Source organism: Nocardia sp. NPDC059236, assembly GCF_042754085.1.
In the GTDB taxonomy this organism is placed as follows: domain Bacteria; phylum Actinomycetota; class Actinomycetes; order Mycobacteriales; family Mycobacteriaceae; genus Nocardia.
Genome location: NZ_JBHZAF010000033.1, coordinates 1 through 56,221, shown reverse-complemented (window position 1 = coordinate 56,221; position 56,221 = coordinate 1). Strand labels below are relative to the sequence as shown.

56 protein-coding genes and 3 pseudogenes (1 of these 59 cut by a window edge) are annotated in these 56,221 nt (G+C 64.3%); 39 read left to right on the top strand and 20 right to left on the bottom strand.

Features of this window, described 5'->3' with window-relative positions:
- The 8 genes and pseudogenes from ACFXIV_RS44725 to ACFXIV_RS44690 form a co-directional block, all read left to right on the top strand.
- Positions 1–850, top strand: partial view of a hypothetical protein gene (locus ACFXIV_RS44725; RefSeq protein ID WP_379403095.1) — the 3' portion only. The gene continues 278 nt to the left of window position 1, outside the view; 850 of the gene's 1,128 nt are visible here — the last part of the coding sequence; its start codon lies beyond the left edge, outside the window; the stop codon is at positions 848–850.
- Positions 850–2,028 carry a thiolase family protein gene (locus tag ACFXIV_RS44720; protein ID WP_379403096.1) on the top strand — a complete coding sequence of 393 codons (1,179 nt, stop codon included), beginning with the start codon at positions 850–852 and terminating at the stop codon, positions 2,026–2,028. Before ACFXIV_RS44725 ends, ACFXIV_RS44720 begins: the two co-directional genes overlap by 1 nt.
- Entirely contained in the window at positions 2,025–2,477 is a 453-nt protein-coding gene (locus ACFXIV_RS44715; RefSeq protein WP_379403097.1) for a Zn-ribbon domain-containing OB-fold protein, read from the top strand. Before ACFXIV_RS44720 ends, ACFXIV_RS44715 begins: the two co-directional genes overlap by 4 nt.
- 25 nt (positions 2,478–2,502) lie before the next feature.
- On the top strand, positions 2,503–3,702 hold the full coding sequence (locus ACFXIV_RS44710; protein WP_379403098.1) for an acyl-CoA dehydrogenase family protein: 1,200 nt from the start codon (positions 2,503–2,505) through the stop codon (positions 3,700–3,702).
- On the top strand, positions 3,699–4,829 hold the full coding sequence (locus ACFXIV_RS44705) for an acyl-CoA dehydrogenase family protein (protein WP_379403099.1): 1,131 nt from the start codon (positions 3,699–3,701) through the stop codon (positions 4,827–4,829). Before ACFXIV_RS44710 ends, ACFXIV_RS44705 begins: the two co-directional genes overlap by 4 nt.
- Positions 4,826–5,587 carry an SDR family NAD(P)-dependent oxidoreductase gene (locus ACFXIV_RS44700; protein WP_379403100.1) on the top strand — a complete coding sequence of 254 codons (762 nt, stop codon included), beginning with the start codon at positions 4,826–4,828 and terminating at the stop codon, positions 5,585–5,587. The genes ACFXIV_RS44705 and ACFXIV_RS44700 overlap by 4 nt, the downstream gene beginning before the upstream one ends.
- Before the next feature lie 267 nt (positions 5,588–5,854).
- Positions 5,855–5,926: pseudogene (locus tag ACFXIV_RS44695) on the top strand (hypothetical protein); the annotation flags it as partial.
- A 34-nt stretch (positions 5,927–5,960) separates the two neighbouring features.
- Positions 5,961–6,701 carry a zinc-binding dehydrogenase gene (locus ACFXIV_RS44690; RefSeq protein ID WP_379403101.1) on the top strand — a complete coding sequence of 247 codons (741 nt, stop codon included), beginning with the start codon at positions 5,961–5,963 and terminating at the stop codon, positions 6,699–6,701.
- A 108-nt stretch (positions 6,702–6,809) separates the two neighbouring features.
- On the opposite strand, the gene ACFXIV_RS44685 is transcribed toward ACFXIV_RS44690, so the two are convergent.
- Together ACFXIV_RS44685 and ACFXIV_RS44680 are read right to left on the bottom strand one after the other, a co-directional pair.
- Positions 6,810–7,844, bottom strand: a complete 1,035-nt coding sequence (locus ACFXIV_RS44685) for an esterase/lipase family protein (RefSeq protein ID WP_379403102.1) — start codon at positions 7,842–7,844, stop codon at positions 6,810–6,812.
- A gap of 139 nt (positions 7,845–7,983) precedes the next feature.
- Positions 7,984–8,730, bottom strand: a complete 747-nt coding sequence (locus ACFXIV_RS44680; RefSeq protein WP_379403103.1) for a glucose 1-dehydrogenase — start codon at positions 8,728–8,730, stop codon at positions 7,984–7,986.
- Positions 8,731–8,920: 190 nt separating this feature from the next.
- Here ACFXIV_RS44680 and ACFXIV_RS44675 point away from each other — a divergent pair, with 190 nt between their 5' ends.
- The 19 genes and pseudogenes from ACFXIV_RS44675 to ACFXIV_RS44585 form a co-directional block, all read left to right on the top strand.
- Positions 8,921–9,526 carry a TetR/AcrR family transcriptional regulator gene (locus ACFXIV_RS44675; RefSeq protein WP_379403104.1) on the top strand — a complete coding sequence of 202 codons (606 nt, stop codon included), beginning with the start codon at positions 8,921–8,923 and terminating at the stop codon, positions 9,524–9,526.
- A gap of 23 nt (positions 9,527–9,549) precedes the next feature.
- Positions 9,550–11,496: a sigma-54-dependent Fis family transcriptional regulator gene (locus tag ACFXIV_RS44670; protein ID WP_379421458.1), complete on the top strand. Its 1,947-nt coding sequence runs from the start codon at positions 9,550–9,552 to the stop codon at positions 11,494–11,496.
- Positions 11,497–11,552: 56 nt separating this feature from the next.
- Positions 11,553–12,392 carry an enoyl-CoA hydratase/isomerase family protein gene (locus tag ACFXIV_RS44665; protein WP_379403106.1) on the top strand — a complete coding sequence of 280 codons (840 nt, stop codon included), beginning with the start codon at positions 11,553–11,555 and terminating at the stop codon, positions 12,390–12,392.
- Between the two features lie 66 nt (positions 12,393–12,458).
- On the top strand, positions 12,459–13,616 hold the full coding sequence (locus ACFXIV_RS44660; RefSeq protein ID WP_379403148.1) for an acyl-CoA dehydrogenase family protein: 1,158 nt from the start codon (positions 12,459–12,461) through the stop codon (positions 13,614–13,616).
- Between the two features lie 12 nt (positions 13,617–13,628).
- Complete coding sequence (locus ACFXIV_RS44655; RefSeq protein WP_379403107.1) at positions 13,629–14,075, top strand: hypothetical protein; 447 nt, start codon at positions 13,629–13,631, stop codon at positions 14,073–14,075.
- Positions 14,076–14,131: 56 nt separating this feature from the next.
- Positions 14,132–14,488, top strand: a complete 357-nt coding sequence (locus ACFXIV_RS44650) for a MaoC family dehydratase (protein WP_379403108.1) — start codon at positions 14,132–14,134, stop codon at positions 14,486–14,488.
- A gap of 33 nt (positions 14,489–14,521) precedes the next feature.
- Complete coding sequence (locus ACFXIV_RS44645) at positions 14,522–16,027, top strand: AMP-binding protein (RefSeq protein ID WP_379403109.1); 1,506 nt, start codon at positions 14,522–14,524, stop codon at positions 16,025–16,027.
- A 73-nt stretch (positions 16,028–16,100) separates the two neighbouring features.
- Complete coding sequence (locus tag ACFXIV_RS44640) at positions 16,101–17,285, top strand: acyl-CoA dehydrogenase family protein (protein ID WP_379403110.1); 1,185 nt, start codon at positions 16,101–16,103, stop codon at positions 17,283–17,285.
- Positions 17,282–18,304: a phosphotransferase family protein gene (locus tag ACFXIV_RS44635; protein ID WP_379403111.1), complete on the top strand. Its 1,023-nt coding sequence runs from the start codon at positions 17,282–17,284 to the stop codon at positions 18,302–18,304. The genes ACFXIV_RS44640 and ACFXIV_RS44635 overlap by 4 nt, the downstream gene beginning before the upstream one ends.
- Positions 18,305–18,395: 91 nt before the next feature.
- Complete coding sequence (locus tag ACFXIV_RS44630; protein ID WP_379403112.1) at positions 18,396–19,157, top strand: 3-hydroxyacyl-CoA dehydrogenase; 762 nt, start codon at positions 18,396–18,398, stop codon at positions 19,155–19,157.
- A complete protein-coding gene (locus ACFXIV_RS44625) occupies positions 19,154–19,906 on the top strand; it encodes an SDR family NAD(P)-dependent oxidoreductase (RefSeq protein WP_379403113.1) in 753 nt (250 codons plus the stop codon). Before ACFXIV_RS44630 ends, ACFXIV_RS44625 begins: the two co-directional genes overlap by 4 nt.
- Before the next feature lie 115 nt (positions 19,907–20,021).
- Positions 20,022–20,783 carry a 3-oxoacyl-ACP reductase FabG gene (gene fabG / locus ACFXIV_RS44620; protein ID WP_379403114.1) on the top strand — a complete coding sequence of 254 codons (762 nt, stop codon included), beginning with the start codon at positions 20,022–20,024 and terminating at the stop codon, positions 20,781–20,783.
- Positions 20,784–20,802: 19 nt separating this feature from the next.
- The gene (locus ACFXIV_RS44615; RefSeq protein WP_379403115.1) at positions 20,803–21,255 is read left to right on the top strand and encodes a MaoC family dehydratase; all 453 of its coding nucleotides are present in this window, start codon (positions 20,803–20,805) and stop codon (positions 21,253–21,255) included.
- A gap of 47 nt (positions 21,256–21,302) precedes the next feature.
- The gene (locus tag ACFXIV_RS44610; RefSeq protein ID WP_379403116.1) at positions 21,303–22,163 is read left to right on the top strand and encodes an enoyl-CoA hydratase-related protein; all 861 of its coding nucleotides are present in this window, start codon (positions 21,303–21,305) and stop codon (positions 22,161–22,163) included.
- Between the two features lie 127 nt (positions 22,164–22,290).
- Positions 22,291–22,977: a TetR family transcriptional regulator gene (locus ACFXIV_RS44605; protein ID WP_379403117.1), complete on the top strand. Its 687-nt coding sequence runs from the start codon at positions 22,291–22,293 to the stop codon at positions 22,975–22,977.
- Positions 22,958–23,245, top strand: a complete 288-nt coding sequence (locus ACFXIV_RS44600; RefSeq protein WP_379403118.1) for a putative quinol monooxygenase — start codon at positions 22,958–22,960, stop codon at positions 23,243–23,245. The genes ACFXIV_RS44605 and ACFXIV_RS44600 overlap by 20 nt, the downstream gene beginning before the upstream one ends.
- A 349-nt stretch (positions 23,246–23,594) precedes the next feature.
- Complete coding sequence (locus tag ACFXIV_RS44595; RefSeq protein WP_379403119.1) at positions 23,595–25,094, top strand: wax ester/triacylglycerol synthase family O-acyltransferase; 1,500 nt, start codon at positions 23,595–23,597, stop codon at positions 25,092–25,094.
- Between the two features lie 251 nt (positions 25,095–25,345).
- Positions 25,346–25,567 (top strand): hypothetical protein, encoded by a 222-nt coding sequence (locus ACFXIV_RS44590; RefSeq protein WP_379403120.1) that lies wholly within the window; start codon positions 25,346–25,348, stop codon positions 25,565–25,567.
- A gap of 490 nt (positions 25,568–26,057) precedes the next feature.
- A pseudogene (locus tag ACFXIV_RS44585) lies at positions 26,058–26,652 on the top strand (AMP-binding protein); the annotation flags it as partial.
- Between the two features lie 242 nt (positions 26,653–26,894).
- On the opposite strand, the gene ACFXIV_RS44580 reads toward ACFXIV_RS44585, so the two are convergent.
- Positions 26,895–27,473 carry a DUF4352 domain-containing protein gene (locus tag ACFXIV_RS44580; RefSeq protein WP_379403121.1) on the bottom strand — a complete coding sequence of 193 codons (579 nt, stop codon included), beginning with the start codon at positions 27,471–27,473 and terminating at the stop codon, positions 26,895–26,897.
- A 51-nt stretch (positions 27,474–27,524) separates the two neighbouring features.
- A complete protein-coding gene (locus ACFXIV_RS44575) occupies positions 27,525–27,776 on the bottom strand; it encodes a hypothetical protein (RefSeq protein ID WP_379403122.1) in 252 nt (83 codons plus the stop codon).
- A gap of 93 nt (positions 27,777–27,869) precedes the next feature.
- On the opposite strand from ACFXIV_RS44575, the gene ACFXIV_RS44570 reads away from it, so the two are divergent.
- A complete protein-coding gene (locus ACFXIV_RS44570; protein WP_379403123.1) occupies positions 27,870–28,220 on the top strand; it encodes a hypothetical protein in 351 nt (116 codons plus the stop codon).
- A 98-nt stretch (positions 28,221–28,318) separates the two neighbouring features.
- On the opposite strand, the gene ACFXIV_RS44565 is transcribed toward ACFXIV_RS44570, so the two are convergent.
- The 9 genes from ACFXIV_RS44565 to ACFXIV_RS44525 form a co-directional block, all read right to left on the bottom strand.
- A complete protein-coding gene (locus tag ACFXIV_RS44565) occupies positions 28,319–28,903 on the bottom strand; it encodes an ATP/GTP-binding protein (RefSeq protein ID WP_379403124.1) in 585 nt (194 codons plus the stop codon).
- Complete coding sequence (locus ACFXIV_RS44560) at positions 28,896–29,273, bottom strand: DUF742 domain-containing protein (protein WP_379403125.1); 378 nt, start codon at positions 29,271–29,273, stop codon at positions 28,896–28,898. Before ACFXIV_RS44560 ends, ACFXIV_RS44565 begins: the two co-directional genes overlap by 8 nt.
- Positions 29,270–29,710, bottom strand: a complete 441-nt coding sequence (locus ACFXIV_RS44555; protein ID WP_379403126.1) for a roadblock/LC7 domain-containing protein — start codon at positions 29,708–29,710, stop codon at positions 29,270–29,272. The genes ACFXIV_RS44560 and ACFXIV_RS44555 overlap by 4 nt, the downstream gene beginning before the upstream one ends.
- Positions 29,703–31,967, bottom strand: coding sequence for a nitrate- and nitrite sensing domain-containing protein (locus ACFXIV_RS44550; protein ID WP_379403127.1), 2,265 nt, complete (start codon positions 31,965–31,967; stop codon positions 29,703–29,705). Before ACFXIV_RS44550 ends, ACFXIV_RS44555 begins: the two co-directional genes overlap by 8 nt.
- Positions 31,968–32,393: 426 nt before the next feature.
- A complete protein-coding gene (locus ACFXIV_RS44545; RefSeq protein WP_379403128.1) occupies positions 32,394–33,428 on the bottom strand; it encodes an MBL fold metallo-hydrolase in 1,035 nt (344 codons plus the stop codon).
- A 192-nt stretch (positions 33,429–33,620) separates the two neighbouring features.
- Positions 33,621–35,957: an MMPL family transporter gene (locus ACFXIV_RS44540; RefSeq protein ID WP_379403129.1), complete on the bottom strand. Its 2,337-nt coding sequence runs from the start codon at positions 35,955–35,957 to the stop codon at positions 33,621–33,623.
- Positions 35,958–36,163: 206 nt separating this feature from the next.
- Positions 36,164–37,240 carry a TetR family transcriptional regulator gene (locus ACFXIV_RS44535; protein WP_379421460.1) on the bottom strand — a complete coding sequence of 359 codons (1,077 nt, stop codon included), beginning with the start codon at positions 37,238–37,240 and terminating at the stop codon, positions 36,164–36,166.
- Between the two features lie 27 nt (positions 37,241–37,267).
- Positions 37,268–37,867, bottom strand: coding sequence for a TetR/AcrR family transcriptional regulator (locus ACFXIV_RS44530; protein WP_379403131.1), 600 nt, complete (start codon positions 37,865–37,867; stop codon positions 37,268–37,270).
- Between the two features lie 271 nt (positions 37,868–38,138).
- Positions 38,139–39,251, bottom strand: a complete 1,113-nt coding sequence (locus ACFXIV_RS44525; RefSeq protein WP_379403132.1) for a HoxN/HupN/NixA family nickel/cobalt transporter — start codon at positions 39,249–39,251, stop codon at positions 38,139–38,141.
- 346 nt (positions 39,252–39,597) lie between these two features.
- Between ACFXIV_RS44525 and nthB the strand changes: the two genes are divergently transcribed.
- The 6 genes from nthB (at position 39,598) to ACFXIV_RS44495 (ending at position 45,003) form a co-directional block, all read left to right on the top strand.
- Positions 39,598–40,290, top strand: coding sequence for a nitrile hydratase subunit beta (gene nthB / locus ACFXIV_RS44520; RefSeq protein ID WP_379403133.1), 693 nt, complete (start codon positions 39,598–39,600; stop codon positions 40,288–40,290).
- Positions 40,291–40,299: 9 nt separating this feature from the next.
- Positions 40,300–40,911 (top strand): nitrile hydratase subunit alpha, encoded by a 612-nt coding sequence (gene nthA, locus ACFXIV_RS44515; protein WP_379403134.1) that lies wholly within the window; start codon positions 40,300–40,302, stop codon positions 40,909–40,911.
- On the top strand, positions 40,908–41,321 hold the full coding sequence (locus tag ACFXIV_RS44510; protein ID WP_379403135.1) for a nitrile hydratase accessory protein: 414 nt from the start codon (positions 40,908–40,910) through the stop codon (positions 41,319–41,321). Before nthA ends, ACFXIV_RS44510 begins: the two co-directional genes overlap by 4 nt.
- Positions 41,322–41,514: 193 nt before the next feature.
- Entirely contained in the window at positions 41,515–43,044 is a 1,530-nt protein-coding gene (locus ACFXIV_RS44505; protein ID WP_379403136.1) for an amidase, read from the top strand.
- Positions 43,045–43,219: 175 nt separating this feature from the next.
- On the top strand, positions 43,220–43,564 hold the full coding sequence (locus ACFXIV_RS44500) for an ArsR/SmtB family transcription factor (RefSeq protein WP_379403137.1): 345 nt from the start codon (positions 43,220–43,222) through the stop codon (positions 43,562–43,564).
- 14 nt (positions 43,565–43,578) lie between these two features.
- Positions 43,579–45,003 carry an ABC transporter substrate-binding protein gene (locus ACFXIV_RS44495; protein ID WP_379421457.1) on the top strand — a complete coding sequence of 475 codons (1,425 nt, stop codon included), beginning with the start codon at positions 43,579–43,581 and terminating at the stop codon, positions 45,001–45,003.
- 52 nt (positions 45,004–45,055) lie between these two features.
- On the opposite strand, the gene ACFXIV_RS44490 is transcribed toward ACFXIV_RS44495, so the two are convergent.
- Positions 45,056–46,018: a DMT family transporter gene (locus tag ACFXIV_RS44490; protein WP_379403139.1), complete on the bottom strand. Its 963-nt coding sequence runs from the start codon at positions 46,016–46,018 to the stop codon at positions 45,056–45,058.
- A 79-nt stretch (positions 46,019–46,097) separates the two neighbouring features.
- Here ACFXIV_RS44490 and ACFXIV_RS44485 point away from each other — a divergent pair, with 79 nt between their 5' ends.
- Positions 46,098–46,919: a LysR family transcriptional regulator gene (locus ACFXIV_RS44485; RefSeq protein WP_379403140.1), complete on the top strand. Its 822-nt coding sequence runs from the start codon at positions 46,098–46,100 to the stop codon at positions 46,917–46,919.
- Positions 46,920–47,530: 611 nt separating this feature from the next.
- On the opposite strand, the gene ACFXIV_RS44480 is transcribed toward ACFXIV_RS44485, so the two are convergent.
- Positions 47,531–48,226 carry an SDR family NAD(P)-dependent oxidoreductase gene (locus ACFXIV_RS44480; protein WP_379403141.1) on the bottom strand — a complete coding sequence of 232 codons (696 nt, stop codon included), beginning with the start codon at positions 48,224–48,226 and terminating at the stop codon, positions 47,531–47,533.
- Between the two features lie 846 nt (positions 48,227–49,072).
- Positions 49,073–49,438: a winged helix-turn-helix transcriptional regulator gene (locus tag ACFXIV_RS44475; protein WP_379403149.1), complete on the bottom strand. Its 366-nt coding sequence runs from the start codon at positions 49,436–49,438 to the stop codon at positions 49,073–49,075.
- A gap of 175 nt (positions 49,439–49,613) precedes the next feature.
- On the opposite strand from ACFXIV_RS44475, the gene ACFXIV_RS44470 reads away from it, so the two are divergent.
- A complete protein-coding gene (locus tag ACFXIV_RS44470; protein WP_379403142.1) occupies positions 49,614–50,270 on the top strand; it encodes an FMN-dependent NADH-azoreductase in 657 nt (218 codons plus the stop codon).
- Positions 50,271–50,442: 172 nt separating this feature from the next.
- The gene (locus tag ACFXIV_RS44465; RefSeq protein ID WP_379403143.1) at positions 50,443–51,078 is read left to right on the top strand and encodes a DsbA family oxidoreductase; all 636 of its coding nucleotides are present in this window, start codon (positions 50,443–50,445) and stop codon (positions 51,076–51,078) included.
- A gap of 9 nt (positions 51,079–51,087) precedes the next feature.
- On the opposite strand, the gene ACFXIV_RS44460 is transcribed toward ACFXIV_RS44465, so the two are convergent.
- Positions 51,088–51,252, bottom strand: coding sequence for a hypothetical protein (locus ACFXIV_RS44460; RefSeq protein WP_379403144.1), 165 nt, complete (start codon positions 51,250–51,252; stop codon positions 51,088–51,090).
- 181 nt (positions 51,253–51,433) lie between these two features.
- Positions 51,434–51,868, bottom strand: a complete 435-nt coding sequence (locus ACFXIV_RS44455) for a DoxX family protein (RefSeq protein ID WP_379403145.1) — start codon at positions 51,866–51,868, stop codon at positions 51,434–51,436.
- 102 nt (positions 51,869–51,970) lie between these two features.
- Here ACFXIV_RS44455 and ACFXIV_RS44450 point away from each other — a divergent pair, with 102 nt between their 5' ends.
- Positions 51,971–52,531 carry a TetR/AcrR family transcriptional regulator gene (locus ACFXIV_RS44450; protein ID WP_379403146.1) on the top strand — a complete coding sequence of 187 codons (561 nt, stop codon included), beginning with the start codon at positions 51,971–51,973 and terminating at the stop codon, positions 52,529–52,531.
- Positions 52,532–52,676: 145 nt separating this feature from the next.
- Here ACFXIV_RS44450 and ACFXIV_RS44445 read toward each other — a convergent pair.
- A pseudogene (locus ACFXIV_RS44445) lies at positions 52,677–52,852 on the bottom strand (IS701 family transposase); the annotation flags it as partial.
- A 597-nt stretch (positions 52,853–53,449) separates the two neighbouring features.
- Here ACFXIV_RS44445 and ACFXIV_RS44440 point away from each other — a divergent pair.
- Positions 53,450–54,787, top strand: coding sequence for a hypothetical protein (locus tag ACFXIV_RS44440; RefSeq protein WP_379403150.1), 1,338 nt, complete (start codon positions 53,450–53,452; stop codon positions 54,785–54,787).
- Positions 54,788–55,022: 235 nt separating this feature from the next.
- On the opposite strand, the gene ACFXIV_RS44435 is transcribed toward ACFXIV_RS44440, so the two are convergent.
- The gene (locus ACFXIV_RS44435) at positions 55,023–55,466 is read right to left on the bottom strand and encodes a hypothetical protein (RefSeq protein WP_379403147.1); all 444 of its coding nucleotides are present in this window, start codon (positions 55,464–55,466) and stop codon (positions 55,023–55,025) included.
- Between the last annotated feature and the right edge of the window lie 755 nt (positions 55,467–56,221).

Sequence of the window (56,221 nt, the reverse complement as noted above, 5' to 3'; positions counted from 1 at the left end):
CGGACAGGCCATAATCGCTGCGGCACAGACCATCGCTGCGGGGGACGCGGATCTGGCGCTCGCCGTGGGTGTTTACAACCCCGAGGTGTCGGGACCTGATCGGCGCCAGTTCCTCCAGCAGATTTCGAATCTCGGGTTCGAGCCGCACTTCGATCGGCCGGTCGGTCTGACGGCGGAGACGATCTTCGGCTTGCATGCGGGCTATGTGGTCGATTCGGGCATCCTGACCGAAGAGCAACTCGCGGAGATTTCGGCGGCGTCGATCACCCGAGGAGCCGGCCGTAGTAGGGCCGCCCGGACGTCACCGGTCAGCGCCGCTGACGTCCTGTCGTCGGCACCGGTCAATGGCGTTCTGCGCGAACTGATGTTGCCCGCGGAATGCACCGGAGCCATCGCTGTGGTGCTGGGATCCCTGGCCAGGGCCCGCCGGGCGCGACACCCGCGTGCTGTGCTGACGGGCTGGGGCCAGGCGACAGGTGACACCACGGCCGACGGGCAGTGGCTCGAAGATCCGGCCGTCGCTGCGCGCCGTGCAGGGCAGGAGGCCTACCGCCGGGCCGGTCTGACCGATCCCGGCGAGCAGATTCAGGCTGTCGAGCTCACCTCTGCCACACCGGCGTTGCTCGCGCCGACCCTCGGTGCGCTCGGCCTGAGCAAGGCGGATGCCGAAGTGTCTCCCTCCGGTGGCGCGGCCAGCGCCTACCCCGGCGTGGCCAACGGCGCACTTCGCCTGCTCGAAGCGGTGTCGTGGCTCGAGGAGAACGGTGGCCGCGCTGTGTCGCATTCCACCGACCTGCTCACCGGACCCGTCGCGGAGACCGCGACCGTCCTTGTCCTGGAAGAGGTTTGATGGCCACGCGGGCAGTGATCGCGGGAGTGGGCATTACTCGTGCCACGTCGCCGCGCAAGCAGGAAAGCTCATCGCTCGAGCTCGTGCAGGAGGCGGTGTGGGCCGCGCTCGAGCACTCGGGCGCCTCGCCGGACTCACTGGACGGCATCGTGATCGGCAATATCGACGGTTTCGAGGGCACTGTCCTCGGCGCCAAGCATGTGGTGCGCAGGCTCGGCCTGGGCACGGATTTGCCGGTGTCGATCATCAATACCGGCGGCACCACCGGTGGCAACCTGATGCAGGTCGCCGCCCGCCAGGTGCGGTCTGGTGACCGCCAGCGTGTGCTCTGCGTCGGCGGGCCGACGTTCTACGGTGCCGAGGATTTGCAGTCGGCGATCAACACGAACTCGCCGATGATCGTCGAGCAACCATTGGGCATGGGCGCCTACCACATGGGCGCGTTCTACCCGAGCGCCTACCAGCAGCGATTCGGCGCGACCGTCGAGGATTTCGCGGTGAGCGTGGTGCAGGCGCACGAGCATGCCTCGCGTAATCCATACGCGCACTTGCGCAATACCCTCACCGTCGAGGACGTGGTGTCGGCCAAGCCGTTGTCGTATCCGATGACGATGGCGATGGTGTGCCCGGTTTCCACCTCGGCCAACGCGCTCCTTATCACTTCCGAGGACAGCGCGATCGGGTTGCGGCCGACACCGGTCGTCATCCGTGCCATGGCGACCTCCAGCGACCCGTATCTCGGTGGTGGCAAGAACGACTTCGCCGCTATGGAGAACCTGGCGATCCTGGCCCACAAGGTCTATCAGATCGCCGACATCCGCGACCCGCGTGCGGAGATCGATGTCGTCGAGCTGTTCGCGCCTTACGCGCCGATGCAGCCGATGCAGCTGGAGGCTCTCGGATTCGCCCCACCCGGCGGAGGCATCGACCTGCTCCGTTCCGGCGCAACGGAAATCGGCGGCGACCTGCCCACGAACCTTTCGGGTGGACCGCTGTGCACCAATGCCGGTGTCGCGGGCGAACTGGCCCCTTACGTCTACATCGCTTTGCAACTCATGGGTGACGCACCGGAGGAGATGCAGGTGCAAGGAGCGCGGCGCGGTCTCGCGCACGGCACCGGCGGCACCTTCTTCCAGTTCGAGAACCTTGCCATCCTCGAAAGAATGGAGCGCCCGTGACCATCACGACGCAGCGGGTCCACTGGGACCTGAACTACGACATCCACCTCGGCGCGACCTGGGGCCGCTTCATGGCGGGGCTCACCGAGCAGAAGATCCTGGCCAACAAGTGCCCGGACTGTGCGCGGGTGTTCGTCCCACCGCAGGCCTATTGCGAGTCGTGCTTCGTGCGCACCGACGAGTGGCTCGAGCTGCCGCCCGAGGGCGTCGTCGAGGCGTTCACCGTTGCGTGGCAGAGCTTCCGAGGCGGGCCCACCCCGCCCTACGCCATCGCGGGCATTCGGCTCGACGGCGCCTCCACGCTGCTCATGCACTACGTGCACGGGCTGGATCTGTCGGACCCGAACGAGGTTCGGGCGCAGTTGCCCGTCGGCACCCGGGTGCGCGCCGTGTGGGCGGAGGAGCGCACCGGCCAGATCCTCGATATCGCGCATTTTGCGAAGGCCTGATCAAAATTCTGAGGAAAGGTGACTCGTGAGCACCAAGAGCGCTCTCGACGCTGAGGGTCTCGCCGCCAGCGTGCGCGAATTCCTGCGCGAGCACGACCCGCTCGCCACCGACCCGCAGGAATTCCTGCGAGCTCGTTTCGACGCGGGGCTCGCCTGGGTCTACTACCCGGAAGGACTCGGCGGACTCGGCTTGGAGCCGGCTCTGCAGCCCGAAGTCGACACGCTCTTCGCGGCAGCCGGTGCTCCGGACAATCGGCCCGAGCTGAACTTCATCGGCCTCAATCTGGCCGCGCCGACCATCCTGCGCTTCGGCACCCCGGAGCAGAAGCAGCGATGGCTGCGCCCGCTGTGGACCGGCGAGGAACTGTGGTGCCAGCTCTTCAGCGAGCCGGGTGCCGGTTCCGATCTGGCCAACGTGGGCACGAGTGCGAAGCCGGCCGGCGACGGCTGGGTCGTCAACGGTCAGAAGGTGTGGACTTCACTTGCGCACCAGGCGGACTGGGCGATTCTGGTGGCGCGCACCGACCCGGCGCAGCCCAAGCACAAGGGACTGTCGTTCTTCATCTGCGATATGCACGATCCGGGCGTCGATGTCCGGCCACTGCGACAGATCACCGGTGAAAGTGAATTCAACGAGGTCTATCTCGACGATGTGCGCATCGCCGAGGACCAGTTGCTCGGCGAGGTCGGTCAGGGCTGGGCGGTCGCCAATCACACGCTGATGAACGAGCGAGTCGCCATCGGCGCGGGCACGATTCCGCGTGAGAACGGCACAATCGGTGCACTGGTGCGCACCTGGCGTAGCCGGCCCGAGTTGCGTCGGGCCGGGCTCCACGACCAGGTGGTGCGGTTCTGGGTCGAGGCGGAGGCCGCCCGGCTCACTGCGGAGCGACTGCGTCAGCAGCAGGCCGCCGGTCTCCCCGGACCGGAGGGGTCCGGAGCGAAGCTCACCTATTCTCGGCTGAACCAGCAGATCTCGTCGCTCGAACTGGAACTCCTTGGCGAGGAAGGTCTTCGGTACACCGACTACACCGCGCGACGACCGGTCATCGTGGCCGACTATGCCGACGAGTCGGCGGGCTGGCGGTTCTTGCGCGCGAAGGGCAACTCGATCGAGGGCGGCACCTCCGACATCATGCGCAACATCATCGCCGAGCGAGTGCTCGGGCTGCCCGCCGAGGCCCGGGCGGACAAGGACATCCCCTGGAAGGACCTGCCGCGATGACCGACATCACGACGCCGGTGACAGGCGATCTGCTCTATTCGGAGATCGAGGAGGAACTGCGAGGCAGTGTCCGGGCTCTGCTGGACAAGCGCAGCCCGTGGGATGCCGTACTGGCTCGGACCGAAAGCGACACCACGACCGACCTGGAGCTGTGGAACGCGCTCACGGTCGAAATCGGTTGCGCCGCACTGGCTGTGCCGGAGTCTGCCGGTGGGGCGGGCGCGAGCTGGCGTGAGACCGCGATCGTCGCCGAGGAGCTCGGCCGCTCTGTGGCCGCTGTGCCCTTCCTCGGGTCCGGTGGCATCGCAACGGCGCTGCTACTGGAACTCGGCCAGACCGAGCTGCTCGCTGCCGTGTCAGGTGGAGCACTCGTCGCCGCGGTAGCGCTGCCGTTCAGCACTGCCCCGGGCGATCGCTTCGGCGATGTCGAGATCCGGAACGGGAAGCTGTACGGCACAGTGAATTCGGTCGCCGATGCCACCGCTGCCGACGTGCTCCTCGTCCCGGTGGGTGAGGCCGTGTACCGGGTCGAGGCTGGTGCTGACGGACTGCGGCGAACCGAGGTGGTGTCGCTGGACATGACTCGTCCACTGGTGGATCTCGTATTCGACGGTGTTGAGGCGGAAGTCCTCGTGGAGGGTGAAGCCGCCCGTACCGCAGTGGATGCCGCCCTGCGTATCGGCGCGGTGCTGCTGGCCTCCGAACAGCTGGGACTGGCCGAGCGTTGCCTCGAGATGGCGATCGAGTACCTGCGGCTTCGTCGTCAGTTCGGCCGAATCATCGGGTCGTACCAGGCGATCAAGCACCGTGTGGCAGACCTGTGGGTGCTGCTGACCCAAGCGCGCGCGGTCGCCCGCTACGCGGCCGAATGCGCGGCAACAGGTTCGGAAGATCTGCCGATCGCGGCCTCGCTGGCTCAGGCGCACTGTTCTGTCATCGCCCAGCAGATCGCCGAGGAGTGCGTGCAGTTCCACGGCGGTATCGGATTCACCTGGGAGCACCCTGCTCACCTGTACCTCAAGCGAGCCAAAAGCAGCGCAATCGCGCTGGGCACGCCCGAGCGTCACCGAGCGGCGCTGGCCAACCTTGTGGACATTCCGTTCCCGAATATTCAGGTGGGCCGATGAGCGAAGGCAAGCTGGCCGGCCGGACGGCCGTCGTCACCGGAGGCAACAGCGGTATCGGCCATGCCATGGCAGTGGGCTTGGCCCGTGCCGGGGCCGATGTCGCGGTGTGGGCGCGCAATGTCGAGAAAAGCGTGTCGGTCGTCGATGAGATCCGGGCGCTCGGCGTGAAAGCGACTGCGGTGCAATGCGATATCACCGACGAGCAGGCGGTCGACGAGGCGATGGAGCGCACCGTCGAGGAGTTGGGCCCACTCGACTGCTTCGTCGCGAACGCGGGCATCGCCGAGGCCGCACCGATCACCGAGATGTCGCTCGACACGTGGCATCGGGTGTTGCGCACCAACCTCGACGGTGGTTTCCTCTGCAGCCGTGCCGCCGCACGGCGGTTCGTCGCGCAGGGTACCGGCGGTTCGATGATTGTCGTCTCTTCGACGATCAGCCGTTACGGCGGTGCCGGACAGGCCGCGTACGCCACGAGCAAGACCGGCCTGATCGGGTTGGCGCGCACCCTGGCGGTCGAGCTGGCCCGCCATCAGGTCCGGTGCAACGTGCTGATTCCGGGCTGGACCCGAACCGCGATGAACACCCATCTGCAGGCGGACGAGAAGTTCATGCAGGTGACCACGGCGCGCACCCCTGCGCGGCGATGGGCCGATCCCGAGGAGTTCTACGAGGTCGCCGCGTTCCTCGGGGACCCAGCGCTGACCTTCCATACCGGCAACGAGATCGTGGTCGACGGCGGCTACACGATCTTCTGATCACGCAGAGCCCGGCGGGGGAGAGGGTGATCCGAGGTGTGTTCTCCCCGCTGAGCTCTGCGGGTATCGGGTACCGGGCGCAAGCCCGGTACCCGATACGTTATTGCGCAATCGGTTGCTGTTCGCAGGAGTTGTGTTGAAAGCCTTCCATTTCATGGTGTGGGCCAACCGCTCGGACTGGTCGACATCGCCGACCCGGTGCCACGCCCGGGCTGGGCGGTCTTGAGGGTCGAGGCGGCGGGCCTGTGCCATTCGGATCTGCACGTCATGCACGGCGCGCCGTACGTCTCGCACACGCCGATTGTCCTCGGGCATGAGGTCGGGGGAACGATTCTGGCTCTGGGCGAGGGCGATTCGGCCGGGTTCTCGGTCGGTGATCCGGTTGGAGTGGGCCTGTTGTCGCATCCGCACGGGGCGTCCCAAGGGTTCGCCCCCCGGTCTCAGTACCGACGGCGGCTTCGCCGACATGATTCTGGCGCCGCTGTTCGCGCTGGTCCCAATCCCGGACGGCATCTCGTTCGGGCAAGCCGCCGTGGCCACCGATTCGATCGCGACCGCCTACCACGCGGTGCTCAGCACGGGTGCCGTCAGTAAGGATCAGACGGTCGGTGTGATCGGGTTGGGCGGGCTCGGCCTCAACGGTGTTGCTGTGGCCCACAACGCCGGTGCTCGGGTGTACGGCGTCGACGTGAACCCGGCGGCCTTCGAGCCCGCCCGGCAACTCGGCGCGATCGAGTGCTTCTCGGACACCTCCGAACTGCGAGAGGTCCGGCCCGACGTCATCATCGATTTCGCCGGCATGGGGACGACTACAGCGGCTGCCGTCGAAGCGGTACAGACTGGCGGCCGCGTCGTTCTGGTCGGGTTGGGCGCCAACGAAGTCACGATTGACGGTCCACGCCTGGTCGCCCGTTCCATCCAGTTGCTCGGCTCCCTCGGAGCGGACAAGAACGATCTGATCGCCATTTACGGTGAGATCGCCGCAGGGCGCTTGCAGCCCGTGGTCCAGGAGATTCGATTCTCCGAGTTGCGCGAAGGCTATGAGCGCCTGGAGCGGGGCGAAGTCCAGGGTCGTTTGGTTGTCCGGAACGATCGTTGTCACGGGGACTTCTGAGCACGCAGAGCCGGTGTGGGAGAGGGTGATCCGAGGTGTGTACTCCCCACTGAGCTCTGCGGGTATCGGTACCGGGCGCAAGCCCGGCACCGATACGTCATCGCATGATCACTCGCTGTAGACGTAGGGCTGGAGTTTCGGCTCGGCGGGTACCCGCGGATGGACCAGCAGCCGAGCTGCGGCCGTCGCGACAATCGCCGCTTCCTCGGCGGCGTACGTAACCGGATCTACGCCTGGCATGAAAACGTGCGAGCAGTCCTCGCGCGAAACCCGCACTGGGTCAGCGGGACCGGAATGGGTGAGCGCATCGATGACGATGGCGTAGGCGACCGGGTCGGACGTTCCGACGCCGATATGACCGGCGATGTCGAACGGACAGATGTCCTGGACCGCGACATTCGTGATTTCGCCGTCGCCGGTGCGTAAGCTCGAACTGCCGTGGCTGTCGAGGTTCGGCTGCACGACCTCATCCGTGTGGGTGTAGACGTCGGTATAGGAGATCCCCGCGAAGGTCTCCTGACCGGAGTTCATCGCGCTAACATAGTTCGAACCGGTCGTCTGCTGCCAAACTGCCGGAGCACAGCCGAGTAGGCCGTTGCAGGTCGCATCGGCGATCACGCTGCCATGGTTGGTTGCCGCGAGACCGACATACTTCTCGACGAGCGCGCGCAGATCCGGCCAGAAGCGCAGTGCGAAGCGGGGTTCGGTGCCGCCCTGGCTGTGCCCGATGACGTCCACCTTGCGTCCGCTGATCCCGTACACGTACCGGATTGCGTTGACGACGTATTCCGCGGCGATCTGGGCATCCCCAAGAGCATGGTCGGGCTCGGTCACCGAGCAGTAGGCCCACCCGAGGCGATCCATCGCCTGGAACCAATTCAGGCCGTAATCCTCCTGCGGAGTGAAACCCGTTCCGGGAACGAACAATACGACGTTTCGATCGGCGCCCCGGGCGTTGGCCGTGCAGGAGACGCTTGCGGCCAGTTGATCACTGGGCACCGAGAGCGAGGGTCCGGGACGGTCAAGCGGAGCGAATCCGCCGGGGTCCGCCGAGACAGGTACCGCGGTGACTGTCGCCCCCATCATGATCGTCACTGTCGCCAGCGCTGTTCCGGCGAGTTTCCGGACGGCTGTGCTGTCCATATTCACTTACCCCCGACCGGGTGTTCGTATCTCTTTGAATCGATTGCCCAACATGGAAACAAGAAGAGACGGCCGCGTGCTGTGTGGATCGGCGACCGCTCACCCTGCGAAGCGCGGGCAGCGCTTCGCAGGGGCTGGGTCAGCGGAGGTATCCGCCGTCGACGACGTAGGCGGCTCCATTGACGAATTGGGACTCGTCCGAGGCCAGGAAGAGGACCACGGCGCTGACTTCCTCGGGCTTGCCGACCCTGCCGAGCGGGGTGGCCGCGGTGGTTGCGGCGAGCACAGCCTCGACGTCGGGGGACAGGTCGTTGACCATCGGAGTCGCGATCACGCCGGGGTGCACCGAATTGACCCGGATCCCGCGCGGACCCAGTTCCTTGGCCGCGACCTTGGTCATGCCGGTAACGGCGAATTTGGATGCGGTGTAAGCGATCGCGTAGGCCTCGCCGACCAATCCCGCGATCGAGGAAACATTGATGATCGATCCGCCGCCGGCGCGGGTCATCGACTCGACCACCGATTTCATGCCGAGGAATGGCCCGACCTGATTGATGTCGATGACCCGCCGATAGTCCGCCTCGGTAGTGGTCTCGATCGGCGCTGCGACTCCGATGCCGGCGTTGTTGACGAGAATGTCGACATTGCCGCCGAACTCCTGCTCGGCGGTACCGACCACGCGCTCCCAGTCGCCGAGAGAGGTGATGTCGTGCTTGCTGAATCGGGCGCGCTCGCCGAGCTCGTCCGCCAGTCGCTGGCCTTCATCCTCCAGCACGTCGGTGAGCAGCACCTGGGCGCCTTCACGTACCAGTGTTCGCGCATGGGCTGCGCCCATGCCCCGAGCGGCGCCCGTCACGATGGCGATGTGCCCGTCTACCCGGCCCATGAAATCTCCTGTTCATCAGAAACTAACCGAGCCCCAACGTACTGACGCATGGTCAGTATTGTCCAGGAAACGGTGAATTCTCGGTGAATGGGGCATGTATGCGCGGGATCGGGTGCGATCGTCGACCGCTTGGTTGTCCCACATCGCTACATTCGGGTAATCGGACACGTCGCGCCCTTAAAGTCGGCACATGACACAGTCGGACACGTCGCGGCGGATACGTCTCGAGGCCGAAGATCGACGAGAGCAGATTCTCGTTGCGGCACAACGCCTTTTCGCGCAGCAGGCATATGAAACGGTATCCACTGCCGAGCTCGCCGCGGCCGCCGGGACGACGCGGACGAATCTGCATCACCACTTCGGTACCAAACGCGCCTTGTATCTCGAGGTTGTCCGCAGATTTGCGCATCTTCCGGAGCCGCCGCTGGTCGCGGAGTCGAGTGGCGATGTCGGCACGGACGTATCCCGCATGTTCGATCAATGGCTGGAGCTGGTCGAACAGAACCGGCATACATATCTGAGCATGCTCCGGGCAGGCGCACCGAGACGGGATCCGGAAGTCGACGCGGTGCTGCAGGGCGGAATGCGGGCGTGGGAAGACCGCCTGCTGGTGGTGCTACGGATTGCTCCGATCGAGAGCAATCGATCGAAGATCAGAGCATTTCAATCGCTTGTCACGACCGCGACCGACGAATGGCTCCGCCGCGGCTTCCTCACCCGCACCGACGTACATGTACTACTGGCCGGCACCCTCCTGGCGATCCGGTCTCAGGTCAACTCACTGACATCTTCTTGACAGAATGTCAGTAGTGGGTCAGGATGATGTTCAATCAACGGACATCGGCCTCAAACTGCCGTTGTCCGACGGTCGAAGCTCCAGGGAGGTGCGCAATGACGAGCACAATGGCTCCGAACCGGGGCTCGGCCCATGCGGTACGAACAAGCGAAATCCATCATTATCCAGCAGTTTTGGGTGACGGCGACCGGTATCGCCATGTCATGCGAGCACGAGAAGTATTGCTGACTCAAGGTCAGTGGGATGAGGATTTCGCCCAGCGGAGTGGACTCAGGCCGCAGGTGCTCGACTCGTGGCGGCGTTCGCTGCGATACGGCCTGCGTCCCGACTGCGTGGAGCCGGTCCGCCGCCCGGACGCGGAATTGGACGGCCAGCTGACTCGAATTGTCGAGGCGGTCGTCGAGAAGCGAAAAACGGTGCTGGAGCAGTCGATGTGCGCGCTCACCGTGACCGATCGGGACGGCACACTACTGCGCCGCTGGGTGATGGATCGGCGGCTGGCCCGCTGGCTCGACCAGCGCAACATCATCCCCTCGGTCTCCCTGGACGAGACGACGATCGGAACGTTCAGCGCAATCTGCCTGCTCGACGGGAGTCCGGTCCAGGTGCGGGGGCCCGAGCACTTCTCGGAGGAATATATCGGCGTCACGTCGGCGGGCGCGCCGATCGTCCATCCGGTGAGCCGCAGAATCGTCGGCAGCCTGATTGTCACCTGCCGGTCCGATGACTCGAGCCCGATCCTGCTGGCCTGGGTAACCGAGCTGGCCGCGGAAGTACAGCGTCGCCTGCTCGAATCGTCGAGCAGCCGAGAGCGTCTGTTGCTCGAGGCGTATCTGGCAGAGAATCGCGACGTCCGCCACCCCCTGATCGTGCTCGACGAGCAGACGATCATCACGAATGCCACTGCTGCGCGGGTACTCGCGTCCGTTGATCAGGCGCGGCTCTGGGAGCATGCCGCGCAGGCGATTCGGCAGCGGAATACGGAATCGCAGATGGTCCTGACCGACGGTGCCGCGGTGTCGGTCGCGTGTCGTGAGGTGAATGACGGCACCGGCGCGATCGGTGCGGTTCTGAAGGTGCGGCCCATCGAGGAACGGCAGGCGAGCCGGGGCGCGCTGAGAACAGCGTCGAACTTAGAGGGCTTGGCCGGCAACGGCCTGCGGTGGCGAGAGCTGTGTCATCGGGTCCGCCGATCCGGAGCCGAATGGGCCCTGATCGCCGGCGAACGGGGGACAGGCAGGCTGGCGGTGGCTCGGGCCATGGCCGAGGATGCTCAGGTTCACGTGATCGACGCGATCGAGGTGTCGGCGGAAGGGCCGCAGCGGTGGCTGGTGAAGCTCGATGAGTTGGTTGCCGGCGCAGAGCTGGACTCGGTGTTGGTGATTCGCCACGTCGATGAGCTCGACTGGGGCACGGCGACGGTGACGGCAGGACTGATCGAGCGATGCCGGGCACGACGGATCCGGGTACTAGCGACCGCCCGCGACCGCGTAGACCAGTTGACGCCCAACCCCTTGCTCGAGCTGTTCACTGTGTCGATCGAGGTCCCGCCGTTGCGTGACCGGTTCGAGGACTTGCCGGTGCTGCTGGAAGCGCTGACGGTGGCCGTGCTCGAGCGGTCGGGCAAGCAATCGAAGCCCGTTCGCTGGATGCCTGACGCGGTGCAGACTCTGACCAGACTCGAGTGGCCCTGCAACATCGCGTCGTTGCGGATTCTTGTTCGAGATGTCCTACGCGACAACAGGAACGGGTACATCAGCGCTCGCGACCTACCGGCCAATTTGGTGGCGGCGGCATCCCGTCGCAAACTCGTCGGTCTCGAGTTGGTCGAGGCCACGACCATCATCGCGGCTATGCGCGAGGCGGGTGGAAACAAGAACCGCGCCGCCGATGCGCTGGGCATCGCCAGATCGACCTTGTACCGCAAGGTCCGGGCGCTCGGGATCGACCTGTCCACGATGGCGTTCTGACCGGCTCGGCGGTGTCCAGTGCTGCGACCGCTGAATGTCATTTCAGCACTGCCGCTTTGAGCGGCATCAAGGAGGTGGGGCCGGTGTCGGCCAGTAAGAACGGTGCGTCCGTGCAAGCTGTGACGGCTGACGGAGAAGTCGGCTATTCGGTCGAGGGACCCGTTGCGGTGATTACGTTGGACCGCCCCGGTGCGCACAACGCCTTCACGGTCGACATGGCTCGCCAGCTGGCTGCGGCGACAGATGCGGCCCGGCGTAACGACTCCGTGCATGTGGTGATCGTGACCGGTGCCGGTGAGAAGGCATTCTGTGCGGGCGGTGATCTCGGCGAGCTGATTCCCCGGCTAACCAGGGGTGAACTGGACGTCCTCATCTCCGACCCAGTCAAACGGTATTTCTCCGATGTCCACAAGCCTGTGATCGCCGCAGTGAACGGCATCTGCGTGGCCGGCGGCCTGGAAATCCTGCTCGGCACCGATATCCGTATCGCTGCCGAACACGCGACTTTCGGTGTGCCGGAAGTCCGTTGGGGCCTGGTGCCCGGCGGCGGCACCCACGTGCGGCTGCCGCAGCAGGTGCCGTGGGCGATGGCGATGCAGCTTTTGCTGACGGGCGACCACATCGATGCGCACCGGGCCGCGGCCTGCGGGTTGGTGAACGAGGTCGTCCCGGCAGGCCAGGAACTGCCGCGCGCGATCGAAATCGCGACCCGAATAGCGACGAACGCTCCGCTCGCGGTTCGTGCCTCGAAGGAGATCGCGGTGCGTGCCCTCGCGAATGAACCGCGGTTCGCGCTGGAATTCGCCTTGACCGAGCGCGTCGTGCGCAGCGACGACGCAAAAGAAGGTCCGCGCGCCTTCATGGAGAAGCGCGCCCCTCGCTACCGAAGCCGGTGACGCGGTAAGCGCGCGTCCACGGAACTTGGAAGGAAACGGAAATCGATGACCACCCATAGTCTCTGTCTGCCCCTGCGGCCGAGTGACGAGGAGAAGGAACTGCGGGCCGCGGTCTCCGACATCGTCGGCAAATTCGGCCACGAGTACTACCGGTCCAAAGCAGCGACCGGCGAACCCATGGCCGAGCTGTGGGACCAGTTGGGGCGCAGCGGATATCTGGGCGTCAGCATTCCCGAGGAATACGGTGGCGGCGGCGCGGGACTCACCGAACTCGCCATCGTGCTCGAGGAGCTGTCCGCGGGCGGCTGCCCGGAACTGGCGATGGTGCTGTCGCAAGGCATCGCGGGCAGTGTGCTGCCCCGTCACGGGACCGAGGATCAGAAGCGCCGCTACCTGCCCGAAATCGCCAGCGGCGCGGAGAAATTCGTCTTCGCGCTGACCGAGCCGGACGCCGGGTCGAACTCGCACAACGTGTCCACCTGGGCCAAGCGCGACGGTGACGACTGGATCGTACGTGGCACCAAGTACTACATCTCCGGCATCGACCACTGTGACCACTTCCTGCTGGTAGCGCGCACCGGCACGGATGAACGGACGGGCCGTGGCCGCCTCACGTTGTTCATCGTCGACGACCCCAATATCCGTGGGCTGAGCCGCACGCACATCCCGACGGCGCTGGGCGCTCCCGAGCATCAGTTCACCTTGTTCTTCGACGATGTCCGGCTGCCCGCCGAGGCGGTCGTCGGCGAGGTCGACAACGGGCTCGCTGCCTTGTTCGACGGATTGAATCCGGAGCGCGTGCTCAGCGCCGTGATCTGCCTCGGTGTCGGGCGATACGCGATCGACAAGGCGGTCCGCTACGTCAACGAGCGCAATGTCTGGGGTGTCCCGGTCGGCACCTACCAGGGTGTTCAGCACCCGCTCGCTGAGGCCACCATCGAGCTGACCGGTGCCGCCAGCATGATCTGGCGTGCCGCGGCCGAGATCGATGCGGGCCTGCCCGCGGGTGAGACCGCGAACATGGCCAAGTACCTGGCCTCCCGTGCCGGATACAAGGCTCTCGACACCGCCATCCAAATGCACGGCGGAAACGGCATGTCCCACGAATATGGGCTCGCGGACCTGTGGGGCATCGTCCGGCTGCAGCAGGTGGCGCCGGTGTCGTCGCAGATGGTGCTCAATCACATCGCGCAGCACACCCTCGGGCTGCCCAGGTCGTACTGAGGAGCGGGAGGAATGACAGTAACCATCGAAGAGCTGCAAAAGCTCGAAGGAACCCGGCTGCTCGGCGGCGCCCTCGTCATCGAACCGCATGAGAACGCCATCCTGGAGCACGCCCTGCGTGCGCCGAAAGCCGAGCCCGGCATCGCCCATCCGATGTGGTTCATAGTGATCTCGTTGCGGTGCTTGGGCATCAGCGTGACCGAATTGTGCGATCTGGCCGGGAAGTCCGAGGACGACACGCTCCTGTTCGGGAACTGCGAGATCGAGCAGCATGCAGCGTTGAGCATCGGCGCGCGCTACCGGGCCGAGGCGTTCATCGCATCCACGGGCTCGCGCACCACGCGCGACGGTTCGCGGCTCGACAACCTGGACGTGCGCCTGGAGATCTTCGATGAAACCGGCACCTATTCGGGTGCGGTGACCAGCGTCTATCTGTTCAAGCGTGGAGGCGCACAGTGACTTTCACCGATGACATTCGTGTTGGCACTCGGCTGCCCGAGCGTCGGATCACTGCGGTGAGCGCTGATCACATCAAGATCGTCGCGCTCGTTCTGCAGGACTCGAACCCGATTCATTTCGACCTCGACGCGGTGGCCCGCGCCGGACTGGGCGACCGTGAGGTCAATCAGGGGGGCGCGACCATGGCCTATGTGCTGGACCTGCTCACCGAATGGGCCGGGACGCGCAGCGCCTTGCAGCGAGTCTCCTGTTCCTTCCGCGCGAACGTCTTTGCCGGTGACGACGTCGTCGTGTCCGGTGAGGTGACCGCGGTTACCGAGGACGGACCGGGCCGTCTGGTCGATTGCGACGTGTGGGCCGACGTGGACGGCCGGCGCGCCATCGTGGGCACCGCCACCATCGCGTTGGGCTGAGACGAAGATGCAAGGCGCAGAAGGGAATCAGCGGTGACATCGGCTGGCGACTTCCATCCGGTCCGGGCCATCCGGGATTTCGCCCGAACCTGCCCCGACAGCGTCGCGTTGCGCTGCGCGGACGCGACGCTGACCTTCGCCGAGCTGGACGACCGGGCAAGCCGCGTGGCTCAGGCGCTGCTGCGGTCGGGTGTCACTCGCGGACAGCGTGTCGGGTACCTGGGCCGCAACTGGCCTGAGTTCTTCGAGGTGGTGTTCGGCTGCGCCAAGATCGGGGCCGTGCTGGCTCCGCTGAACTGGCGTCTGACTGCCGCGGATCTCGCCGAATTGATCTCGGATGCCGAGGCCCGGATCGTCGTGACCGACAGCGAGTTCGCGCTCGCCGCGCCATCGGACGTGACCCGGCTGACCATTGGTGAGGGGTACGAGGCATGGCGGGATGCCGAGGACCCCGTGGATCCGGGCACGGTCGCCGGTGTCGACGAGACTTTCATCCAGTTCTACACATCCGGCACCACCGGTCTGCCCAAGGCCGTGATCATCTCGAATGGCAATCTGGCTCACTTGTTCCAAGCGGCCGAACACTGGCGCGTCGACTCGGAATCACGTGTGTCAGTGGTCATGCCGTTGTTTCATATGGGCGGATCGGCGTGGGCGTTCGTCGCCCTATTCCGTGGGGCGCAGTGCATACTGGTCCCCGAGTTCGATGCGGCGGCGCTGGTCGTCGACGTGGGGCGGCTGAAGATCACGAATGTGCTGGTCGCGCCGGCGATGCTGCAGATGATGGTCGATGTTCTCGGCGCTGGGAAAGCGGATTTCTCGGCCCTCCGGTCGATCGTCTACGGTGCTGCACCGATTTCGCTGCCGCTTCTGCATCGTGTCCAGGAGTGCTTCGATGCGCCGCTGATCCAGGTGTTCGGGTTGACCGAGACCTGTGGTGCTGTGGTGCAACTGGATCCCGAGGACCACCGCGGCGAGCTGCTGGCCGCCGTTGGCAAGCCCTACCCGTGGGTGGAGGTCGAGATCCGCGATCCGTTCACTGGAGAGCGGCTGGCGGCCGGGCAAGATGGTGAGATCCTGATTCGTTCGGGGCAGTGCAGCAAAGGGTATTGGCGACGTCCTGAGGAGACAGCGCGGCTGCGCGTCTCCGAGGATTGGTTGCGGACCGGCGACGTGGGCCATTTCGATACCGCCGGATACCTTTTCATCACCGACCGCCTCAAGGACATGATCATCACCGGCGGTGAGAATGTCTACCCTGCCGAGGTAGAGCGCGTGCTCATCAGGCATCCGCAGATTTCCGAGGTCGCTGTGATCGGTGTTCCGGACCGCACGTGGGGCGAAGCGGTGACAGCGGTCGTCGTGCCCCGCCAGGGATCTCAGCTGACCGAGAACATATTGATCAACTGGTCGCGGCCGAGATTGGCGGGCTTCCGCCGCCCGCGCCGGATCGTATTCGTCGATGCGCTGCCGCGGAATCCGAGCGGAAAAGTGCTCAAAGGCGAACTGCGCCGGTACTTCCCGGACCAGCCACAGTGACGGACATGGAGCAGACCGGTGGTGAATCCCGGTCCAGACGAAGGAGTCTTCCTATGATCGAGCGGACGCGCTCATGACCATCCAGTTCGAATTCGACGAAAAGGTCGTCGATATTGCGCGACGGACCGAGAAGCTGGTGCGCGAAGAAGTGCTACCCGTGGAGACCGCCTACGCCGGATCTGCGCACGCACTGCCGGACGAACCGCGGATCCTGCTGCAGCAGGCGGCCAAAGCGGCCGGGGTATTCGCACCGCATGTGTCGTCCGAGTTCGGTGGTCTGGGACTCGACATGCGCGACCGCGCACCGGTCTTCGAAGCAGCGGGCTATTCGCTGTTCGGTCCGCTCGCGCTGAACTGTGCCGCGCCTGACGAGGGCAACATGCACCTGCTCGAACGCGTGGCCACGCCGGCCCAGCGTGAGCGCTTCCTGCGCCCGCTGGCGACGGGGGAGTGGCGCTCCTGTTTCGCCATGACCGAGCCCGCGCCGGGCGCGGGCTCCGACCCGAGCGCGCTGGCTACGACGGCCCAGCGGACATCGGCCGGGTGGGTCATCAACGGCCACAAGTGGTTCATCACCGGCGCGAACGGCGCCGATTTCGCCATCATCATGGCCCGCACCAGCGGGGAACCAGGTGACCGCGGCGGCGCGACCATGTTCCTGGTTCCCACCGCTACACCGGGATTCACGCGCAAGCGCGATATCGACACCCTCGACGAAAGCATGTTCGGCGGCCACAGCGAACTGATCTTCGACAACCTCGAGGTCGGCGACGACGCGGTCCTGGGCGAGGTGGACAAGGGCTTCGACTACGCCCAGGTGCGGCTCGGTCCCGCGCGCATGACGCACTGCATGCGCTGGCTGGGTTCCGCACGTCGGGCCGCCGACATCGCCATCGACCGCGCCAACGAACGGCGCGCGTTCGGCGGACGCCTCGGTGAACTCGGCATGGTGCAGCAGCTGATCGCGGACAACGAGATCGACATTGAGGCGAGCCGCGCACTGATCCTGCGCGCCTGCTGGGAGCTGGACCGCGGCGAGTCCGGTGCACAGATCACCTCCATCACAAAGACTTTCGTGGCGGAGGCGGTCAACCGGGTGGTGGACCGTGCGCTACAGATCTGCGGTGCGCTGGGTATCTCCGGCGACGCGCCGCTTTCGCGGCTCTACCGCGAAGTCCGGCCGTTCCGCATCTATGACGGGCCGTCGGAAACACATCGGTGGGCGATCGCCAAACGGGTCCTACGGGAGGCGCGATGACCACCGCGGTGCCCGAAGGGCTTGATCTACTCGCGCTGAATCGGTACTTTGCCAACCACGTTTCCTCGGTCAAGGGAGAGCTGCGCGCATCGCTGCTGGCCGGCGGGAAGTCGAACCTGACCTATCTGGTCACCGACGGTACGAGCAAATGGGTGCTGCGCCGCCCGCCTCTGGGTCCGCTCACGCCGACAGCGCACGACATGGCGCGGGAGTACCGAGTCGTGGAAGCGCTGCACGGGCAGGGTGTCCCGGTTGCCGAGCCGGTCGCCCTGTGCGAGGACGTCGAGGTGATCGGCGTTCCGTTCGCGGTGGTCTCCTACGTCGAGGGCCGGTCTCTTCAGGACGGTCACGAGGCCGCGGCGCTGTCGACGGCGGAGGCACGGTCATGTTCACAGGCTCTCGTCGACGCGCTTGCCGACTTGCATGCGGTCGACTTCGATGAGGTCGGTCTGAGCGACTTCGGCCGTCCGGCAGGCTATCTCGTTCGCCAGGTGCGACGGTGGCACAGCCAGTGGACGCGGGTCGCCACCCGGGAGCTGGACCAACTGGACCGGCTGCACGACGCTCTGGTAGCGGCGCTTCCCGAACAGGCGGGCGAAACGATCGTGCACGGCGACTACCGGTTGGACAACACCATCCTGGACGCACAGGATGTCGGCCGAATCAATGCGATCGTGGACTGGGAAATGGCCACGCTGGGCGACCCCCTGGCTGATCTCGGGCTTTTACTCGTGTACTGGGACCCACGAACGGAACCGGTACTGGGCGTGCGCCACGCCCCGAGTGCCAATCCTGGATTCCTCACCGCCGACGAGCTGGTTGAGCGCTACGCGCAGCGGACCGGGCACCGGCTCGAGCATCTCGAGTTCTATCGTGCGCTGGGCTATTTCAAGCTCGCCGTGATCGCCGAGGGCATCCACCAGCGTTATCTGGCCGGAAAGACAGTCGGCGACGGATTCCAAACCGTCGGCGATGCCGTTCCTGTTCTCGTCGACGCGGGCCTGGGGGTTTTGTCGTGACCGTGGCAGGCGGTCGCGCCAGTGCACGCCCGAAGGGGACTCTCACACCCTCGGGTGTGCACCGGTAATTCATTGGAACAGAGGAGAACTCATGCAACTATCGGGATCCGCCGCTCTCGTGACCGGCGGTGCGTCCGGTCTGGGGCGGGCCACCGTTGAACGATTGATCGGTGCTGGAGCCCGCGTCGCCATCGTCGATCTGCCGACCTCGGCGGGAGCGGAACTCGCTGAACAGCTCGGCGCCGCAGCAGTTTTCGCGCCCGCCGATGTCCGCGACCCGGACCAGGTGCAGGCTGCGGTGTCCGCCGCGACCGAACTCGGACCGCTGCGCGTGGTTGTCAACGCCGCCGGTATCGGCGACCCGGCTCGCACGATCGGCCGCACAGGCCCGCTCGAGCTGGACCGATTCGTCCGAGTGGTGGAAGTCAACCTGATCGGCACGTTTAACGTCATCCGCCTGGCGGCGGCAGCCATGGCGGTCACCGAACCGGAGTTGGGGGAGCGTGGCGTCATCGTGAACACTGCCTCGGTGGCCGCATACGACGGGCAGATCGGACAGGCGTCGTACTCGGCCTCGAAGGGCGGCATCGTCGGCATGACGCTGCCGATCGCCCGCGATCTGGCCGGTTCGCTGATCAGGGTCATGACTATCGCACCGGGCATGTTCGCCACGCCCATTCTCCGCGGTCTGTCCGATGAGGCCCGCGCGTCGCTGGAAGCTCAGATTCCGCACCCTTCGCGGCTGGGCGATCCTAGGGAATACGCTGCTCTCGTCGAGCACATCGTCACCAACCCGATGTTGAACGGTGAGACGATCCGGCTCGATGGCGCTATCCGGATGGCTCCGCGATGAGCCGGAAGAACGCCTCTCGCGCCGCGATCGTCACCGGAGCGTCGCGTGGGATCGGTGCACTCATCGCCGATCGTCTCGCCGCCGAGGACTGGGATCTGACCCTGTGTGCTCGTTCCGAGGACTCTCTGAGGGCAGTCGCCGAGCAACTCCGTGAGAAATACGGCACGGACGTCGTACAGGTGACAGCGGATATGTCGAACGAAGACGACGTGATCCGCGTGATCGAGGCACACAGCGCCGCATACGATCGGCTCGACGCGCTGGTGCTCAACGCCGGAATGGGCTCGATCGGCCCGTTTGCCGATTTCCCGGTGCGCCGTTTCGACAAGCTGTTCACGGTCAATGTCCGCTCGGCCTATGTAATGGTTCAGCATGCACTGCCGCTGCTGCGGGCAACCGCCGAAATGGCCTCCCAGAGGACCGCGAAAGTCATTGCAGTGTCATCGATGACAGGACTTGCAGGGGAACCACTGAACTCCGCCTACGGCGCAACCAAAGCGGCGTTGACGTCCCTGTGCGAGACCTTGAATGTCGAAGAGTCGGAGGCCGGAGTCATTGCCACAGCGGTCTGTCCCGGCTACGTCGCCACCGACATGACCGCGCCCCTCGCCGACAAAGTCTCGCCGACGGCCATGATCGATCCCGCCGATGTTGCGGAAGTCGTGGTCTCACTGACCCGATTGAGCGGTTCCGTAGTAGTTCCGTCGATCGCGATGACTCGGCCGGGCCCGCATCTCTGGCGCGCCTGACCCGAGTCCTCCGTCAGCACCAACCCAAGTCTCAGCTCTAATTTAATAGAGTGGACACTCAATATAATATACGGGTACCATACGGACCCAACCAGCCAATTTCAGGAGCAAAGAAATGACCACTGACACCGTCCGGGCAGCCATCGTCACCGGAGCCGCACGCGGCATCGGCGCGGCTACCGCGAAGCGGCTGGCCGCCGAGGGATTCGCCGTTGCGGTTCTCGACCTGGACGAGGCGGCCTGCAAGACGGTCGTCGCGGACATCGAAGCTGCGGGTGGAACCGCGCTGGCGGTTGGCGCCGACGTCTCCGACGAGGACAGCGTCACAGCTGCCGTGCAGCGGGTCGCGACCGAACTCGGCACGCCCGCCGTGCTGGTGAACAATGCCGGAATCATCCGCGACAACATGCTTTTCAAGATGACCGCGAGCGACTGGGACTCGGTGATGAACGTGCACCTGCGTGGGGCGTTCCTGATGAGCCGGGCCGTGCAGTCATACATGACGAGCGCCAAATGGGGCCGGATCATCAGCATGTCCAGCACCTCGGCTCTCGGTAATCGCGGCCAGGCCAACTACTCCGCGGCCAAGGCGGGCCTGCAGGGCTTCACCAAGACCCTGGCGATCGAGCTGGGCAAGTTCGGCATCACCGTGAACGCGATCGCGCCGGGATTCATCGAAACCGAAATGACCGCGGCGACCGCGGAGCGCATGGGAATCTCGTTCGAGGACTTCCGCAACGCGGTGGTGAAGCAGATCCCTGTCGGCCGGGCCGGCAAGCCCGACGACATCGCGAATGCGGTGGCCTTCCTTGCTGGAGAAGGTGCGGGATTCATTACCGGCCAGACCCTGTACGTCGCCGGCGGCCCGACCGTCTGATTTGTCAGGAACGCGAAGCATGAAGATTTTCAACGGGATCGGCGAGTTCAAGCAGGAAGCCGGTCAGCACCTGGGCTACAGCGACTGGTTCGAGGTGACACAGACGCAGGTCGATCTGTTCGCAGATGCGACCGGCGATCACCAGTGGATCCACGTCGATCCGGAGGCCGCTGCCGCGGGACCGTTCGGCGCCCCCATCGCACACGGATTCCTGACCCTGTCGCTGATGCCCGTGCTCACTGAGCAGATTTGGCGCATCGACGGGTTGAAGATGGGAATCAATTACGGCTGCAACAAGGTTCGCTTCCCCTCGGTGGTGAAGGTCGGCGACCGGGTTCGGGCCGGTGCCGAGTTGAGCGCTGTCACGCCGACCCCGGCGGGAAATCAGATCTCGATCATCGTCACCGTCGAGATCGAGGGCGGCACGAAGCCGGGCTGTGTGGCCGAATGGCTCCTGCTGCTGGTGGATTGAGCGTCGCGGTCGAGTTCTGACCGGTAGCTGAAACGGAGGCGATAAACATGGAATTCACCGAAATCGAATACGCTGTCGACAAGGGGACAGCGACCATCACACTGCATCGGCCCGACAAGCTCAATGCATTCACCTACACCATGGCGCGGGAGATCGTCGCGGCATGTGATCTGGCGGAGGCGGACGACTCGGTCCGGGTTGTAGTGGTCACCGGTAGCGGTCGCGCGTTCTGCGCGGGTGCCGATCTCGACCCGAACGCCGGCGAATTCGACAAGGCTCGATACAACGGCGCCTATTTCGATGACGGCACTCCCCGCGATGGCGGCGGGTTCGCGTCACTGCGGATCGCGGCCATGCGCAAACCGGTGATCGGAGCGATCAACGGACACGCGATCGGTATCGGGTCGACGCTGACATTGCCGATGGACATCCGGATCGCCTCCGAGAGTGCACGATTCGGCTTCGTGTTCGCCCGGCGATGCCTGACCCCCGAAGCCGGTTCGACCTTCTTCCTGCCCCGGCTCGTCGGCATGTCGCGGGCGATGGAATGGGTTGCCACGGGCCGAATGTTCGGTGCAGAGGAAGCATTGCAGGCCGGTCTCGTCTCGCGGGTGTGCCCCGACGCCGATTTGCTCGACACCGTGTATGCGCTTGCCGCGGAGATCGGCGAGAATGTCGCCCCGGTCGCGTTCGCGGCGGCCAAGCAAATGATGTGGGGAATGGCCGAGTCGGGCAGTCCGTGGACTGCGCATCGGCAGGAATCCCAGGTGCTCATGGACCTCATCGGGTCCAAGGATTTCGCCGAGAGTGTGGCCGCGTTCGTGGAACGGCGCAAGCCGACCTACACGCTCGGTCCCTCCGCCGACTTCCTCACCGCGATCCCCGCTTGGCCCCAGCAGCGGGACTGAAGACCGCAGCGCGGCGGTTACGAGATCCGAACAGAAGAACGGCCGAGGAGGTGATCGGTGTGAATCGACATCGACGGTTTGCGTTGTCCGACCCAGTGATTCGGCACAGGTCGGCAGGAGGCTCGCGATGACCGCCGCGCCGGTCCGCAAGCGCGGGCGCCCGCCCGCCGCGGAAACGGTGGAAACCAGAGAGCGGATCGTTGAGGCAGCAGTAGATTTGTTTGCCGAAAAAGGGTTTCACGGTACTGGCGTTGCGGAGATCGGTGACCGCGCGCAGGTGCAGCGCGGTGCCCTGTACTACCACATCGGTTCCAAGGAAGAGTTGCTGTTCGAGATCCTGCGCAGTTACATCGATCTGGTGGACGAGGACGCCAGGTTGATTGCGGAGGGTGAAGGGGATCCGGTCGAAAAGCTACGCGAACTCATTCGCAGCCACGTCCGACTGATCATCGCGCACCGTCGCGAGGTGGCGATCCACCTGCGGGACGTCTCGGCTCTAACCGGCGACCGAGCGCTCGACCTGCAGCGGCTGGGTGCTGATGTGCGGCAGCGATGGCAGGACGTGATCGACGCCGGCCACGCGGTCGGTGCCCTCCGCACCGCCGACCGCGTCATCACGAACAGCATTCTCAGCATGCTGAATTCAGTGATCTTCTGGTACCACGAGGAAGGCGAACACGGCCCCGACGCTATCGCCGACCTCATTGCCACAGCAGTCTTGGACGGACTGATTCAGTCTCCGATCTCGGTCGCGGTCAGCGAGTCCACCACCCTGAAAATTGAGGAGTATCAACGTGATCGCCATCATCGCTGACTTGACTGTCGTCGACGGTCGCGGCTCGGAGTTCGAAGCTCTGGTCGCGGACCTCGTCGAGCAGATCGCGAACAATGAGCCGGGCAATCTGATGTATCGACTCCTCCGCTCGCAGACGGAGCCGGGCCAGTACACGTTGTTCGAGTTGTACACGGACAAAGGTGCGATCGAGGCACATGCCGGTTCCGAACACTTTCGGTCCGCCGCTCGCAAGTTCGGCGAGTTCTTCGCGGCGGCACCGAAGGTGAGATATTTCGACGCATGCTGAGGCGCCGTCACCAACCGGAACCGGAAACCGGTGGAACGGTACGTGTGTCGTCTCAGTCGTATCGTGCTGACCGGCTCATGGTTGTCGGATTCGTGGCCTTCGGCGTGGCAGTCATCCTCCTAGTGGTGGCCGCCATCTTCATGGCCAATGCCGGCATCCACTCGATCAGCGGAAGGTAACAGAAGACCGAAGCCAACGAGGGCGGTCGGTCCACAGATGAATATCGCGCCCGTGCCGTGACGCACGGAACTCAGTGATCACCGGGATCGGTTCACTGTGTCCGTCGTCGTGGCTTCCTCGCGGCCGACGGACGCTGTCCCGGGACAGTCAACGAGGTCAGGAGGACTCCGTGGAATACTCGAACATCACCGTTCTCAGCCCTAAGGGCACGAACGTCAGAACCGCAACACCGGGAGAGACATCGGCCGTTACGGCCGGCGCCGCTCCCGTTCCGGCATTGGTCATACCCGCCGCGACGACGCCAGGGGAGCCACGCCAACTCAATTCGCTGGACATGCATTTGCTCGACAGCGAAACAGACTGCACGCCAACGCATATCGGCGGCATCATGATCCTGGATTCGGCCAATGCGCCGGATGGGCCCCTCGATGTCGGTTCGTTGCGCCGACTGTTCGCAGAGCGGCTGCATCTGCTCGCGCCGTTGCGCCGTCGGGTCCGGACCGTCCCGCTGGGGTTGGACGTGCCGTACTGGGAAGACTGCACGACGATCGACCTCGGCTATCACGTGCGCGACATCCGGCTCCCGGAGGGAGCGACGGACAAGGACATCGCCGAGTACGTCGGACGGCGGCATGCTGAGACGCTCAATCGGTCTCGGCCACTGTGGGAATTCCACTTGCTGTCCGGCTTGTCCGACGGACGTCAAGCCGCCTACCTGAAACTGCACCACGCGCTGCTCGATGGTGTCTCGGCCGGCGAAGTCCTCGGTGCGATCCTCGATCCGGTTCCCGGCCACCCGCCGCAACCGCTGCCCGACGCTGGACTCCGCCGCGACAAGACGCTGTCCACCATCGAAATGCTCACCCGGACGATCCCCAATACGATCAACCGCCAGGCTGTCCGTGTCCGGTCGGTGTTGGAAGCCGGGCCTGGACTGTTGCGCACGGTGGAAGATCTGTGGTCCAAGTATCGTGCCGAGCCTTTCACCGGCCCGCTCACCCCGCGGCGCGAGGTCGCTTTCGCATCGCTGCCGCTGGATCAGATCAAAGCCGTGAAAACTCGCGTCGACGGCACCATCAACGATGTGGTGATGGCCGTTTGCACAGCCGCCCTCCGGCTTTGGCTGCTGGACCACGAGGTGTCCGTCGAAAAGCCACTCCTCGCTGCGATTCCGGTATCGATCCGTACCGAGGATCAAATGGGCACGTCCGGCAACCAGTTCTCCCTCATGTTCAGCGAACTGCCGATCGGCGAACCAGATCCGGAGCACCGCCTGAAACTGACGCACAGCGCCATGCTGGAAGCCAAGGAGCGCTTCCAGTCGCAGTCTCCGACCATGCTGCATCAAGTGACGTCGATGTTGACACCCCTCCTACACGGGCTGACCACCCGCGGGCTGCTCCGTGCGACAGCGCCGATCCTGCCGCTGACGAATCTGCTCATCTCCAACGTCCCAGGACCGAAGACGCCCGTGTACCTCGGCGGCATTCGTCTGCTCGGCAACTATCCGGTCTCCGCCTTGGCGGAAACCTTTGGGGGCCTGAACATCACCGCAGTCTCCTACGAAAATCACGTCGACTTCGGAATCCTCGCCTGCGCCGACATCATCGAGGATGCCTGGGAGATCGCACGTTACCTGGAAGTCGCGCTGTCGGAGCTGGCAGGGTAGCTCAGGCTCCCGCCTTTCATACATTGATGGACCCGGAGCGCCGGCGCTCCGGTGCCCGTTCGTTGGGGCGGAACCTTCTGTACCTTGCCCGGTTTCATCAGTGGATTGTCGGTGGCGATATCCCGGCTGCGATGGAGTTGATCCACTCCGAGCGTTGTCCTCAACGAGGCGGACGGGCTGCCGTATGGCGGTGACTACATCGGTGGTCAAGAATTCCTGCAATTGGCGACCCTGCTCACGAAACGCTGGACGTGACCGTGCACTCCTGGCAGGCGGACGAAGCAGGTGAGCTGGTCGTTGTCCAAATGGCCGTGACGTTGTCGTCCAAGGAAACCTGCCGCACGTTGGATACGTTGGTCGTGGCGCTGTATCGGTTCACCGATGAGCAGATATCGGGGATTGACGTCCATCGCAAGGACACGAAAGCCGTAGTCGACCTCGTGGCTGAGCCTACGGGCCTCGTAGGCGCGTAGGACGTGAGCTGGCGGCGAGAGAATCGGGTTGCGTGGATCTGCGTCGAGCTGGTCCCGGGTCGCCCGATGGGGCCCAGGCCTCACCCGTTACCTCCTCGTCGACGGCAACGCTCTCGGCGCACGAAGGAGCATTGTGGGCCGCTCCGGTATTTGTTGGTGTCAAGGTATGGCGAAATCACCGGAGCATGAAGATCTTTCAGCTCAGTCGGGGCCGACAGTGTCGAGGCGGACCTTGTTCCGCCGGATTTCCTCATAATGCGTACCGGCCCAATGATTGAGGGCCAGCATGGTGTCGAACAGAATCGCCCTGAGGCGGTGCGTACTCGACTCGCGGAGGTACCTCGGCGTCAGCGGGTCCGAGTGACCAGACCGTCGCGGCGATGGGGTCGCAAAGTAAGCCTCAGCATGCGTTGGGAGATGCCCGGAATTGCGCGCTGCAGGTCGGATACTGCGACGGTCAGGCCGCTGGTCGCGTCCCGGGCTTCCCTGGCGGCTGCTGGGTTCGGTGGGCCGAGCTGATCAACCCGGAGGCCTGGCGCTGGCACCGGGATGTGGTGGGCGGCAACCGGACTCCCATCGTGGACACCTGGTGGTAGACCGAGACCGGCGCCGTCATGATCTCGCCGCTGCCGGGTGTCGCCGCGGCCAAGCCGGGTGCGGCCATGACCCCGCTGCCGGGTATCTCCGCGAAAGTCGTTGACGAGGAAGGCAATCCGGTCGCCCTGGGCGAGACCGAGGCCAACGGGTACCTGGTGCTCGACGAGCCGTGGCCGGCCATGCTGCGTGGCATCTGGGGCGACAACGAGCGGTACAAGGACACCTACTGGTCGCGGTACGCCGAGAAGGGCTGGTACTTCGCGGGTGACGGCGCCAAGCTCGACACCGACGGGGACCTGTGGGTGCTCGGCCGCGTCGACGACGTCATGAACGTGTCCGGCCACCGCATCTCGACCGCCGAGGTGGAGTCCGCGCTGGTGGGCCACTCCGGCGTCGCGGAGGCGGCGGTCGTCGGCGCGTCCGACGAGACCACCGGCCAGGGCATCGTGGCGTTCGTGATCGTCACCGCCGAGGCCACCGAGGACGGTGTCGTCGATCGCGATGACGAGGACAGCGGCAGCATCGGACCCTCGGCCGGTAGACAGTTCCTCTGCTGCGGTCGGGCTCACAGCCCGTTGGGCGTCTTCCAGTGCGAGCGGGTGATCGCACCGACCAGGTGAAAGATGTTCTGGGTCCGCATCATCGGCGCCGCGGCGTTGGGGTCGAAGTCGGCATTGGCCTTGCTGGTGGGCTGTTGGGGTTCGTGACCGAACCCCAACAGAGAGCCGGGCTACTTGATGGCTACGCGCACGCCACCCGAGAACGCCGAGTCATGAAGCTCGACCGAGGCCGGCACAGTGCTCTTTGGCACATCGAAGGCGAGAATCACCGAGATCTTGTTGCCCGGATTGACATCGCTCGCGACGTTCGTGTTCAGATTGAGCTCCGCCGCAGTGTCATTGCTGAAGAGCTTCCCCTGATCATCGACGAGCTTCTGGTTCTCCCCGAAGTAGGTCTGGGTCTTGTCGCCGATGTTGGTGATATCGAGGTACACCAGCACGTACTCGCCCTGCGCATCCTTCTTCAGGAATTCGTTGGTGCCAACCGAACCAACTGGCGGATCAACCCGAGTAACCACGAACGAGAACTTCCCGTCCCGAACAGTCGAACCTACCGGCTCAGCGGTGGTCCGCTTCTCCTCCTGCTTGGCCACTTCGTGCGCCGCGCCGCCGATCAGCAGCGCACACCCGCCGAACAGCAGCAGGATGCAGGCAAAGAATCCACCGAGCACCCACGGCCACACGCGCCGCTTCTTCGGAGGCTGGGGGTAGTACGGGGTCGGCTGCTGGGGGTATTGAGGATTAGTCATCTTGGGATGAATTCCTTTGTGAGTTAGGGATATTGATGGAGCGACGTGATGTCAGGACATGTCGCCGGCGAGGACGTCCGTCACAACGGCGGTGAGCGCATCGTTCGGACCACTGGTACTGACCAGCTCCTTCTTGTCGAACCGGTAGTTGACCCGGCTGGGGCTGCTACCTCGGCTGATCGCGAAGAAGTTCGTCTGCGGCCCGTTCACCCCGCCGCAGATTTCATCGAACGCCGTCCACTTCTGGCCCGCCGAGATGTCCTGAGTGAAGCTGATTACTCTGGTCGATCTGAACGAAGACATCGCAGTCGGCTGATCCGTAAGAGGTCTTCTTCAGGACTGTCAGCGACAGGCTGATCTGATCGACGGTGGGCGAAGATCAGCCCTGCTGCCACGGTGCCGGTGGCGATAGTCCGTTTGAATATGATTCCTCGTAAAGTATTGTGGAAGGAATTGATTGGGAGAGCGATCTACTCCCTCAACCAAACGGTCAGCGATTTATTCGATCTCTACCTGCCGGACAAGGACTTCGGGGGATACGTCGGCTACGTGCTGGAGAACCAGGCCGAAGCCGAGCCGATCAAGCAACTGAGCCGGGCACTGCTTCCTCTCTACGAGTACTTGCCCTCACAGAACCCCTTCACAGACGGACGAGCGGCAGCGCTCGCACTATCCATGCCTGCCTGGAAGACGCTCGTCGACAGCGACAGGAAGGCTCTCGACCTGATGCCGGGCAAGACAGGGTAGTTCGGCCCAAAACGGGTCCCGATTCGGACGGAACCTGTGTGAGTTCGATCCATTGGTGCGGCGCACTGAATTTCGAGATCAAGGGTGGCCATCGGCGATCAGCTCAACGCTCTCGTCGGAGCGGCGTTTGCGATGAGATACTCGAGCAGCCTGACGAGGACCAGCTTCGCGGACTCGCGATCGCGGGCGTCGCAGAGTTGGACTGGAACGTGGTCGGGAATGTCCAGTGCGTTGCGCACTTCGTCCTCGTCGTAGAGGTCTGCCCCGTCGAAGCAGTTCACCGCGACGATGAATGGGATTCCACGGGATTCGAAGAAGTCGACCGCGGCGAAGGATTGATCGAGTCGGCGGGTGTCGGCGAGTACGACCGCTCCCAGCGCGCCCATCGACAGCTCGCCCCACATGAACCAGAACCGTTCCTGGCCGGGTGTGCCGAACAGGTACAGCACGAGTTGTGCGTTGAGGGTGATCCTGCCGAAGTCGAGTGCGACTGTGGTGGTCGTCTTGGACTCGACGCCGGTGAGGTCGTCGACGTTCGCGCTGAGGTCGGTGAGTCGTTCCTCGGTTCGAAGGGGCGGGATCTCGCTTGTCGCGCCGACGAAGGTCGTCTTGCCGGCGCCGAAACCGCCAGCGACGAGTATCTTGACCGATTGGACACCGAGTTCCCGTGTGGTGTCACGCATTGCGAATTCCATCGAGCACCGCCTGTAGCAGTCCGAGATCCGGGTTGCCGAAAGATCTGGTGGGGGATCGGTAGATCAGATAGCCCGCGCCGATCAGGTCGCTGACGAGTACTTTGACCGCAGCCAGCAAGAGATTCAATTGCGCGGAAATCTCGGCAATGGAGACCGGTCTCCCCTGACACATTCGGAGGATCTCTTCGTATTCGCGATCCAAGCTCGCGGTGTCCGTTGCGGAGTGGACCGCGACGACCAACGTGATCATGTCCAGTTCATGGAGATTCCGTCCCGCACGTCCGCGGGTCACCGCGAACGGGCGGACGAGCGGGCCGGGATCGTCGTCGAGCCAGTGGCCGTGGTCGTCGTATGTCATGGCCGCTGCTGAGTCATCGAGCCGGACATCTGGACGCGCGGTGACGCGGACAGCTTGTCGCCGACCTGTTGCACGATCACATTCATCTCGTAGGCGACCATTCCCAGATCGGAGTCCGCCGACGCGAGCAGCGCCAAGCACGCGCCGTATCCGGCCTCTGTGACCACCAGGTAGCCGTACTCGAGTTCGATCACGGTCTGTTGGACAGCGCCTTTCGCGAATTGGCTGCCCACTCCGCGGGCCAGGCTGCCCAGCGCCGCGGCCATCGCCGCGAGGTGTTCGGCCTCTTCACGCACAACATTCCCGGAGCGCGCGATCACTAGTCCGTCCTCGGAGAGAACTACGGCCTTCTCTGCGCCGGCCAACCGGCCGACCAGGTCGTCGAGTAGCCAATCCAGACCGCTGACGGAGGCGCCCACCGCCGCATAGTTATTCATTTCCCGACCATCCGTTTCCACTCATCGTCTGGGTGTCGAACCCGCGTCCCTGGCGGGTTCCCTTCTGCAAGGAGGACATTGCGTTTCGCGCGTCAGCGGCGCTGCGCCGCCCTCTCGTCGGACCGGCAGGCGGTCCTTGGGGTAGTGCGTGCTCCGCCGTCGTGTTCTCGATCTGCAGTTGGGGCGCCAGGTGGGTTTGCCGTCTGCGCTTCGGGAGAGGAGCTCGACTGGCCCTGTCACCCGAGCCCGAAGTGCGGACCACGGGGATGGGTCGCTCGGTCGGCTCAATCTCGATCTGGATGGACGCGAACGACTCTCGCGTCGGCTGTGGAGGCGGGACGTCCCGGGGCGCAGAATAGGACTCGTAGAAATCAGGCATGTCTTCCGTGCTCGTAGGGGCGAGCGGATGAAGCGGACTGTTGTAGGCGTGGAATCCCTGGTCCTCGATCACGGCTTGCTGGGCTTCGGCGACCCCTTCCAACAACGCGGCGGGGAGCAGGGTTACGGCACTGACTCCGCCGTAGGCCGATTCCGAAAGCTTCACTTTGATGTTGTGCCGCTGCGCCAACTGGCCGACGACGAACAAACCGAGTTGCCGGTGGCCAGTGCTGGCCATCTGCTGGAAATCAGGTGGGCTGGAGAGCAATTCGTTGAGCCGATCGCGATCCTCGGGCCGGATTCCCAGCCCTTGATCTTCGATCTCGATGACTGCACCATTCCCGACGAGATTGCCGCGCACCGCGACCGGTGAGCCTGGTGGCGAGAAGGCTGTCGCATTGTCGACCAACTCGGCCAGCAGGTGGATGAGGTCCGCGACGACCTTGCCGTGCACCCAGACTTCCGGAAGCCGGACCGCGTTCACCCGGGCGAAGTCGCGGGTCTCGGAGATCGCACTGCGCGCAATCTCCTCGAGGCTGACCGGCCGACGCCATTTGCGGCCAGGCTGACCGCCGCCGAGAATCAGCAAGTTTTCCGCATTGCGGCGTGCGCGCGTGGCCAGATGGTCGAGCTCGAACAGCAATTCGAGGTGCTCGGGGTCATCTTGCTTGGATTCGGCAGTGTCCAGCACCGCAAGCTGCTGGTGAACCACGACCTGACTGCGTCGGGCGATGTCGAGGAAGACCTTGTTGAAGCCGTTTCGCGTCTCCGCTTCCGCGGCAGCGGCGGCGAGGGCGGCACGCTGCGCCGAATGGAACGCCTCTGCGACTTCTCCCAGCTCATCTCTACCCTCGTCCGCTCGACCGAGTTCGCTGTCGACATCGACCGACTGTCCCTCCTGCAGTCGCCGCATCATCGAAGGCAGGGTTTTGTCCGCCAGTTCCAGCGTCTTGTTGCGGAGCGAACGAAGTCGTCGAACCAACGTGCGGGCGATTCTCACCGAGATGATCAAGGAGAGGATGGCTACGACGAGCGCGGCGACGCCCGCGATCGACGACTGCTCGATCTGCTTGTTCGCCTCCTCGTAGGAGACGTCCTGTGCGTGGCGGTAACTGTCGCTCCAGAGAGTTCGCAACTTGCCGCCGATACGATCCTGTGCCGCAGTCCATTCGGAGGCCGGGACTGACAACTCTCCGGACTCGCTCAGCCCTGCATCGGCGTTCGAGATCAGTTGCCAATCCGGGCTCGCCGTCAGCTGTTCGTACTGGCTGCGGCCTGCCTCGGTCATCTGCGGTGCCGACGCATCCAGCTGACTGCGGAATCCGCCCGCGAGCTGTTCATACATCAACCGTTCGCGGGGTGCCAACGGGCTGTCATTCGCGAGTGTGGTGCTGGCAAGGCCCACGGACCGAGAGTGCAGATCCGCGGCGTGGCAGAGATTGGCTGCGACCATCTCGAGTCCCACCGACTTGGGATCCTTGGAAGCGCGCCCCATATCGTTCAACCCGGAGACCAGAATGCCCGTGAGGTTGGAGTAGTAGCCGTCGATATCGGTCGACGTCGCCCGGTGCTCATCAACCGATTTGCGGATCGGCGGCAGTTTCTGTACAGCTGCCACGAACGCCGGGAAGGACCGTGAAATCGCCTCGGCATTGAGATTCTGCAGCTCTGGTCCGATGTCCGTCGTCTTCTGCAGGACGGAATCGGTCGTAGTGCGCAGCGCCCCCAATTTGCCTGCGGCCGTGGCATCCCCGGCCGCGGCGAGAAGGCTGCCGGTTCGCTCCGACTGCAGAGCCACGACGAAGTCGAGCAGCAGCGGGATGTGGCTACTGAGCGCGTCTGACCACCGCCGCGCGTCGAGCCCATCCTTGACCAGCACTGCTGAGAACGTGCCTCCCATGACCATCAGCGCGACACTGGGGACGAGAACAAGGGCCAGGACCCTGGTGCGGATCGACCCAGGCTTGCGGGCTCGGTGCCAGAGCCGTTGGAGGTAGCTGGTACTACCGGAACTTCGGTCCACCGCTGTATCGGTGGCTGCCGCCATCATCTCGCGTCTGTCTCCTCGCGGGTACCGCCAACAAACCCTGACTCGCCTGCGCGGCCACGTAGGGCGCACAGGCGTGAGCTAGGTTACTGACTGAATGTCAGGACTGCAATACGGTTAATCGACGGAAAACGATGAGGGGGCGCGGGTTTCTCGGCTCCGGAGTGGCTCAGCATCAAGCGATTTCACCAGTTCGATGTTTGTACCAGCATCGATGTCTCGCCGGTGATTGCCCATCGAGAGTCAGTAAGTCGACGCTTATGCGCTGAGTGCGTAGGTGCGAATGTCGGTGTGGTCGGTGTAGCTCACCCGGCCCAGCATCGTCAGCACATCCAGGTGCGCATGGATTTCGGTGACCGCGGACAGCTGGTGATCGATCGGCAATTCGTCCAGCCGACGATGCCGCCGGGTCCATCGCAATGCGTGAGCCACTTCGTATGCGGTGGCCGACCCTGAGGCGACTTCGTCGCAGATCTCATCGAGCCGGTGCTGATGATGGCGTACGAGTTCCTCGACCCGGCTGTGGCTGCTGGCGGTCACGGGGCCGTGGGACGGCAGCACGGCCGAATCCGGTAGGTCGCGGATCAGCTCGAGAGAACGGATGTAGGAGCGAAGCGGATGCGCTTCGGGCACCCATTCGAGACCGATCGACGGGGTGACGTGCGGCAGAATATGGTCGCCGGAGAACAGTAGTCGGCTCTCGGCGTGGCGAAAGGCGACATGGCCCCGTGTGTGTCCAGGAGTCGCGATGACTTCGATCTCCCCGTCGTTGAGCTGGATACGGTCCCCGTTGTCGAGCCAGCCGTCCGGTAGTCCGAAAGAGACGCCGCCTTCGTTCTCGGGTGGCTGGGTACGTGCGAGCTCGCGGGCGAGCTCCGGTGCGCCGCAGCGGGCGAGCAATTGGGCATGGTTGGGAAACCGGCCGGAGCGGCTGCGAAACCCTGTGATGCTGTGATGCTCGGCCCGGCCGATCAACAGCTCGGAGCCGAGCGTGGCGCGCCATGCATACGCCTGGGAGTAATGGTCCCAATGGTGGTGTGTGGCAAGGCAAGTGACGATGTCGTCGAGGCGGTAACCGAGCTGTCGCAGCGCCGCAGTCATGGCGTTTTCGGTGTCCGGCCCATACCAGCCGGGGTCGATGACGACCAGCCCGTTGGCGGTTTCGAGGACATAGCAGTTGACTGTGTCGAGTCCATCGAGCGGGAGTGGGAGTGGAACACGGTGAATTCCGCGGGCGATCTGGTGGGCGCCGGGTTCTGTCCAATCCTCGGCTTGCTTGGCTACCGCGGGCATGCGCACCACTCTCTTTCCGTTCCGTGCGGATATCAGGCCACTACTGACTGTATGTCAGATAGGTGACGGTGGTGAGATCGCGTGCCTCGCTTGCGATTCTCACGGTCTCCGCAGCCCTGGGCTCGCCGGTCGAGGCCCTGCGGTTCGGCACCGTCATCGCACTGGTTGCCGAACCGCGGGGCAAGGCTGGAGTCAGCCGACCGCGGTCGGTTGCTCCTCGGGTGTGAGCGGGGGTTGATGTTCGGACCGCGGTGTCAGCTGGGTGAGCTTGGCGCCCTCGACGTCGACATCCGGGAGGATGCGGTCGAGCCATTTCGGGAACCACCACGCGGCCCTGCCCATCAGGGCCAGTAGGGATGGGACGATGACCATCCGGACGATGAAGGCGTCGAAGAAGACACCGGCCGCGAGGGCGAAGCCCATGCATTTCGCGATGACGTTGTCGTTGAGCATGAAGGCACTGAATACCGAGATCAAGATGATCGCCGCCGAGGTGACCACGCGTGCACCGTGGTGGTAGCCGCTGATCATCGCTTCCTTCGGGGACTTGCCGTGGATGAACTCCTCGCGCATGCGGGTCACCAGGAACACCTGGTAATCCATGGCCAGACCGAATACCAAGCCGATCAAGATGATTGGCAGGAAACTGACCAGGGGATGCGGTTCGACGAGATCGAAGGTGCCCTTCTGGAAGATGAGCACGGTTGCGCCGAAGGTGGCCGCCATGGAAAGCAGGAAGCCCAGCGCGGCGGTCAGGGGCACAAGAATCGATCGGAACACCAACACGAGAAGGATGAAGGCCGCACCCGCCACGAGCGACATGTACGGCACGATCTTGCTCAGCAGAACGTCCGACACATCGATGTATACGGCTGTGGTGCCGGTGATTCCGTACTTCATGCCGTACTCGGCGTGGAGCTCCGATTCGGCGTCACGCGCGGAGTCGACCAGCTTTTTGGTGGCCTCGTCGTTGGGACCGGCCTTCGGCACACTGGTGAACAGCACCGCCTGTCCGTCGGCACTGGGGATCGACGGTGTGAGATAGTCCATCCCGGGACTGCTTGCCAGCCGGTTGCGGAGGTCGGCCACGGCTTGCTGCCGTTCTTCCAGCGGTACCTGGGTCAAGTCCACCGCTGCAACGAGGGTGCCGTTGGAGCCTTCGCCGAAGCCCTCGGTCTGCAGCTGGTACGCCTCTCGCAGCTGGCTGCCCTTCGGGAAGGACTCGCCGCCGGGCAAACCCAGTTGCAGATCGGCGGCCGGCGCGGCGAGCAGGCCCAACAGGGCGACGCCTGCTGCCAATGTCAACACGGGGGCCTTGGCGATGACCCGAGCGAACCGCATTCCCGCGGTAACGGCCGTATCGTCCTCGGGGTCGTGCTGGGCGACCAGCGACAGCTTGGGTTTGAACAGGTACTTGCCGAGCATGCCCAGGATCGCGGGGAGCAGAGTAACCGCGACCAGCACCGCGAAGGCCGCGGACACTGCTGCGAAAATGCCCATGTACGTGAGGAATTCGATCCGAACCACACTGAGCGCGGCCAGCGCGATTATGACAGTCAGTCCGGCGAAGATCACCGACGATCCGGCGGTTCCGATCGCGATGCCCGCCGCCTCTTCCGGTGAATCGGCGACGCCCAACTCGTGCTTGTAGCGGGACACGATGAACAACGCGTAGTCGATGGAGAGGGCCAGACCGATCATGGACGCGAGTATCGGGGTGAAAGTGGGCAACGTCAGCCAGGCGCTGCCAAAGTAGATCACGCCGATCGAACCCGCCAAACCGAGAACCGCGGTGACCACGGGTACGAAGGCGGCAACGACGGCGCCGAACGCGACAGCCATAACGACCAGCGCGACAGCGATACCGATCAGCTCGGAGCTTCCACCGCTTTCGGGCTCGGCGGCGATCACTCCGGTCAGGTAAACCTGCAGGCCTGCCGCGCGGGCGTCGTCGGCGACGTCGTTGGCCTTCTTACGGTCTTTCTTCGTGATGTCGGACAGCTTCTCGATGTTGTATTTGACCTTGATCGTCGCCACAGACTCCGGCGAGGTCCTGTTGAGCACGTTGAGCGGCGCGCTGCTGCAGACTGACGTGAATTGTGGGTTGCTCCGATTGCTTGCCAGGCAGTCGATCCCCGCAGGTTGCCCGATCATCCCGGTCGCGGTGATCGGATCGATGAGCGGTCGGCTGTGGTCGACGATATCCAGCTCGCCGAGCTTGGCCACGAACGCCCGCAAGGCGGTCTCGTTTTTCGGGTCGGTAAGTTTCTCGCCCTTCGGCGCGCCGATGACGTAGGTACCGGCGACGGCTGCTGGGTCGATCTCCTTGGACATGCCCGGGAAGTGTTCGTCGAGAATTTCGGTAGCCCGGTCGGAGGGTATGCCGGGTAGCGAGAACCGGTCCTGCAATGGCTTCGATATCGAGGCGCCTATGCCGACTGTCAGGGCCAGTAGAACCAACCAAACGAGGATAACGATCCACTTTCGGCGGAAAGCGAACTTGCCCCACCGATAGAGGTAGATGGACACGAGGAACTCCTGGCGATCGTGATGCTGTCGAATGACTCGAAACAGGCGCAGGCGGGTGCGATGCATTGTCTGCGTGGTGGAAAGCTTGCCTACCGTCCGGTAGGTAGATTACCTACGACAAGACGTAGTAGCAATGGATGGGGGAGTGGCGCTGGTCGCACTGATGTGGTCATTGAGCCGTCAAATGCCCACTGCTGCTGACTATTTCATCGCGTAGATGCAGCTTCGAGCATGTTTGTGGGGCATGCTTGGCACGCTGCGGTCGCCGGTTCGCGGCGGGGATCGTTCTGGATGTCCTGCAAAGCGAAACTCAGGTATCGCCGCCAGTGGTCGGGGTCGACGGTGCGGAACACCGTGGCAACCGGTCCGACTGCGGTGAGTACCGTGCGGAGGTCGAACAGCTCGGCATTCTCATTCACCTGGCCGGTTGCTTTCGCGCGAGCGAGCAGCCGCTCGAGTGGTGCTTCGACCCGATCCACACCGAATCTGTATTGCTCTGTGCCGATATGGATTTCATCGCCCATTCGACCGAATCCGACGCTGTTGGCGATCCGCTCACCGGCGTACTGCACGAAGTCGCAGAGTCCTTGCCAAGCGTCTGGGTGCTGCTCGGCCTTCTCGGCCTGAGCGGCCATCTCCTCGAGATATTGCTGAACTACCAGATAGGTCAGTTCTTGTTTGTTCGAGAAGCGGCGGTAGACGGTGCCGACGCCGACCCCGGCCGCTGCGGCGATCTCATCGAGGGTGGCGTTGAATCCTCGGGTGTCCAGCAGACGGTGCGCTGCGGCCATGATGCGCTCGAAATTCTGTGCGGCGTCGGCACGTTTGGGCCGCGCAACCAGCTTCGGCTCTGTGCGGTCGAACGGGGTTCGATCAGCCGTGGCTACTCGCCGGAGCATGTCCAAGAATTGCGGCTGCTCCTGTTCGGTCAGCGGGGAGAGGATCGCTCTGGTTTGGTGCGCAATCGGGTTGCTCATGTGCTGCAACAGCTTTCGCCCTGCCTCGGTTGCCAGAACGAGGTGTGACCAGGATTTGGTGGGATGCGGTCCGCGGCGGACGTACCCGGTTCGTTCGAGTTCGTCCACGACCACCGTGACCGAGCTGGCGTCGATGTCGAGCAGTGCGCCCAACTCCGATTGAGAGAGTCCGCCGTTCTCGTGCACGCCCATGAGTGCCGCGTAATGGCGGCTCCGCAGCTCGTAATTGCCCAGTACGCGGTTGAGTTTCCGGGTCGCCTGCCGACCTGCCTGGGCCAGCAGGAACCCCGGATTGCCTGCGAGCATGGCGGCATTCGAGATTCTCATTGCAGCTCACCCGCTTCCTCGGGTCAGCCCGACAAGGAAGATGTCCAGAAATCCATCGACGCTGCTTTGCGGTGCTGTCGCCGGATGGCGCGCGAGCACCTGGTACAGCATGGTGCCGATAAGAACGTCGGCGGCGGCTTCGAGGTCGGCGTCGGCGCGTAGTTGCCCGGCAGCCACGGCGGCCTCGAGCCGGTGTATCAGTTGTTGCCGGTTCGGACCGGAGAGCTGGTCGTAAAGCCGCCGCGTATCGGTGTCGCTGTCGGCGGCCGCCGCCGCCCAACCACGGAACAGCGCGGCGTCGGCCGGGTTGTCGAGCCGCTGCGTCAGCGCGGTTACCCATTGGCGCAGATCCGCTTCGAAGTCGCCGGTATCAGGCGGCGGAGCTGCACTGCCGGTGAGATATCCAGAGAGAGCAGCTTCGGCGACCACTGCCGCCTTCGACCGCCACCACCGATACACGGTCGGCTTGCCGACTCCGGCTTGCGCCGCGATCGCCTCGATGGACATCTGTTCGTACCCAACCGAGGCCAAGAGGTCGCGAGTGGCCTCCATGACCGCTTGATGCGCGCGAGCGCTGCGGGGCCGGCCGCGCTGCTTCTCGTCCATGAGCACGAGCCTACGAGCCGTTGTGGATTTACTTAACGGTTCGTAACGTAAGTCACGAACGCTGCTCTGGCCTGGGCATGCCGTTCAACGACACTTTCGAGGCTGGTGAGCGGATCGCGGTCGAGCTGATAGGTGTCGGTAGTGGCGATTTCCAGTCAGCCCCAGTTCCTGTCGTCGGAGGGTCTCGATAACCGACTCCGTCCTGCCAGAAGAACCCACCGCCGCTTGGAGTTTCGAGACCAAGCATGCCCAGTGCGGGCCAGAACGTGGATCAGTCGGTGGTGTCAGCGGTTTCGGCCACAGCGATGCGCGGTTCGAAGCGCCCTTCGACGTCGGCCAGCCGCCAGTAGCCGATCGCGATCGCCCAGATCGCTACGAAGAGAGCCACGATGGCGAATCCGACGTTATTGAGGTTCAGCTCGGAGATGGCGGTCGTGATCGGGTCGCCCAGTTCGAGGTCGTCGTGGAGGATGCCGACGAGCTCGATGGTGCCGATCAGCAGGGCCACAGCGACCGACAGACCGGTGATGGTCGCGTTGTAGAAGATCTTGCGTGCGGGATTGGCGAAGGCCCAGCGGTAGGCGACGGTCATGAAGGCGCCGTCGAGGGTGTCCAGCAGTGCCATGCCGGCCGCGAACAGCAGTGGAACGACGAGGATGGCGTACCAGGGTAGGCCGCTGGCGGCCCCGTTTCCGGCGAGCACGAGCAGTGCGACCTCGGTCGCTGTATCGAATCCGATGCCGAAAAGCAGTCCGACGGCAAACATCTGACCGGGTCGGCTGATCGAGCGGGTCAGCCCGCTCAGCAGTCGGTTGATGAAACCGCGACGGGCGAGGATGTTGTCCAGTTCGACCGCGTCGAACTGGCCTCGGCGCAGCTGACGCCAGGTTCTGGTGATGCCGGCGAGCGCAACGAGATTCAGGATTGCGATGACATACAGGAACACTCCGGCGAGCACGGTGCCGATGGTGCCCAAAGTCGCTCTGGTGGCGGAGTTGTCATCGAGCAGGGTGTTGGTCACGTGGACCCCGAGGCTGAGCAGCACCGCCAGGACCGCGACGACTGTCGAATGGCCCAGCGCGAACCAGAATCCAACGGACACAGGCCTTTTGCCATCGGTCATGAGCTTTCGGGTGGTGTTGTCGATCGCGGCGATGTGATCGGCGTCGAAAGCGTGCCGCAGTCCCAGCGTGTACGCCGTCACTCCCAGCCCGATGCCGAAAACCTGTGTGCCGACCAGATAGTGGTGTGGCAGCACGGCCACAGTCAGCAGGCCCCACGCCGCGAGGTGGAGGCTGCCCACGGCAGCGACCAAACCGGCCGCTTGCCTGCGGACACTCCAGCCCCTGCGAACGGTGCGACCTCCTCCGCTGACGATGCTCATGCAGGACTCCTTTCGGCAGCAGCCGCCCTGGTTGGCGGCTTACGGTAGAAGCGAATCCGGATCGAATCAATAAGTGTCGACTCATTGACATATAAGCTTCAGACGGGTGGTCTTCGCCCTCGGATTCGCTGAGTTGAGAGTGCCCGTCGGCGCGTCCGCGCTGGTTACGGACCTGTTTCGTATCAGTAAATAGGTCAGCACTTATTGACATGTCGTACCTGTGTCCCTACTTTGAGGTTGCCGGGATGGTGAGTCTCGAGCCTCGAACTCACCCGTTGGCACATTCACGAAGAGGCGAATCGCGGACGTTCCATCGCCGGTCGCCATGATCACCGGGAGTATCCCCATGAATGGAGTTTTCGACCTCGGCGGGACGGACGGGCTCGGGCCCGTCCTCGTCGAGGAGAAGGAGCCGATCTTCCGTGCGGAGTGGGAGAAAGTGGCTTTTGCCTTGTTCGCCAGCTGTTTTCGGGCGGGCATCTTCAACCTCGACGGATTCCGGCACGGGATCGAGAAGATGGACCCGGCCGAGTACCTGCTGTCCAACTACTACGAGCACTGGGTGCACACCGCGGAGTACCACGCCGAGCTGAAAGGCGTGTTCAGCGCTGCCGAACTGGAGGAACGAACCAAGTTCTACCTGGATAACCCCGATGCGCCGCTGCCCGAGCGCGACGACCCGGACCTGCTGGAGTTCGTCGACGCGGCCGTGAAGCATGGCGCCCACGCCGCCCGTGAGACCGACAAAGTCGCCCAGTTCAAGGTCGGCGATGTCGTCACCGTCACCGATGACAGCCCCACGGGCCACACCCGCCGAGCGCGTTACGTCCGTGGCCGGACCGGCGTGATCACCGACGTGCGCGGTAGCTACATCTACCCCGACAGCGCAGGTAATGGTGGCGGGGACGCGCCGGAACACGTCTACACCGTCAAATTCGCCGCGCAGGAACTCTGGGGCGACGAGGTCGGCGACCCGAAGGGCGTCGTCTACTACGACGTCTGGGAGCCGTACATCAACCACGCCGAGACCGAAAACTGAGGAGCGACAATGGCATCCACCGACACCGTCCTGCGTTCGCAGGAAGAGATCACCGCTCGGGTCAAAGCGCTGGAGGCGCTGCTGATCGAACGGGGTGTGCTGACCACCGCGGCCGTCGACCGGCTCGCGGAGGTCTACGAGAACGAAGTCGGCCCGCAACTCGGCGCCAAAGTGGTGGCGCGGGCGTGGACCGACCCGGATTTCAAGGCCCGCCTGCTCGACAACGCCACCACCGCGTGCGCCGAACTGGGTATCGGCGGGCTGCAGGGCGAAGACATGATCGTGGTCGAGAACACCGACAGCGTCCACAACGTGCTCGTGTGCACGCTGTGTTCCTGCTACCCCTGGCCGGTTCTCGGCCTGCCGCCGAACTGGTACAAGGCGCCGCCGTTCCGTTCGCGTATCGTGCGCGAGCCGCGCCAGATGCTCGCCGAGGACTTCGGGTTCCCGATCCCGGACTCGGTCGAAATCCGGGTCTGGGACTCCAGTTCCGAACTGCGGTACTGGGTGCTGCCGCAGCGGCCCGCCGGCAGCGAGGGGCTCAGCGTCGAAGAGTTGGAAGCGCTGGTCACCAGGGACTCGATGATCGGCGTCGGCCCCGCCGCCGCCCCGGCGTCATGAGCGCCGGGCCGCGGCCGGACGCTGCCGAACTCGGTGACACCCGTCGGCGAATCGAAGAACTGGTCTGCGGCATGCCCGGGACCGATGACCACCCGTTCGACCAGCCCTGGGAGCTGCGCGCCTTTGCCATGGCGGTGGCCGCGTACCACGGTGGGCACTATCAGTGGAGCGAGTTCCAGCTTTCGCTGATCGAATCGATTCAGCGGTGGGAGCGCGGCGAAGGCGACGATCCGTGGAGCTATTACGCGCATTGGCTCGACGCCTTGGAGACGGTACTCGCCAGCAAGGGAGTGCTGTCGGGCGAACTGCTCGACCAGCAGGCTCAGGCCGTGCTCGCAATCCCTCGCAATGCCAATCACCATGAGGCGCACCGGGATCCGGTGGCGATCTCGCCAGCACTGACTCGCTGACGGAGTCGTTCGGCGGTTCGGGTCCGGTCCGCGCCCCGAAATCCACAGGGGCGGACCGGACTTCATCAAATAAATATGTCGCTATGTCTGGACATATCGACTGAACAATCCACGATTGATGCAGGAATCCCGATTCCGAGAAGCGCGCGATCGACCCGACGCACCGGAATCGGCAGAACTTTAGGAGTTCGCAGTGTCCCTTCCTACTCCCGACCATGCGGCCTTGTCTGCCGTAGCAGCTGGCTACGGCTTCGGTATGTCAGCCGAGGAGATGGATGAATACACCCCGTTTGTGACGGGACTGCTCGCGTCTTGGCAAGACGTCGAGAAGGTCTACTCCGCCGAGAAACCGGTCCCGCCGCAACGGGATTGGTCGTTCCCCGCGGCCGGGAAGAATCCCCTCAACGCCTGGTACGTGCACACCGGGATCACCGAACAGGCCGATGGACCGCTGGCCGGGCGCACCGTGGCGATCAAGGACAACACGGCGGTGGCGGGCGTGCCGATGACCAACGGCTCGGCATTGCTCGAGGGCTACGTACCTGCGACCGACGCAACCGTGGTCCGCCGTCTGCTCGATGCCGGGGCCACCATCGCGGGCAAGGCGGTTTGCGAAGACCTGTGTTTCTCTGGCGCTTCCATCACTGCCTCGACGGGCCCGGTGGCCAACCCGTGGGATACGACCCGTAGTGCGGGCGGATCCTCCAGTGGCAGCGCCGCTCTCGTCGCATCCGGCGCCGTCGACCTGGCGCTCGGCGGCGACCAGGGCGGATCGATCCGTATCCCGTCGTCGAGCTGCGGCATCGTTGGCCACAAGCCGACCTGGGGCCTGGTGCCCTACACCGGAGGATTCCCGATCGAGGCGACGCTCGACCATCTCGGTCCGATGGGCCGCACCGTCACCGACGTCGCGCTCATGCTGCAGGCGATCGCTGGGCGAGACGGATTCGATCCCCGTCAGCCCAGCGACCTGGTGCCGGAGGACTATGTCGCGGCGCTGGACCTCGGTGCCGACGGTCTGCGCGTCGGTGTCCTCCTCGAGGGCTTCGGACGGCCGGAATCCGAGCAGATCGTCGACGACACAGTGCGTGCCGCGATCGGTCTGCTCGAGGGCGCGGGTCTGAAGGTCGGTGAGGTCTCGGTGCCGTGGCATCTCAACGGCATGCCGATGTGGAATGTTATCGCTGTCGAGGGCGCGACCTCGCAGATGATCGACACCTACGGGTACGGCTTCAACTGGAAGGGGCTCTACGACCCGGAGGTGATGGCCTACTACGGCGACGTGTGGCACGCAGACGGTTCGAAGTTCGCACCGACCGTGCGCAATGCGCTGCTGGCCGGGAAGTACGCACTGTCTACGACCCACGGGCGGTACTACGCGATGGCGCGCAACCTCGCGCCCAAACTTGCCGCCGCCTACGATTCGGCATTCGCCGAAGTCGACGTGCTCGTGATGCCGACCCTGGCGATGCGGCCGAAGCCGATCGCCGACTCGACTGCCAGCACGAGTTCGGTGCTGTCGGACGCACTGGAGATGCTGGGCAACACCGCGCCGTTCGATATCACTGGGCATCCGGCGTGCACCGTGCCGGCTGGGCTGGCCGAGGGCCTGCCCGTAGGCATGATGATCGTCGGCCGTCAGTTCGAGGACGCCACTGTACTTCGGGTGGCGCGGGCCTTCGAGCAGGCCGTGGGTGGGTTCCCGGTCCCACCGGCGGCGTAGGGTCCCAATCCGGGTCGCCGCGGCATACAACGGCGTATGCCGAGGTGACACCCCCGGAGCACACAGTGTGGCGAGGTATCCGTGGCTGACTCATCCACCGTTATTCCTGTCTCGAGCCGGTCAGCGTGGGCTATGGTGGAATATGTCAATCATGGCTGACTAATGGAGAGGGCGGATGGTGGGCGCGGAGTTGGCGTTCGACGCACTCGCCGACCCGGTGCGCCGTCAGATTCTCGGCATTCTCGCCGACCGGGACGAATGCAGTGTGGGGGAGTTGGTCGAGGGTGTCGGCACCATCGGCCGAACCGGGGTGTCCAGCCATTTGCGGGTACTGCGCGGGGCTGGGCTGGTCACCGAGCGAAAAGACGGCCGATTCCGTTACTATTCCGTGGATCCCACGGGTTCCGCGCGCGAGGTTCTCGAAGTACTACATTCCCTGTTCCAGGGCGCGCTCGCCGACGCCGGGCGTGCTGCGGAGTTGCAGACGCGCGATCGGAGCCCCACCTCCCACTCTGCATAATCCTGGATGGTCCGATGGTCGCAATCGCGCTGCACTCCGAGGAGCGCATGGCCGCGCCGCCGATGGTGGTCTTCAGCCTTTTCGGCGCGGGCGTCGGAGCAGGTTGGGTTTTCGACGCGACCTGTGACCATGTCTCGGTCGGGGCGGCAGTACGTTTGCAGGTGCCTTTCGCGGGTCCGGTGTCGGAAACGGTGGAAGTTATCGGCCGGATCGCCGCGGTGCGACCGCCCTCTCTCATCGAGATCGTGCATGAGCAGCCCTGGCGTGGGCGGATCCGGCTGCGATTCGAGCCCGATCAGGGCGGCACACGAGTTCGTCTTTTCGCCGAACTCGACGAGCCGGGACTGCACTGGCTGATGCGGCGGCGGGGCTATCCGGTCGGATCCCTGTCATCGCCGAATCCCCGCCTCGGGCTGCTCACGTCGAAGTCGGGTCCCGGTAGCTTGTTCGCTGCGGCCTCGGATCACCTGGCCGTTCTCGCCGTCGAAGAAATCAACGCCGAGGGCGGGCTACACGGTCGGCCAGTGGAATTGCTGATCGGCGACGATGCCACCAATACATCGGTCGGTGTGGCCGAGGCGTGGCGGTTGGTCCGGGCCGGTTGCAAGACCATTCTGGTAGCAACCACCTCGGCCACGTACGTTGCCGTATCGCAGGCACTCGCCGGATGCGATGTCCTGCTGGTGCAGACCTTGATGAACGAGGGCGGCGCGAAGGGGCGGCTCCGCCTACAGCTCGGTGAACGCAACGACGACCAATTATCCTCCGCCGCAAGGCCTTTGATGCAGTTGGCGGGCGGGCGCCGGTGGTTCCTGGCGGGCAACGACTATATCTGGCCCCGCAGCACTCACGTAGTGGCCAGGCAGGTCCTGCCGCAATTCGGTGCGGAAATCGTCGGTGAGCGGTACGCGACGCTGGGCACACGAGATTTCTCCCTGACGATCGAGGCGATCTTGGCCTCCGGCGCCGACGTCGTTCTATCGACGCACGTAGGAGCAGACGCCGCGGCCTTCGAACGTCAGTGCCACGCAATGGGAGTGCGAAACCACGCCCTCACCCTGGCTCCCGCGATGGACGAATCGACACTTCAACATGTCGGAAAGGCCGCGTCGTCTGGCCTGTACACGATCTCGGGCTATTTCGAACAGTTGCCCACCGATGGCAACACCACGTTGCTCAATCGCTATCGCTCCGCGTTCGGTCCATGGGCGCCGCCGCTGTCGACGTTGAGCGAGTCGGTGTTCGAAGCTGTCACGATCTGGTGGCAGGCGGTCCGTCGAGTCGGAGGAGACGATCCGAGATCGGTGGCCGATGAGATCCGCCGAGGCCGATTCGCCGGTCCGCGAGGCGAAGTGACGCTGGACGGTAGTGGCCGGGCTCAACAGACGCTCTATCTCACCGAGGCCACCGGGACCGCTCTGAAGCTGGCCGCACTCTGAGCTGGTTCCAGCGGTCACCTCATAGCCCGAAATCGATTTCTGTTCAAAGGATTCAGAGATGGGCTCCGTCGGGTAGGCAGTCGTTGTCACGAGCCGGGCTGGTTTGCTCAGCCTGCCGATTCTCGACCGGTGTCTTATCGCGGTCGCGCTGCCCGGCGGCTCTGGCCTGCATGATGCAGGCTGCCGCGCCCAGGGCCAATCCGCCGATCGACAGCGCTGACAGGTTTTCTCCGAGGACCGCCCATGCCATCAGGCTGGCGACGGCAGGAATTACGGCGAACAGGATCGATGCGGCGCGAGGGCCGGACCGCTTGATGCAGGCCGAATACAAAGTCGTCGCACCGATCGAACTGAAGGCCACCATGACGGCCAGCAGGGCAGCTGCTCGGGGCCAGTCGGCGCATTTCGCGGGTGTGAGGACAGCCAAGAGCGCGGCGAGGGGTGTGGAGGCTGTCAAACCAAGCGCCGTGACCAGCCACGGATCCAGGTTGCGGCAGTACCGCCCCTGATAGACGCCACCGATGGACAGACCGAGCATTGCGACGACAACGGTCACGATGCCCGGACCTATCCGATGATCGACGGCAATCTTCGGGGCACAAGCCAAGACCACTGCGCCGGTGGCGAGCGCGAGTGCGAACATTCCCTGCTTCGACTCTTTGTGGCCGAGTGCGAGGGCCATCAGCGTCGCGGTGACCACCGGATTCAACGCGATCACCAGGGAGGCGATTCCGGAAGGCACGCCGTGCGCCAAACCCCAATACAGGGCGAGAAATTGCACCCCCTGGGTCAGCAGTCCAGCTGCCATCGCGTGTCCGGCCAACCGCCAGCCGGGACGCGACGTGCGTCGTGCGGCAACGATCAGCCACAGCAGCAGAGCCGAGGACGCGAATCGCAGAAGGATCACCAGGAACGGTGACATCACTGCCACCGTCATCGCGCCGATCGGATAGCCGGCGGCGTACAGCACGACGGTCGGGATAGCCAATCTCGGTGAGAGAGCTCGATCTGTCATACCCAGACGGTCACTCCCAGGTCCTCCTCGTACCAAGACCGTTCACGAATCGTGAACAATCTTGAGGCAGACTGGCATTGTGACCACACTCGACATCGCGCCATTACGTAGTTTCACCGCGGTCGTCGCCTTTTCTGGCGTGCGACGTGCGGCTGAGGCGTTGCACCTGTCCCAGTCCGCGGTCAGTGGTCATATTCGTAAGCTCGAGAAGGAACTCGGCTGCCGGTTGGTAACCGCCCAGGGGCGCGGGATCGGCCTGACCAGTGACGGTGAGGAACTCGCTGCGCGGGCGCCGGCGATCCTTCAGTTCCACGATGAAGCCGTGCGTGCCCTGGCCCCGCCCGAAGACGACGAACTTCTGGTCGCTGCCACCGAACACGCCGCTGAATTCGTTGTTCCGACAATCATTTCGACGCTCACGACACTGTTGCCGGACCGCCGGATCCGGCTCCGGCTGACGCGCAGTGCACGGGTCCGCGACCTCGTTCACGATGAGCGTGCCGACATCGCTCTCATGCTCACCAGCCCCGCGCGTGGCAGCACGCGGTTGGGAACGTTGCCGGTGCGATGGTTCGGCACCGACGGTGCCCCGCAAGACCGCTTGGTGCTCTTCAACCCTCCCTGCGCGGTGCGCCATCAAGCCCTGGCCGCGCTCGGCAGGCGAGACCACCAGATCGTGAAGGAGTGCTCGGATCTCACCACCGTGCTCACCGCTGTTCGTAACGGGCTTGGCATAACCCCGCTTCCGATCTTCGGATCCTCACCCGACGGCCTCAAAATTTTTGGCGATCTACCGATGATTCCGACAGCGACCCTGCATGCGGCCATCAGTGGCCGCATCGACTCCGCAACGAAGTCGGCGGTGCTAGCGGCCATTCGTGGGCGTCTGTTCCATGGCTGACTCCGAACCGCGCGAATCTCTTGTTCCTCATCGGTTTCCAGAGTTCATCCTCGGCGCACAGCCGATGCCCCTTTGCGCTAGTTGCCGGAGGTATGCCGAGTCTTCGCAGACCGATTGGTTCAGCGTTATGATTTCTGCGCGACAGAAGTTTAAGCGGAGCCCGAGGGACATCGCTCGGATGTCCGCTTCGTGCGGTCGACCCTGCCGATGAGGGGTGAGCAGGGTGCATGGTCGCTTGTGCAACGCAGCACGGCGGGAGTCTCGGATGTCCGAATGTAGTTGTGCGGCAGATGCGTTCCAGTCGTGCGAGTGCCAATCAATCGAGCTTGACCGTTCGACCTGGAGCTACGGTGAGGCGAGCGTCGAAAGGTGTGCGGAGTGCGGCACTATGTGGCTTACCTACTGCGTCGGGTACGACGCCGATGCCGGGCCGGGCCAGTGGTACCGCGAGAAGGTTCCATCGAGGGTGGCCGCGTTGTTGCCGCCGGAACCGCTTCTCGAGGTGCTCGCCGACGCCTTTCACGGAGGTCACCACTTCCGTATACGTGATCTCTACGCCCGATTGGTGATCCAGGCGTAGATGGGCCTTTCGAAGGCCAAGCAACTGGCGTTCAGATGCCGACGGTGGATTCGAAGGTGTCGCGTACTTGGGTGAGCTGGTACCAGCGGTCGGCCAAGGCGTCCGGGTCTCCCTCGCCCGAGCCTGGGACGATCGGCAGGCCGATGCACAGGTGGCCGACATAGACACCCTCATCGGCGAGGTCGGAGTGCAGGCCGCGGGCCCACGAGCGCAGCCCGGACAGAGCGATCCCGGAGTTGCTCATGCCCGGAATCGAGACGAGAGCGCTTGTGCCGGTGGTGAATAGAAGGGCGCCGTCGCGGGCTTCGCGCATACCCGGCAGAACCGCGGCAGCTGCGGTCAATGCGCCTCCAACGAGCATGTCGAACATCGGGCGTACGGATTCCGCAGTGGTCTCTGCCGCGGTGGTGAACCCCAATGCCTTCAGGTCGGGGACCTGTCCGGCCGTCTTCGGGAAGGTTGGCGCGGGGCTGTAAGAGAGCACGCCAATTCGTCCGAGTTCTTCGGCAGCGGTGGTCAGCGCACTGGTCAGGCCCTTCTCATCGGTGACGTCCGCGGGGTAAGCACGGGCTGTGACGCCCGTGGCTGTCAAGGAATCGACGATGCCCTGCAGCTTCTTTCCGTCGCGGGAGATCAGAGCGACAGGATGCCCTGCGGTGCCGAAGCGGCGGGCGATAGCGCGGCCGAGGCCCGGGCCGGCACCGACGACTGCGATGGTGGAAGACATATGGCTACCTCGAATAGTTACGAATAGTGCGTTGCCACACGGTAGAGAACTATTTAGGGCCTTACAAAAGGCACAACTTTGTTCGTTGAACACATCGCTGTCCGCAATGACGGTGCCTGCCGGAGCGGATCTGCACGATGGGAGAGCGAGATCACACCTCCCAGCAGGAGAGATCCCTCCGATTCTGCTTGCGCTTCTAACCGGAGTGATCGCTCCGATTACACTCATGGGGAGGAGCTTTACCCATGGCGCGCGCTAATTCTCGCCCGCATCACAACGTGATATTCGCGGTGCTACTGCTCGGGATCACTGCATGCGATTCTGGGGCCCTGGTTCGACTACTTCTGGCCGAGGCCAAGGCGGCACAACGAGTGCGCGAGGATCTCGCTCTCACAGACGTTTTCGTCTGCATATTGTCGATTCGAAGCTTGATGGATGACACCGCTGCTCGGGCTCCCGATGCCTGGCGCCGCCACCTGTCGCTGCTGCTGGCTGGGTTTCGCCCCAGCGAGCAGCACTGGAGTATCCGCCTGCGGTCGACGACTCATTGGTCGAGTCCGGCGTCTCGCGTTCGTCAGTCACGGCCCGGCCAGCGGACTGAATAGGTTGGCGCTCATGGCTCCCCAGTGGGAGAGACTCATGGGGACTCGAATCGTGGCAGATATGGCCGGCCGTATCTGCCACCCGATTTTTGTCGAGTCGGCTGTGTCGAGCACTGAGACCCCGCTGCCCTGGGATGATGCGAAAGCCCGGGTTTCCCCACGGATGCCTTGACCACTGCGGGGTCGCCTGCGCGAGAAGTGTTGGCATCATAGAAGATTCGCGTGATCGGCGAGTTCCGCCGGGTCAGGCCGGGTTGGTGGCGTCGAAGCGGATCTGGTTGTCTCTGATCTCTTCGTGGTGGGATCCTGCCCAGTCGATGAGGGCGAGCATGGTGTCGAGCAGGCTGGTCCCGAGGCTGGTGAGGGTGTATTCGACCCGCGGCGGTACCTCGGCGTAGGCGGTGCGGGTGACCAGTCCGTCACGGAGGAGCTGCCGCAAGGTCAGGGTGAGCATGCGCTGGGAGATGCCCGGAACGGCGCGCTGTAGATCTGTGTAGCGTGACGGGCCGTCCTGCAGGGATGCAACGACCAAGATGGTCCATTTGTCGCCGGCTCGCTCCAGGATCTGCCGGATGATCGCGACGCTGTCGGCCGGCCAGCGTGCGCAGATTCCGGGGGGCGAGACGCCGGGCGGTGCGGGTATCGGGGTGTTCCTCACGCACATCTCCTTTCGGTACGCACATCAATGTGCCTTTTGTATCGCTCCCAATTCTGACGCATCATGGGGCTACATACAAACCGTAAGAAATGACCTGAGCATTTCTTTTAGCTCACTGGAGGCTCGTATGGCCACCCTGCTACACATCGACTCGTCGGTCCTGCCGACTTCGGACTCGGCTTCGCGCGCCGTGGCTGAGACCTTCCGCAAGGCATGGCTCGAGCAGCACTCCGAAGGGGCGATCATCTATCGCGACCTCGCCGCGCACCCCGTCTCCCACATCTCCGCCGCCGCGCAGCACGCCGGCTACATCGATCCCGCGGACCACAGCGTCGAGCAGACTGCCGCGTTCGCCGAGCGCAAGGAGCTGATCGAGGAACTCGAGGCCGCCGACGCCGTCTTGATCGGGGCTCCGATGTACAACCTGTCGGTGCCTTCCACCCTGAAAGCGTGGATCGACAATGTCGTACTGATCGGGCGGACCGCCATGGGCGCGGCCACCGTCGCGGGCAAGCCGGTGACGATCATCGCCAGCCGCGGCGGCGCCTACGGCCCCGGTACTCCGCGGGAAGGCTACGACTACGTACAGAACTACCTCCGAGGCGTCTTCGAGATGATGCTGGCCATGCAGGTCGAGTTCATCGTGTCGGAGCTGACCGGCGCCGCGATCGACCCGGCGATGGCCGAACTGCTCCCTCTCTATGAGGCATCCCGTACCCGCGCCCACGACGAGGCCACCGCCCGAGCCAAGGCGCTGGCCGCCAATCTCGCTGACGCGGTATAGGACTCGATCAAATCCCTCGAGCTAGGAGGAGTCCCATGGCAGAACCCGAAGCACGCATCACAGAAACCACCGAGGACGAGCAGACACCCGCTCTCGTCCTGATCGAAGCCGAGGACGGCGACGTGTGCGCCGTTGACGGCACCGGCTGCTGAAACGACACAAGGAGACAATCATGAAGATCGAAGTCTGGTCCGATCTCGTCTGCCCCTGGTGCTTCATCGGCAAGCGGCGCATGGAGAAGGCGCTGGCCCAGTACGAGCACGCCGACAATGTCCAGGTGATCTGGCGCAGCTACCAGCTTGACCCAAACCAGTTACGCGGCGAGAACATCCCCACCTCCGAGATGCTCTCCCACAAGCATGGCGTCACCCCTGGGCAGGCGAAGACAATGAACGACCGCGTCAGTGCCCTGGCAGCCGAGGAAGGGCTCGCGTATCAACTGGACAAGGCCGTCACCGCAAACACCTTCGACGCCCTGCGCCTCACTCACCTCGCCGGCGCCCACAACCTGACCGACGCGATGTACGAACGGCTTCTTCGCGCGGCCTTGATGGAAGGCGAGGCCATCGACGACACCGACACGCTGGTCCGGCTCGCCACCGAGGCCGGACTTCCCGCCGAGGTCGCCCGCAAGGCGCTCGACGACGGTGCTTTCGCCGATGAGGTCGACGACGACATTCGTCAGGCTCGTGACCTCGGCGTGGGGGGTGTCCCCTTCTATGTTATCGACCGCACCTACGGCATCTCCGGCGCACAGTCCGTCGAAACGATTCTTGCTGCCCTGCGCAAGGCGGCTACCCCGCTTTAGACGGACCGCTCAGTGGAACTGGGCGGCGATCAGGCGCGTGTAGGTGCCGTCGGGTGTGGCGAGGAGTTCCTCGTGGGTGCCGATCTGGGCTACGGTGCCGCCATCCAGGACGGCGATGGTGTCGGCGCTTCGGATGGTCGAAAGCCGTTGTGCGACAACGAGCGGCTTGTTCACGGGCACTGAGACGGATCGACTGTCGCTTGTAGCCAAGGCGAAGCGGGCCGGACATCGGTTGCCGCGCACTCCAGATCGCTGGTCGTATTATTCGATGCCCTAGTCGAGCAGGCGAGCGATTGGACGCCCAGCGCCGGTGCGCAGCTGGAAGGACGACCTGATGCGCGACCGCTGTGAGAGGTCAGAAGACCGCGAGTACGCAGGCGCCGATGAATACGACCTGTACCAGGGTGCGTACCGGCAACGGCATGGTGTGGATGCCCTCGCCGGTATGTGCGGCACGGACATTGGCAGGGAACATCACGACCAGGAGCACCGCCAGGGAGATCGCGGCCGCCGGTGCGAAAAGCGGAATCAAAAGTCCGGTGGCGCCTGCGATTTCGAGTACGCCGGTCAGTGAAACCATCGCGGCCGCATTGCGGAGCAGCGGGGGGACCATAGCGATCAGAGCGTCGCGACGCGGCTGCAAGAAGTGGGCGCTGGCGCTGAGGAGGAACATCGCGGCCAGGCCGATTCGGGCAGCGTGCGGCCACGAGTCGAGCCAGCCGGCTAAGCCCAGCCAGCCCGCAAAACGAGTCACGGACGTGACGATGAGGAATGCAATGATCGGCGCCATGAGGGGGCTCCTGAAGCGATGGCCGAGAGTAACTTGACAGTGGCTAGATTAGGTAGGGTCGCATAACTTGTCAACGACAAGATCGTCGGTGATCATCGAGGCATGCCCAAGAGCACGTACCACCATGGCGATCTCAAGACCACGCTGCTCGAGGCCGCCGCCGACCAGGTAGCGACCGAAGGGATCGACTCGATCTCCCTGCGGGCCCTGGCTCAGCGCGCGGGCGTTTCGCACGCCGCTCCGGCTCACCATTTCGGCAACCGTCAGGGCTTGTTCACCGAACTGGCCATCGAGGGCTACGGCTTGCTCGAGCAGGAGTTGCACTCCGCCGCAGGCGATTTCCGGGAGATGGCCGTCGCCTACATCCGCTTCGCCCGCCGCTACCCCGGTCATTTCGATATCATGTTCCGTCGCGACCTGCTCGATACGGACGACGAGCGTCTGATCGCAGCCAATGAGGGATCGGGTCGCGAATTGCGTACCGGCGTCGACGAATTGGACGGCCCGGTGGCCGATCAGAAGGCGGCGCAGCTCGCCGCGTGGTCCCTGGTTCACGGCTTGGCCGCCCTATGGCGCGCAGGCACGCTCGTCGACTCGGAACTCGGCGGCGAGGATCCCGAGGAACTGGCCCGCCGCATGGTCGCCGCCGTCGAACTCAAGTAGAGCCAGGCACCTCTGAACTCCCTGTCGCGGCTGAACTGGCAGTGGCAGGTTTCGGCGACGCATAGCAGTTCGGTCGCAGCTGGTTCGGCGCCGTGCACCGCTGCTCCGAGTAGGCCCTACAGCCTCAAGTTGCGCTCAAGGTCGTCACCAGCACGCCGTCCGGGCTCGCCGGCGCCTCGGCCACATACGCACGCAATCACGCAGCTCGTCGGCAACCCCGCGGGACCGGTTGAGGAAATGCTGCAACCCGCCCGGCTTCACCACCCCGGCCGCCTCCGCCAGTTGCCAGGAATTCTTCCGCTCCACCGGCGCCAGCAAACCGGTTCGCCGGGATCGGCGACTCGACGAGCTGCCGATCGACCACCAGGTGTCCGCGGTCACGGAGATCCACGCTCATCTGGACGTGTTGACCATGCTGGGTTGGGTGAGCTGCACCTACCACGCCGATGTACGCAACTACGCACTCAGCGCGCAATCCGCCGTATGCAACGGGATTTTCTCGGCAAGGTCGAATCTCACCGGAGCCGTGTACACGTTCGACGATGAGATTCGCGTGCCGATTGGGCGAATTCGTGGCAATAGTCGCGTGAGTCCCCAACGGATCAGCGGCATCTGGCCACGCGCAAATGGGAACCTTGTGCTGCGTCTCCGGTTGCTGGACTGCTGAGAAGGGCACCGAGAAGATCTCCGCAGGAGACTAGTCTCTGCACGGGATGTGCCAAAACCGTCCTCCCCGCAGGCCGAGTGCCCTTGCGAGCAGCATTTCAGGAGCCTTTCGGGCTTCGTTTCACGGTGACGAAAGTATGACAAGATCTGCGGTGGTGGCAATTTGGACCGAGTCGCCGACGCCCAGGGCCTAGGGTTGCTGCCATGGCGAACGCTTCCGCGACAAGGGTCGCGCGCGCTGTCTCGATTCGGATGGACGGTTACTGCGCCCTGGCTGCCTTCCTACTTGTAGTCGCGGCCTTCCTGATGCCGCGAATCAAGGGCAAACCATGGTTGGACAGGCTGTACGCGGGCGCTGCCCCCATTTTCGGAAACTGGTTGCCGCACATCGGCTGGGGCACCGTCCCGGCGGTCGCTATCGCGGCCGGGGTGGTGCGCTTCGGGCCTGACGTGGCCCGCCGCCTGACGTGGCGTCCGTTGCTGTGGTCCACCTGGGCGACCGCTGCGGCCTGGGCTTTCGCACTGGCCATGATCGACGGTTGGCAACGCGGTTTCGCCGGTCGGCTCACCACTCGAGACGAGTACCTGTACGAGGTGCCTGGCGTCCACGACATCGGGGCCATGCTGCGCGAATTCTCCGGCCGCATTCTGGACTTCCAGCCCGACTCCTGGACTACTCACGTCTCCGGTCACCCGCCTGGCGCACTGCTGACGTTTGTGCTGCTGGACCGGATCGGCCTAGGTGGCGGCGCCTGGGCCGGGCTGCTGTGCACACTCGCTGGAACCAGCGCGGCGGCCGCCGTCGCGGTCACGGTGCGCGCCCTGGGCTCGGAGCATCGCGCCAGGGCCGCAACGCCGTTCCTGGCGCTGATGCCTGCTGTCATCTGGATCGCGGTCTCTGCCGATGGGTTGTTTGCAGGCGTAAGTGCCTGGGGCATAGCACTTCTGGCGATAGCAACCCGCTTGGGCCGCGCGTGGATCGCCAGCGCGCTCGCCTCGGGCCTGCTCCTCGGCTTCACCCTGTTCCTGAGTTACGGTCTTGTGCTGATAGCGATTCCGGCCGTTGCAGTCTTGGTCTCACGCTCCTTCCGCCCCGGTCTCCCGGCCCTCGTGGGCGTTATCTCTGTAGTCGCAGTGTTCGCCGCTGCCGGATTTTGGTGGCCCACCGGCTACCACTTGGTGGTCCAGCGCTATTACCAGGGCATAGCCACCGAACGCCCCGACTCCTACTGGATTTGGGGCAATATCGCCGCCACGGTCTGCGCAGTCGGCCTCGCCACCGCTGCGGCTACCTGCCGAGTCCTAGTAGAATTCGAGATTTTGCCCTTGGCTCCCCTCCGAATTTGGTTTCCCCGCTGGCGTTCCATGGTCGACCCCGCCGCCCTCATGGCCGCGGCCAGCATCATCGCCCTCCTCGCCGCCGACCTCAGTGGTCTCAGCAAGGCGGAAACCGAACGCATCTGGCTCCCGTTCGATGTCTGGGTCCTGGCCGCCACCGCGCTCCTCCCGCGCCGTAGCGTCCGCTTCTGGCTCACCATCCAAGCCGCCGGCGCGCTACTACTCGTCCACGTGATCCTCACGAACTGGTAGTACCGGCAGTTCGTCCTTTCGCGCCGTTTTAGATGATCCCCGGCCACCACCTACACGACGCCGGGCGGCCGCTGGTCCGTTCCGGCGGTCGAGGTCGCGTTTGGGTTGGGTGTGCTGGTTGCGCCAGCGTAGGTAGTCGCCGATCGGACGGTGCCGCCGGCGGCGAATGCTATCGACATCGAGGCGATGATTCTGCGCGTCATGGTCGCTCTCGTTTATGGGTGGGTCGGTGATGTCACCGGAGGCGGGCCTCGCAGTCCTCGAACTCCGCGCCGGTCGCCAGGCAGTCGGCGAGACCGCTCTGGATGTCTCCATTGGTGGGTGGCTCGCCGCACAGGAGCCCGCAGAGCAGGTAGTTCGGCACGTAGGTGCCATCGGGCCAGCGGCAGGCTTGAGCATCGCAGGTGTAGCGGCGCGAATTGGGGTCGTGGGGCATGGGATCGCGGGTGTAGGACCACACGAAGGCGTCGGTGGATTGGACTTGGGTGCAGTAGACGGTATGGCCGTCGGCGAGATGGCTGCTGGCTCCGTGGTCGGTGCAATAGTGGTTCAATTCCGTCGCGGGCGCCGCGGTTGCCGGCGCGCACGGCGTAGCCGCGGTGATCGCTGGAGCGAGTAGTGCGGAGGCGACGAGGGCCAGTAACCGGTAGACGAATGTTGTGCGGGTGGGCGTAGGCATGGATGGACCCCCTTGATTGATTTCGGCGACGCGGGTGATGAATCGAGATCGCTCTATGCGGGTCACCGAATCATCCTGCCTGGCAGAAGGGTTCGAGCTCCGAGTCTCCTGTGGTGCGTTCACACCGTACCTGCGGCTGCGAAAAGGGGTCCAGGCTATGCCGGTCAGCGGTTGTGACATTCTGTGCCATGACAGATTCGATGGGGGCTTGCATGGATAAGTGGCAGCTGTCACCTGATCGTGGAGCAGCAGTCCCTAACGCCAAAACGAAAACGCCTCAGCCGGTTGAGCTGAGGCGTTTTCGTCGTTTCTCCACGATCCCTATCCAAAGCTGCCAGTGGACGGGAGGCCGCTGGTCCCAGGCTTGTGGTAGTCGATGGCATAACTGTCACCCAAAGAGTGCAGTCGGCGATGTATCCCGCTTTGCGGTACGCCTTCACAGTGTCCTGGCACTTCGAGTAGCTGTAGATGGTGCGGGTGCGGTCCGCGCTCGCTGTCCCCTCCGCGGCGAGCAGTCCGACTGTAGCGAGGCCGACCAACAATCCAGCTTGCACAGTATGCGTCATTTCCAGTGACTTTCGTGTCGCGTGGTTTGTTGCGGTGCCTGTGCGGGATGGCGCTGCTAAACGGTTGCGGTTCAGCTCATCACCGCGTATTGCCCTCTTAGCCTTGATCCACAGATGAGGTTTCTGCGCTGTCCGGGCGCCTGCGGCGCGCGGACAGCGGGGTTTTGGGTGGCCGGTAGCTGCTGGTCT

Excerpts from the sequence above, each read along its gene's own strand:
- nthA (WP_379403134.1), top strand. The coding sequence starts at position 40,300 with ATGGCATCCACCGACACCGTCCTGCGTTCGCAGGAAGAGATCACCGCT.
- ACFXIV_RS44465 (WP_379403143.1), top strand. The coding sequence starts at position 50,443 with ATGAAGATCGAAGTCTGGTCCGATCTCGTCTGCCCCTGGTGCTTCATC.
- ACFXIV_RS44615 (WP_379403115.1), top strand. The coding sequence starts at position 20,803 with ATGAAGATTTTCAACGGGATCGGCGAGTTCAAGCAGGAAGCCGGTCAG.
- ACFXIV_RS44450 (WP_379403146.1), top strand. The coding sequence starts at position 51,971 with ATGCCCAAGAGCACGTACCACCATGGCGATCTCAAGACCACGCTGCTC.
- ACFXIV_RS44685 (WP_379403102.1), bottom strand. The coding sequence starts at position 7,844 with ATGGACAGCACAGCCGTCCGGAAACTCGCCGGAACAGCGCTGGCGACA.
- ACFXIV_RS44545 (WP_379403128.1), bottom strand. The coding sequence starts at position 33,428 with ATGCCCGCGGTAGCCAAGCAAGCCGAGGATTGGACAGAACCCGGCGCC.
- ACFXIV_RS44720 (WP_379403096.1), top strand. The coding sequence starts at position 850 with ATGGCCACGCGGGCAGTGATCGCGGGAGTGGGCATTACTCGTGCCACG.
- ACFXIV_RS44580 (WP_379403121.1), bottom strand. The coding sequence starts at position 27,473 with ATGACTAATCCTCAATACCCCCAGCAGCCGACCCCGTACTACCCCCAG.
- fabG (WP_379403114.1), top strand. The coding sequence starts at position 20,022 with ATGACCACTGACACCGTCCGGGCAGCCATCGTCACCGGAGCCGCACGC.
- ACFXIV_RS44495 (WP_379421457.1), top strand. The coding sequence starts at position 43,579 with ATGGTCGCAATCGCGCTGCACTCCGAGGAGCGCATGGCCGCGCCGCCG.
- ACFXIV_RS44455 (WP_379403145.1), bottom strand. The coding sequence starts at position 51,868 with ATGGCGCCGATCATTGCATTCCTCATCGTCACGTCCGTGACTCGTTTT.
- ACFXIV_RS44565 (WP_379403124.1), bottom strand. The coding sequence starts at position 28,903 with ATGCGTGACACCACACGGGAACTCGGTGTCCAATCGGTCAAGATACTC.
- ACFXIV_RS44705 (WP_379403099.1), top strand. The coding sequence starts at position 3,699 with ATGACCGACATCACGACGCCGGTGACAGGCGATCTGCTCTATTCGGAG.
- ACFXIV_RS44575 (WP_379403122.1), bottom strand. The coding sequence starts at position 27,776 with ATGTCTTCGTTCAGATCGACCAGAGTAATCAGCTTCACTCAGGACATC.
- ACFXIV_RS44700 (WP_379403100.1), top strand. The coding sequence starts at position 4,826 with ATGAGCGAAGGCAAGCTGGCCGGCCGGACGGCCGTCGTCACCGGAGGC.
- ACFXIV_RS44470 (WP_379403142.1), top strand. The coding sequence starts at position 49,614 with ATGGCCACCCTGCTACACATCGACTCGTCGGTCCTGCCGACTTCGGAC.
- ACFXIV_RS44435 (WP_379403147.1), bottom strand. The coding sequence starts at position 55,466 with ATGCCTACGCCCACCCGCACAACATTCGTCTACCGGTTACTGGCCCTC.
- ACFXIV_RS44680 (WP_379403103.1), bottom strand. The coding sequence starts at position 8,730 with ATGGGCCGGGTAGACGGGCACATCGCCATCGTGACGGGCGCCGCTCGG.
- ACFXIV_RS44525 (WP_379403132.1), bottom strand. The coding sequence starts at position 39,251 with ATGAGCATCGTCAGCGGAGGAGGTCGCACCGTTCGCAGGGGCTGGAGT.
- ACFXIV_RS44530 (WP_379403131.1), bottom strand. The coding sequence starts at position 37,867 with ATGGACGAGAAGCAGCGCGGCCGGCCCCGCAGCGCTCGCGCGCATCAA.
- ACFXIV_RS44535 (WP_379421460.1), bottom strand. The coding sequence starts at position 37,240 with ATGCTCGCAGGCAATCCGGGGTTCCTGCTGGCCCAGGCAGGTCGGCAG.
- ACFXIV_RS44640 (WP_379403110.1), top strand. The coding sequence starts at position 16,101 with ATGACCATCCAGTTCGAATTCGACGAAAAGGTCGTCGATATTGCGCGA.
- nthB (WP_379403133.1), top strand. The coding sequence starts at position 39,598 with ATGAATGGAGTTTTCGACCTCGGCGGGACGGACGGGCTCGGGCCCGTC.
- ACFXIV_RS44655 (WP_379403107.1), top strand. The coding sequence starts at position 13,629 with ATGACAGTAACCATCGAAGAGCTGCAAAAGCTCGAAGGAACCCGGCTG.
- ACFXIV_RS44490 (WP_379403139.1), bottom strand. The coding sequence starts at position 46,018 with ATGACAGATCGAGCTCTCTCACCGAGATTGGCTATCCCGACCGTCGTG.
- ACFXIV_RS44480 (WP_379403141.1), bottom strand. The coding sequence starts at position 48,226 with ATGTCTTCCACCATCGCAGTCGTCGGTGCCGGCCCGGGCCTCGGCCGC.
- ACFXIV_RS44635 (WP_379403111.1), top strand. The coding sequence starts at position 17,282 with ATGACCACCGCGGTGCCCGAAGGGCTTGATCTACTCGCGCTGAATCGG.
- ACFXIV_RS44440 (WP_379403150.1), top strand. The coding sequence starts at position 53,450 with ATGGACGGTTACTGCGCCCTGGCTGCCTTCCTACTTGTAGTCGCGGCC.
- ACFXIV_RS44605 (WP_379403117.1), top strand. The coding sequence starts at position 22,291 with ATGACCGCCGCGCCGGTCCGCAAGCGCGGGCGCCCGCCCGCCGCGGAA.
- ACFXIV_RS44630 (WP_379403112.1), top strand. The coding sequence starts at position 18,396 with ATGCAACTATCGGGATCCGCCGCTCTCGTGACCGGCGGTGCGTCCGGT.
- ACFXIV_RS44560 (WP_379403125.1), bottom strand. The coding sequence starts at position 29,273 with ATGACATACGACGACCACGGCCACTGGCTCGACGACGATCCCGGCCCG.
- ACFXIV_RS44625 (WP_379403113.1), top strand. The coding sequence starts at position 19,154 with ATGAGCCGGAAGAACGCCTCTCGCGCCGCGATCGTCACCGGAGCGTCG.
- ACFXIV_RS44670 (WP_379421458.1), top strand. The coding sequence starts at position 9,550 with ATGATGTTCAATCAACGGACATCGGCCTCAAACTGCCGTTGTCCGACG.
- ACFXIV_RS44500 (WP_379403137.1), top strand. The coding sequence starts at position 43,220 with ATGGTGGGCGCGGAGTTGGCGTTCGACGCACTCGCCGACCCGGTGCGC.
- ACFXIV_RS44610 (WP_379403116.1), top strand. The coding sequence starts at position 21,303 with ATGGAATTCACCGAAATCGAATACGCTGTCGACAAGGGGACAGCGACC.
- ACFXIV_RS44555 (WP_379403126.1), bottom strand. The coding sequence starts at position 29,710 with ATGAATAACTATGCGGCGGTGGGCGCCTCCGTCAGCGGTCTGGATTGG.
- ACFXIV_RS44675 (WP_379403104.1), top strand. The coding sequence starts at position 8,921 with ATGACACAGTCGGACACGTCGCGGCGGATACGTCTCGAGGCCGAAGAT.
- ACFXIV_RS44510 (WP_379403135.1), top strand. The coding sequence starts at position 40,908 with ATGAGCGCCGGGCCGCGGCCGGACGCTGCCGAACTCGGTGACACCCGT.